Origin of the sequence: Holdemanella hominis, from assembly GCF_014306155.1 — a bacterium.
In the GTDB taxonomy this organism is placed as follows: domain Bacteria; phylum Bacillota_I; class Bacilli_A; order Erysipelotrichales; family Erysipelotrichaceae; genus Holdemanella; species Holdemanella hominis.
This window is the reverse complement of the sequence record NZ_JACRWH010000004.1, coordinates 57,672-113,132: the sequence shown is the minus strand read 5'-3', so window position 1 is coordinate 113,132 and position 55,461 is coordinate 57,672. Positions and strand designations below refer to the sequence as shown.

Annotated in this window: 58 protein-coding genes, 1 pseudogene and 1 other annotated feature; of the genes and pseudogenes, 13 read left to right on the top strand and 46 right to left on the bottom strand. The window is 33.3% G+C overall.

Translation table 11 applies throughout. The features are described 5' to 3' along the window. Positions 1–194, top strand: a 194-nt coding sequence (locus H8911_RS02550) for a transposase (RefSeq protein ID WP_186998605.1), incomplete at its 5' end; no start/stop codon positions are given. 2 nt (positions 195–196) lie between these two features. After that, on the top strand, positions 197–373 hold the full coding sequence (locus tag H8911_RS12335; protein ID WP_217256915.1) for a hypothetical protein: 177 nt from the start codon (positions 197–199) through the stop codon (positions 371–373). Between the two features lie 151 nt (positions 374–524). On the opposite strand, the gene H8911_RS02545 is transcribed toward H8911_RS12335, so the two are convergent. The 3 genes from H8911_RS02545 to H8911_RS02535 form a co-directional block, all read right to left on the bottom strand. Then, a complete protein-coding gene (locus H8911_RS02545; protein WP_227403109.1) occupies positions 525–1,163 on the bottom strand; it encodes a Crp/Fnr family transcriptional regulator in 639 nt (212 codons plus the stop codon). Positions 1,164–1,327: 164 nt separating this feature from the next. Continuing rightward, the gene (locus H8911_RS02540; RefSeq protein WP_154556314.1) at positions 1,328–1,501 is read right to left on the bottom strand and encodes a hypothetical protein; all 174 of its coding nucleotides are present in this window, start codon (positions 1,499–1,501) and stop codon (positions 1,328–1,330) included. Between the two features lie 111 nt (positions 1,502–1,612). Beyond that, positions 1,613–2,050: a DUF3284 domain-containing protein gene (locus H8911_RS02535; protein ID WP_117926514.1), complete on the bottom strand. Its 438-nt coding sequence runs from the start codon at positions 2,048–2,050 to the stop codon at positions 1,613–1,615. 52 nt (positions 2,051–2,102) lie between these two features. Here H8911_RS02535 and H8911_RS02530 point away from each other — a divergent pair, with 52 nt between their 5' ends. Continuing rightward, the gene (locus H8911_RS02530; protein ID WP_186998604.1) at positions 2,103–2,852 is read left to right on the top strand and encodes a TatD family hydrolase; all 750 of its coding nucleotides are present in this window, start codon (positions 2,103–2,105) and stop codon (positions 2,850–2,852) included. A 24-nt stretch (positions 2,853–2,876) separates the two neighbouring features. On the opposite strand, the gene H8911_RS02525 is transcribed toward H8911_RS02530, so the two are convergent. From H8911_RS02525 to H8911_RS02455, 16 genes are all read right to left on the bottom strand, one after another. Next, a complete protein-coding gene (locus H8911_RS02525; RefSeq protein ID WP_222620931.1) occupies positions 2,877–3,239 on the bottom strand; it encodes a Spx/MgsR family RNA polymerase-binding regulatory protein in 363 nt (120 codons plus the stop codon). Next, positions 3,232–4,188 (bottom strand): ribose-phosphate diphosphokinase, encoded by a 957-nt coding sequence (locus H8911_RS02520; RefSeq protein WP_117924530.1) that lies wholly within the window; start codon positions 4,186–4,188, stop codon positions 3,232–3,234. Before H8911_RS02520 ends, H8911_RS02525 begins: the two co-directional genes overlap by 8 nt. 29 nt (positions 4,189–4,217) lie before the next feature. Further along, entirely contained in the window at positions 4,218–5,219 is a 1,002-nt protein-coding gene (locus H8911_RS02515; protein ID WP_117924529.1) for a bifunctional UDP-N-acetylglucosamine diphosphorylase/glucosamine-1-phosphate N-acetyltransferase GlmU, read from the bottom strand. Between the two features lie 90 nt (positions 5,220–5,309). After that, positions 5,310–6,659, bottom strand: a complete 1,350-nt coding sequence (locus H8911_RS02510) for a hypothetical protein (protein WP_186998603.1) — start codon at positions 6,657–6,659, stop codon at positions 5,310–5,312. A 27-nt stretch (positions 6,660–6,686) separates the two neighbouring features. Further along, entirely contained in the window at positions 6,687–7,298 is a 612-nt protein-coding gene (locus tag H8911_RS02505) for a ComF family protein (RefSeq protein ID WP_117924525.1), read from the bottom strand. Continuing rightward, a complete protein-coding gene (locus H8911_RS12875) occupies positions 7,295–8,206 on the bottom strand; it encodes a helicase-related protein (RefSeq protein WP_288002965.1) in 912 nt (303 codons plus the stop codon). The genes H8911_RS02505 and H8911_RS12875 overlap by 4 nt, the downstream gene beginning before the upstream one ends. Continuing rightward, positions 8,178–8,462 (bottom strand): hypothetical protein, encoded by a 285-nt coding sequence (locus tag H8911_RS12630; protein WP_199519647.1) that lies wholly within the window; start codon positions 8,460–8,462, stop codon positions 8,178–8,180. The genes H8911_RS12875 and H8911_RS12630 overlap by 29 nt, the downstream gene beginning before the upstream one ends. Before the next feature lie 38 nt (positions 8,463–8,500). Continuing rightward, a complete protein-coding gene (locus tag H8911_RS02495; RefSeq protein WP_186998602.1) occupies positions 8,501–9,667 on the bottom strand; it encodes an aminotransferase class I/II-fold pyridoxal phosphate-dependent enzyme in 1,167 nt (388 codons plus the stop codon). A gap of 215 nt (positions 9,668–9,882) precedes the next feature. Next, a complete protein-coding gene (gene rpmE, locus H8911_RS02490) occupies positions 9,883–10,092 on the bottom strand; it encodes a 50S ribosomal protein L31 (RefSeq protein WP_003865737.1) in 210 nt (69 codons plus the stop codon). Between the two features lie 94 nt (positions 10,093–10,186). Next, positions 10,187–11,881 carry a M3 family oligoendopeptidase gene (locus H8911_RS02485; RefSeq protein ID WP_186998601.1) on the bottom strand — a complete coding sequence of 565 codons (1,695 nt, stop codon included), beginning with the start codon at positions 11,879–11,881 and terminating at the stop codon, positions 10,187–10,189. A gap of 42 nt (positions 11,882–11,923) precedes the next feature. Then, a complete protein-coding gene (locus H8911_RS02480) occupies positions 11,924–12,115 on the bottom strand; it encodes a hypothetical protein (RefSeq protein WP_003865735.1) in 192 nt (63 codons plus the stop codon). After that, positions 12,115–13,098, bottom strand: coding sequence for an ABC transporter ATP-binding protein (locus H8911_RS02475; RefSeq protein WP_117924517.1), 984 nt, complete (start codon positions 13,096–13,098; stop codon positions 12,115–12,117). The genes H8911_RS02480 and H8911_RS02475 overlap by 1 nt, the downstream gene beginning before the upstream one ends. Before the next feature lie 2 nt (positions 13,099–13,100). Beyond that, positions 13,101–14,120, bottom strand: coding sequence for an ABC transporter ATP-binding protein (locus H8911_RS02470; protein ID WP_186998600.1), 1,020 nt, complete (start codon positions 14,118–14,120; stop codon positions 13,101–13,103). A 15-nt stretch (positions 14,121–14,135) separates the two neighbouring features. Continuing rightward, complete coding sequence (opp4C, locus tag H8911_RS02465) at positions 14,136–15,047, bottom strand: oligopeptide ABC transporter permease (protein ID WP_117924513.1); 912 nt, start codon at positions 15,045–15,047, stop codon at positions 14,136–14,138. A gap of 13 nt (positions 15,048–15,060) precedes the next feature. Next, a complete protein-coding gene (locus H8911_RS02460; protein WP_117924511.1) occupies positions 15,061–16,044 on the bottom strand; it encodes an ABC transporter permease in 984 nt (327 codons plus the stop codon). A 180-nt stretch (positions 16,045–16,224) separates the two neighbouring features. After that, positions 16,225–17,937 (bottom strand): ABC transporter substrate-binding protein, encoded by a 1,713-nt coding sequence (locus H8911_RS02455; protein WP_186998599.1) that lies wholly within the window; start codon positions 17,935–17,937, stop codon positions 16,225–16,227. A gap of 384 nt (positions 17,938–18,321) precedes the next feature. Here H8911_RS02455 and H8911_RS02450 point away from each other — a divergent pair, with 384 nt between their 5' ends. Further along, a complete protein-coding gene (locus H8911_RS02450) occupies positions 18,322–18,843 on the top strand; it encodes a DUF5662 family protein (RefSeq protein WP_117924507.1) in 522 nt (173 codons plus the stop codon). Here the strand turns inward: H8911_RS02450 and glmS are convergent, their stop codons facing one another. From glmS to rsmG, 4 genes are all read right to left on the bottom strand, one after another. Continuing rightward, entirely contained in the window at positions 18,844–20,649 is a 1,806-nt protein-coding gene (gene glmS / locus H8911_RS02445; protein ID WP_186998598.1) for a glutamine--fructose-6-phosphate transaminase (isomerizing), read from the bottom strand. A gap of 240 nt (positions 20,650–20,889) precedes the next feature. Next, positions 20,890–21,768 carry a ParB/RepB/Spo0J family partition protein gene (locus H8911_RS02440; protein ID WP_117924503.1) on the bottom strand — a complete coding sequence of 293 codons (879 nt, stop codon included), beginning with the start codon at positions 21,766–21,768 and terminating at the stop codon, positions 20,890–20,892. A 2-nt stretch (positions 21,769–21,770) separates the two neighbouring features. Beyond that, complete coding sequence (locus H8911_RS02435; protein ID WP_117924501.1) at positions 21,771–22,547, bottom strand: ParA family protein; 777 nt, start codon at positions 22,545–22,547, stop codon at positions 21,771–21,773. 2 nt (positions 22,548–22,549) lie between these two features. Continuing rightward, complete coding sequence (gene rsmG, locus H8911_RS02430) at positions 22,550–23,251, bottom strand: 16S rRNA (guanine(527)-N(7))-methyltransferase RsmG (protein WP_117924499.1); 702 nt, start codon at positions 23,249–23,251, stop codon at positions 22,550–22,552. 136 nt (positions 23,252–23,387) lie between these two features. Between rsmG and H8911_RS02425 the strand changes: the two genes are divergently transcribed. Then, the gene (locus tag H8911_RS02425; RefSeq protein ID WP_186998597.1) at positions 23,388–23,975 is read left to right on the top strand and encodes a DUF4230 domain-containing protein; all 588 of its coding nucleotides are present in this window, start codon (positions 23,388–23,390) and stop codon (positions 23,973–23,975) included. A 2-nt stretch (positions 23,976–23,977) separates the two neighbouring features. After that, a complete protein-coding gene (locus H8911_RS02420) occupies positions 23,978–24,622 on the top strand; it encodes a GTP pyrophosphokinase (protein WP_117924495.1) in 645 nt (214 codons plus the stop codon). A gap of 8 nt (positions 24,623–24,630) precedes the next feature. Here the strand turns inward: H8911_RS02420 and H8911_RS02415 are convergent, their stop codons facing one another. The 23 genes and pseudogenes from H8911_RS02415 to H8911_RS02300 form a co-directional block, all read right to left on the bottom strand. Then, complete coding sequence (locus H8911_RS02415; protein ID WP_117924493.1) at positions 24,631–25,824, bottom strand: YkvI family membrane protein; 1,194 nt, start codon at positions 25,822–25,824, stop codon at positions 24,631–24,633. 61 nt (positions 25,825–25,885) lie between these two features. Continuing rightward, positions 25,886–26,129, bottom strand: a binding site (T-box leader). A gap of 79 nt (positions 26,130–26,208) precedes the next feature. After that, positions 26,209–27,273: a CDP-glycerol glycerophosphotransferase family protein gene (locus H8911_RS02410; protein ID WP_186998596.1), complete on the bottom strand. Its 1,065-nt coding sequence runs from the start codon at positions 27,271–27,273 to the stop codon at positions 26,209–26,211. A 1-nt stretch (position 27,274) separates the two neighbouring features. Beyond that, positions 27,275–28,480 carry a CDP-glycerol glycerophosphotransferase family protein gene (locus H8911_RS02405; protein ID WP_186998595.1) on the bottom strand — a complete coding sequence of 402 codons (1,206 nt, stop codon included), beginning with the start codon at positions 28,478–28,480 and terminating at the stop codon, positions 27,275–27,277. 18 nt (positions 28,481–28,498) lie between these two features. After that, the gene (locus H8911_RS02400) at positions 28,499–30,736 is read right to left on the bottom strand and encodes a CDP-glycerol:glycerophosphate glycerophosphotransferase (protein ID WP_186998594.1); all 2,238 of its coding nucleotides are present in this window, start codon (positions 30,734–30,736) and stop codon (positions 28,499–28,501) included. 1 nt (position 30,737) lies between these two features. Continuing rightward, entirely contained in the window at positions 30,738–31,124 is a 387-nt protein-coding gene (gene tagD / locus H8911_RS02395) for a glycerol-3-phosphate cytidylyltransferase (protein WP_040466417.1), read from the bottom strand. A gap of 81 nt (positions 31,125–31,205) precedes the next feature. Next, a complete protein-coding gene (locus H8911_RS02390) occupies positions 31,206–32,024 on the bottom strand; it encodes an ABC transporter ATP-binding protein (RefSeq protein ID WP_154555299.1) in 819 nt (272 codons plus the stop codon). 10 nt (positions 32,025–32,034) lie between these two features. Then, positions 32,035–32,865 (bottom strand): ABC transporter permease, encoded by an 831-nt coding sequence (locus H8911_RS02385; RefSeq protein ID WP_117924483.1) that lies wholly within the window; start codon positions 32,863–32,865, stop codon positions 32,035–32,037. Between the two features lie 143 nt (positions 32,866–33,008). Beyond that, complete coding sequence (rpoE, locus tag H8911_RS02380; protein WP_186998593.1) at positions 33,009–33,356, bottom strand: DNA-directed RNA polymerase subunit delta; 348 nt, start codon at positions 33,354–33,356, stop codon at positions 33,009–33,011. Positions 33,357–33,381: 25 nt separating this feature from the next. Beyond that, the gene (argS, locus tag H8911_RS02375) at positions 33,382–35,016 is read right to left on the bottom strand and encodes an arginine--tRNA ligase (RefSeq protein ID WP_117924479.1); all 1,635 of its coding nucleotides are present in this window, start codon (positions 35,014–35,016) and stop codon (positions 33,382–33,384) included. Then, complete coding sequence (locus tag H8911_RS02370; protein ID WP_117924477.1) at positions 35,003–35,389, bottom strand: DUF1934 family protein; 387 nt, start codon at positions 35,387–35,389, stop codon at positions 35,003–35,005. Before H8911_RS02370 ends, argS begins: the two co-directional genes overlap by 14 nt. 168 nt (positions 35,390–35,557) lie before the next feature. Continuing rightward, entirely contained in the window at positions 35,558–36,757 is a 1,200-nt protein-coding gene (locus tag H8911_RS02365; protein WP_186998592.1) for an HD domain-containing protein, read from the bottom strand. Then, positions 36,724–37,143, bottom strand: a complete 420-nt coding sequence (locus tag H8911_RS02360; RefSeq protein ID WP_186998591.1) for a (deoxy)nucleoside triphosphate pyrophosphohydrolase — start codon at positions 37,141–37,143, stop codon at positions 36,724–36,726. The genes H8911_RS02365 and H8911_RS02360 overlap by 34 nt, the downstream gene beginning before the upstream one ends. Beyond that, complete coding sequence (locus H8911_RS02355; RefSeq protein WP_186998590.1) at positions 37,130–37,399, bottom strand: RNA-binding S4 domain-containing protein; 270 nt, start codon at positions 37,397–37,399, stop codon at positions 37,130–37,132. The genes H8911_RS02360 and H8911_RS02355 overlap by 14 nt, the downstream gene beginning before the upstream one ends. After that, positions 37,399–40,794, bottom strand: coding sequence for a transcription-repair coupling factor (gene mfd / locus H8911_RS02350; RefSeq protein WP_186998589.1), 3,396 nt, complete (start codon positions 40,792–40,794; stop codon positions 37,399–37,401). Before mfd ends, H8911_RS02355 begins: the two co-directional genes overlap by 1 nt. A gap of 3 nt (positions 40,795–40,797) precedes the next feature. Further along, positions 40,798–41,358, bottom strand: a complete 561-nt coding sequence (gene pth, locus H8911_RS02345; RefSeq protein ID WP_154555293.1) for an aminoacyl-tRNA hydrolase — start codon at positions 41,356–41,358, stop codon at positions 40,798–40,800. A gap of 36 nt (positions 41,359–41,394) precedes the next feature. Then, complete coding sequence (locus H8911_RS02340) at positions 41,395–42,021, bottom strand: Jag family protein (protein WP_117924465.1); 627 nt, start codon at positions 42,019–42,021, stop codon at positions 41,395–41,397. 9 nt (positions 42,022–42,030) lie between these two features. Further along, positions 42,031–43,023 carry a YidC/Oxa1 family membrane protein insertase gene (locus tag H8911_RS02335; RefSeq protein ID WP_117924463.1) on the bottom strand — a complete coding sequence of 331 codons (993 nt, stop codon included), beginning with the start codon at positions 43,021–43,023 and terminating at the stop codon, positions 42,031–42,033. Positions 43,024–43,034: 11 nt separating this feature from the next. Then, on the bottom strand, positions 43,035–43,376 hold the full coding sequence (gene rnpA / locus H8911_RS02330) for a ribonuclease P protein component (RefSeq protein ID WP_117924461.1): 342 nt from the start codon (positions 43,374–43,376) through the stop codon (positions 43,035–43,037). A gap of 44 nt (positions 43,377–43,420) precedes the next feature. Continuing rightward, the gene (rpmH, locus tag H8911_RS02325; protein WP_003865695.1) at positions 43,421–43,555 is read right to left on the bottom strand and encodes a 50S ribosomal protein L34; all 135 of its coding nucleotides are present in this window, start codon (positions 43,553–43,555) and stop codon (positions 43,421–43,423) included. Positions 43,556–43,700: 145 nt separating this feature from the next. After that, positions 43,701–44,045, bottom strand: coding sequence for a peptidoglycan bridge formation glycyltransferase FemA/FemB family protein (locus H8911_RS02320; protein ID WP_186998588.1), 345 nt, complete (start codon positions 44,043–44,045; stop codon positions 43,701–43,703). Positions 44,046–44,053: 8 nt separating this feature from the next. Beyond that, positions 44,054–44,608 (bottom strand): annotated as a pseudogene (locus H8911_RS12625) (peptidoglycan bridge formation glycyltransferase FemA/FemB family protein). Beyond that, positions 44,598–44,753: a peptidoglycan bridge formation glycyltransferase FemA/FemB family protein gene (locus H8911_RS12870; RefSeq protein ID WP_117925487.1), complete on the bottom strand. Its 156-nt coding sequence runs from the start codon at positions 44,751–44,753 to the stop codon at positions 44,598–44,600. The pseudogene H8911_RS12625 and the gene H8911_RS12870 overlap by 11 nt, the downstream one beginning before the upstream one ends. 180 nt (positions 44,754–44,933) lie before the next feature. Beyond that, entirely contained in the window at positions 44,934–46,148 is a 1,215-nt protein-coding gene (locus H8911_RS02300; RefSeq protein WP_186998585.1) for a peptidoglycan bridge formation glycyltransferase FemA/FemB family protein, read from the bottom strand. A gap of 397 nt (positions 46,149–46,545) precedes the next feature. Here H8911_RS02300 and dnaA point away from each other — a divergent pair, with 397 nt between their 5' ends. The 7 genes from dnaA to H8911_RS12330 all read left to right on the top strand — a co-directional run bounded on the left by dnaA (position 46,546) and on the right by H8911_RS12330 (position 55,445). After that, the gene (gene dnaA / locus H8911_RS02295; protein ID WP_199593193.1) at positions 46,546–47,913 is read left to right on the top strand and encodes a chromosomal replication initiator protein DnaA; all 1,368 of its coding nucleotides are present in this window, start codon (positions 46,546–46,548) and stop codon (positions 47,911–47,913) included. Between the two features lie 145 nt (positions 47,914–48,058). Further along, on the top strand, positions 48,059–49,177 hold the full coding sequence (gene dnaN / locus H8911_RS02290; protein WP_186998584.1) for a DNA polymerase III subunit beta: 1,119 nt from the start codon (positions 48,059–48,061) through the stop codon (positions 49,175–49,177). A gap of 114 nt (positions 49,178–49,291) precedes the next feature. Then, complete coding sequence (gene yaaA / locus H8911_RS02285; protein WP_117573367.1) at positions 49,292–49,495, top strand: S4 domain-containing protein YaaA; 204 nt, start codon at positions 49,292–49,294, stop codon at positions 49,493–49,495. Continuing rightward, positions 49,492–50,571 carry a DNA replication/repair protein RecF gene (recF, locus tag H8911_RS02280; protein WP_186998583.1) on the top strand — a complete coding sequence of 360 codons (1,080 nt, stop codon included), beginning with the start codon at positions 49,492–49,494 and terminating at the stop codon, positions 50,569–50,571. Before yaaA ends, recF begins: the two co-directional genes overlap by 4 nt. Continuing rightward, positions 50,568–52,535: a DNA topoisomerase (ATP-hydrolyzing) subunit B gene (gene gyrB, locus H8911_RS02275; RefSeq protein WP_186998582.1), complete on the top strand. Its 1,968-nt coding sequence runs from the start codon at positions 50,568–50,570 to the stop codon at positions 52,533–52,535. The genes recF and gyrB overlap by 4 nt, the downstream gene beginning before the upstream one ends. A gap of 12 nt (positions 52,536–52,547) precedes the next feature. Beyond that, the gene (gyrA, locus tag H8911_RS02270; protein WP_186998581.1) at positions 52,548–55,016 is read left to right on the top strand and encodes a DNA gyrase subunit A; all 2,469 of its coding nucleotides are present in this window, start codon (positions 52,548–52,550) and stop codon (positions 55,014–55,016) included. 201 nt (positions 55,017–55,217) lie between these two features. Further along, on the top strand, positions 55,218–55,445 hold the full coding sequence (locus tag H8911_RS12330; RefSeq protein WP_217285014.1) for a hypothetical protein: 228 nt from the start codon (positions 55,218–55,220) through the stop codon (positions 55,443–55,445). The last annotated feature ends 16 nt before the right edge of the window (positions 55,446–55,461 follow it).

Below are 55,461 nucleotides of genomic sequence, written 5' to 3'. Positions count from 1 at the left end.
TTGAAGCAGACAAAGGCCAGGTGGTGGTCTGCAATAAAAAAGTGAATAATGCGATCATTGAGAATCGAAACAAGATTATCAAGTGTATCAAGAACAACGCCAATGGCTACACCAACTGGCTTCGCTTCCGCAATCGCGTAATGTATGTACTCGACCCAAATGCAACATTCAGCCTGGAGCCAAGGGAGAAATGATCATGGATGCACAAGATATTATCGAATTGATCGAATACTTCAGAAATCTTCAAAACAATGAAATGAAATTTGAAATTGAAGAACTACGAGGATACATTGACATAAGATTCGAAGAATTATATGACAAGTTAACTGAATACATTGATTCCAATCATTCAGATTCAAATCACCCATTATAAAAAGAGCAGAGATTTCACAATATCTCTGCTCCCTAGTTAATAATCCTTTAAACACTCATAGGGTTTTCAACCCTACAATTTTTAAAGCCAACTTTTAGTCAACCCTATCTAATTGCGGATTACCATTATTAACTCTGCGCTTTGTTTTGTATTATGCTTGTACAAATTGTTTTAAATAATCTACGTCTAAAATTAAAATCTTCTGATAGACCATCGAGATTACATTTTGCTCACGTAACCCTCTTAAAATACGATTTACACTATTTCTAGTAGAAATACCGCAGAATCCTGCAATATCATCGTTTGTCACTTGGAAATCAATTAAAATACCCTTTTTTACTTTTCTTCCGAATATAGGAATCAATTGATAGATAAAAGCACACACTGCTCCATTTTTACCATTCATAGTCATAAGTTGTTGTCTAAAAATAGCTTCCGTTAATTTAGTACGATAATATGAATTCACATACTCTTTTAACTCTGGATCTTGATTTACAAAATCCCAGAATAACACTCTTGGAATACGATAAAAAGTAGCCGTTTCACTCTCAATACGAACGTTAAATGGAGCTGATGTATATTGACTTACTTCATCTTTTAATAATGAAATAATATCTGGTCCTTTAATATAAGAAATATTAAATTCTCTTCCATCACGCAAAATTATACTAGTCTTAACAATACCTTCTTTTAACACGTACGTATCTTGTTGTTCTAAACCATAATACGTTAAATATGTGTGTCTTTTTTTTGTGATTGTAGGTACTTCTTTTTCTTCAAGAAATTTCACCAAATAATTGCTGACCATAAGTTACCCTTTCTCTTTCAGTTAACTCAGTATAACATACTCCACAAAAATTATAGGTAACATATGTTATTATCAATGATCTTCAAATTTTAAATAAAAAAGATCCACCGCCCAAATAATGCTTACTGTTAAAACTTTTTTCATTATTATTTCTGATGTTTTGAACAAATCGCAACTCCAACACCGATTGTTGCCATACAAATAACTGAGAACCAACCAGTGTGAGTAAATACTTGGTTGCTAGAACCAATTCCTGCTGCATATAGAGGCATTGGAACAAATAACAATGATGCCCCCGCTAAATAACCTAACTTTTTCATATCCAATTCCTCCTTCTTTTGTTGGGTTAAAGCTTTTCTATACCAATCTTATAACGCATATAAACAAAAAAAGAAACCAAGATGGAAAACTTGGTTTCTATTCTGGTATAATCAGTTCTTGTTATTTCTTTCATTTAAAATAAACTTTTCAACCTCTTTAAACATTTTCTTTGATTTTTTAGCCGACTGTTTTTCTGCCATTTTTTGTCTCCAAACAGGAATTTCCTTTGGAGAAACATTTTCGTAAATTTCTTCATAAGTCACTTTGATTTTTGATTCATTTAAAGATTCAATCTTATAAGAAATAGTTGTATGGTCGATTGCCGTGACAAACGTTGCTTCATACAATGTATTCGGAATCAACCTTTTAATATGCACAGTAATTTCTGAGCCGATTCCTTTTCTTTGAGCTGATTTCTTTTTATATTTTAACCCTTCTTTTAATTCTAAATTTTTCTTCGTGACATTTTTAACTTCTTCTTTTAAAGATTTCATCATCAAATCATAAAACTCTTTATCACTTACATTTAATTCCATGCTAATTTTCATATTGCACCTCTTTTAACACAATTATATACTATTTTAAGAAAGAAGGTTAGTTATGTATACAGATAGTCATTGTCACATCACTTGTGATCGTTTATATAGTCGAATTGACGAGATCATTGAAAATATCAAAGCTAAAAATCTTACTTCATGCATGATCATGTGCACAAGTCCTGAAGAATTAGAACGTGCGAAAAAGGTAAAAGAAAAATATCCATTTTTTAAAATTGCCTTTGGATGGTTTCCAAGTGATGCCAAAGAAGTTGCAGATAAAGAAATTCAGTATCTCATTGATCAAACGCCTTATTTAGATTGCTTAGGAGAAATTGGATTGGATTACTATTGGGATACAAGTTTTAATGATTTACAAAAAGAGCTATTTATCAAGCAGATTCAAATTGCGAATGAACACAATCTTCCTATTTCTATTCATATGCGCGAATCCACAAAAGACTGCATGGATATTTTAAAACAATACGCAAAGACAAAAATTATTTTCCATTGCTTCAGCGGAAGTAAAGAAACTATGATGGAATGTTTAAAAATGAATTCTATGATTTCGTTTGCCGGACCTATCACATTCAAAAATGCTAGACAAGCCCCTGAATGTATTTCAGCATGTCCTATTGATCGAATCATCACAGAAACGGATTCTCCTTATTTAACACCTGTTCCTTATCGTGGAAAAGAAAATGAACCTATGTATGTGGAATATGTCGCAAAGAAGATTTGTGAAATTAAACAACTTGATGAAGCAAGTGCATGTAGACAAATTGAAGAGAACTTCAATTCCGTTTTTGATTAAATAAAGACCTGTCGATAGACAGGTCTATTTATGTAAGTTTTCGTATTCTGATACTTTGTTTCCTATGATAATGATATCTCCTTGGATCACAATCGGTCTTTTTACTAACATACCATTTGAGGCAAGTAATTCAATCAATTGTTCTTCTGTATATGTTTCGCGTTTTTCTTTTACATTTAATTCACGATACAACATACCACTTGTATTGAACAATTTTTTTAATTCCACACCACGATCAATCCAACTTTGAATCTCTTCTTTTTTTGGATTATCTTCTTTAATATTTCGATATGTAGCTTCAATACCCAAATCTTGTAGAGCTTTATATGCCTTTTTACAAGTTGAACAAGGAGGATAGCCAATAAACAATGTTTCCATATTAGTCATCAAATGCGTGTGCTAATACTTCTGATAATGAAGAATTTTCTTCAACTGCATGAATCAATCCAGCTAACAATGGTGCCATTGAAAGAACAGTCATTTCTGGATAATTTTTTTGGTTTTCTGTTTGATCAATTGTATTTGTACAAACGAATCCAGTTAACTTAGCAGCTTTTAAACGATCGATAGCAGGTCCTGAAAGGATACCATGTGAACATGAAGCATAAACCGCTTTAGCTCCCTTGTCTTTCAACATTTTGATACCAGCAGTTAATGTACCAGCTGTATCTACCATGTCATCGATGATGATTGCAGTTTTACCATCAACATCACCAATTAGGTTCATAGCTTCAGCTACATTTGGTTTAGGACGACGTTTGTCGATGATTGCGATAGGTGCACCTAATGCATTTGCTAAGTTACGAGCACGTACAGCTCCACCGTGATCAGGAGATACAACTACGATTTCACCTAATCCTTCTTGGTGTTTGAAGTAATCAGCAATCAATCCATTCGCAGTAATATCGTCTGCTGGAATATCGAAGAATCCTTGAATCTGAGTAGCGTGTAAGTCAACTGTAACTACGCGATCAGCTCCAGCTCTTTCTAATAAACTAGCAACTAATTTAGAAGTGATTGGTTGACGAGGTTTCGCTTTACGATCCTGACGAGCATATCCAAAATATGGAATGATAGCCGTAATGCTTGCAGCACTTGCACGTTTACATGCATCAATACCAATTAAAATTTCCATTAAATTTGAGTTTACAGGTTTATTTGTACTTTGTACAAAATATACGTGTTTTCCACGAACAGATTCTCCAAGTTCTACTAAGATTTCTCCATCCGCAAAGTGTTTAACTTCACATTTACCTAATTCCAATCCTAATTCTTTACAAATATCTTCTGCTAAACCAACGCTAGATGATAAAGCAAATACAATAGTGTTTTTCATGATTTATCCTTTCTCATACCCTATCAGGTTTATTTTATGGTTTTATTATTGCTTACATAAGACATAGGCCCTACAACAGAACCTTCTTCTATGCAAGAATTGACGACTTTACTTGAATCTACAATTGCACGATCTTCAATTTTCGAATTATTCAAATAAGAACCTGGTAAAATCTCAACGAAATCACCGATTTCTGTATGTCCAAGAATTTCAACATTTGGATGAATAATTACATCATGTCCAATCGTTACATCTTTTCCAATAACTGTTCGCAATGGGTCTACAATCTGTACCCCTTCTTTCATCCAGTTATTGTTGATTCGATTGCGCATCCATTCATACGCTTTATGTAATTCTACACAATCATTGATTCCCATGACTTCATCACGGTCTTCAACTACCAACCCCTTAACAACCTTTCCTTGATTTGCCAAAATCTTAACCAAGTCTGTTAAGTAATACTCGTGTTGAGCATTATTTGTTGTTAATTTATCAAGATTGTCAAATAAATCTCTGTTCTTGAAACAATACATACCTGCGTTGATTTCACAAATTTGTTTTTGTTCTTCTGTACAATCCTTTGCCTCTACAATCGCTTGAACATGACTATTTTCATCACGAACAATACGACCATAATGAGCTCCATCATCCAATACAGAAGTTAATAGAGTTAATGATGCATCTTGATTGGTTTGGAATAGTTTTTCCAATGTCTCAGGCTGAATACATGGTCCGTCTCCATTAATAATCAATGTATCCCCATCTTCATCCTTTAATTGTGTAGCTTGCATAACCGCATGACCTGTCCCCAATTGTGGTTGCTGCAAAGCAAATTCAACATCTGGAAAAGCTTCTTTGATACTTTCAGCCTGATATCCGACAATCACTACAATTCTTTCTACAGATACCGCTCTTAAAGCATCAATAATGTAAGCCAACATTGAACGATCAATAATCGTATGCATTACTTTGCTACGATCTGATTTCATTCGAGTTCCTTTTCCTGCCGCCAGAACAATCGCATTACGCATATTTTCACCTGACTTTCCGTATATATTCTAACAAAAATCACAAGACATTAAAAGGTCACACAAAGAAAAAGACAATACATTTTGTATTGTCTAATCTAATTGATTCAATTGATTTTGATAATCATTGATTTGTGAATTCAATGAATCTACTTTTGATTGTGCATCTGTTACATCTGAATTTGCACTATCCAATTTCATCTTCGCTGATTTTAACTTATTCTGTAAAGAAGAAGTATCCGAATTCTTTTGTGCAGCACTTAATGCCGTTTTTGCATCAGCCAAAGCCGATTTTGTTGTGTTTACATTATCAACCAATCCCTGATGTTCAGCATATAATTGCTGTAACTCTGTATATTGATCTTGCGTCAATTCGCTATTTGGAATTTGCTCCAATTCACTGCGACGATTCTCACATACCTGTAGCGCACTTTGTGCATTATCGTAATCCGCTTGTGCACTAATTACAGCACTTTGAGCAGCACTTACACTGCCACCTGCAGAATCAATCTGAGACTGTAATGAATCGACATCACTTTGAGCTGAAGACTGTGCATTCTGCGCATTTTCTAATTCTGATTGTGCACTCAACAACTGCTTTTTAAGATCATTGATTTTTTGTTTCAACTGCGCTTTCTTTTCAGCAATTTCAGTGTTGTTGTTGTCTTTTTTCGTACTTGTCTTCTTATTTGCACTCGCAAGTAATTCATTGAAAGTTTTACCGGTAACCTCTTCTAAAATTTCATCAATCTTCTCTCTTTGTTTACGCGTTAAACTGTTATATTTACTTTCAAAACCAATAATTTTCTTTTGGTCACTTGAAGATAAATCATCATAGTTGTTTGCAAAATCTAATAATTCCTGGTAATTCTTCTTTTGAACCTCCGATGTTTTTTCATCAGAACTAGACAATCCACCAGTCATTAGTTTCATGCCACCAAATATCAATAATGAAACCAACAACACACCTACAACACCTAAGGCAACATACATTCCAGTTTTAGAATGGCTCTTTTTTGGTGCTGATTTCTTTTTGCTCGGCTCTTTTTTCTTGTTGATTACTTCTCTTTTTAATTGAGGACCCTTACCCTCCTCTAACAAAGACTGAATTTCATCATCATCAATCACAACAGTTTGATTTGTAGAATCTGCTTCCTGTTTTAAATCATCCGCATTCCACATTACTGTACGAGTTGCAGAAAGATCTTCTTTTGACTCATTTAAATCCTTTGATCCAACCACAAACGTATCTCCTAGTGAAGGTTCCTCTTTTTTTGCTTGAAACGGAATTTCCGGTTCAGGTTTATGTTTTTCTACTCGACTACGAGTTTGATTCTTTGTGAATTGATCCATTTTTTGTTCTAACGTATCTTCCTCGTTTGTTTGAAATGAATCTAATAATTGAGAAATCTCATCATTCTCATTCTTTCTTTTCTTATCCATAGCTTCTATCGCCCCTTTTAGAATATTTTACCAAAACCCCTTTGATTTGACCACTATGTTTTCTTGATTTGCCAAAATCCAAAGTGGATGTGCCGCTAAAACAAACATGCAGTCCGGATGGATCAACTGCTTTGCGGCCAATAGTGTGCTTCCAGTTGTACAAACATCATCCACCAACAATATTTTCTTTTTAGGCAATGGATACAATTGTTTCAAACCCAATACATTCTTAATTTGTGATCTTTGCAATTTTGTTGCTGAAGACTGCTTTATATCCTTCTTTTTGTAGAAAGGAGAATGAACAAAAACATCTAACGACGAATACATATCAATAGCTGGTTCAAATCCCCTTTCCATACGTTTTGCATCACTACTGCATAAAGTACAGACACAATATTTTTTAAAGATATTCTTTAAATATAAGTGTTCACACAAAAAAACATCTTTTAATACAACATCCCTTTGTTCCTTATACTGAAAAAACAACCTCTCTAAAAACTCATCATACTCATAGAGAACATATAAAGGGATACCATCTATATTATAGACTTGTTTATGTAGCTTGAAATTTTTTGAACAATCCGGACATATCAAAAGATCATTATAAAAGAAAATCTCAAAATTGCGAATTGCACTCATTTTTTTGTGGCAACATAAACAGTATCGTTCATCTTCGTAATTTGACTCACACAATCTTTGATAGATTCGCTTGAAGCTTGGCATAAACACACACCCTTTCCCTCTGGATCTTTAAAACTTCGTCCCACACGTCCAAAAATCTGAATAAGACTGGCCGTGGTAAAGACTGAATGATCTCCTTTAAAAACAACAACTTGAACGCTTGGAATCGTGATTCCTCTTTCTAATAGTGTGGTACAAACTAGTGCACTCAATTCTTTATTGCGAAAACAATCTAAAATTTCATCTTTATTTTGTGTAGAAGAATGAATAAAATCTGTCTTCACAAACACATTAAGAATCAGCTTCATCCACCTTCCATCTTTTTTTCGAGGGACAAAAACTAATGTTTGTTTTCCCTCTTTTTGGAATTTTATGCACAAATAAATTACAATCCATACTTGAATTAAAATAGATACCTGTATCACTTTAGGCACAATCAACGGGTGTTTATGTGGCCTTTCAAACAAACACACAAGCTCTATTTTATTTTGTTTCACAAGTTCCATACTCTCTTTGTCTGGTGTTGCACTCAACATTAGTTTTTGTCCAATACACGCCTGATTAGCTATGGCCTGAAGCACTTCGTTGCCCACAAAAGGAAAGGCATCTAACTCATCTAAAATTAATAAATCAAAGGCATATGGATAACGATACAACTGGTGTGTAGTACATACAATAAGGTCTGCATCTGTAACTTGGGTATATCCTTGAGCCACTTCACATACACTTAATTCAGGAAACGCTATCCGCAAACGATTTGCGATTTCAAGAACAACCTGTCTTCGACTGATTGCAAACCCTACTTTCTTTCCTTGTGCTAAATACCCACAGATACTTTCAAAACAAATTTCTGTTTTGCCTGGCACCTGTACTGGCGTAAAGTATTACGTCTTTTCCTTTACTTAAATGTTGATATACTTCGTGACTTGCACATTTTTGCGAAGCAGTGAGTTCATAATCAAGTTTAGGTTTACCCTTCCACGTTCTATGCTTCAATTTAACCGGATTTATTTTTTCATTAACCTCCAACCTAGAAAAATCAATGCATTTACGACAATAATAAACTCCATGATCATACGCAAATAATTTAGGATCTTCATTTTGACATCGATTACACTTCATATACTCTTATACGAAAAAAAAGTGCAAATTTTTGCACTTTACTTAAAAATTTCAGATTTTTTTATTCTTTCTGTCGCTTTTTGGATATCCTCAATATCTTGAACAAGAGCTAAACGCACATATCTAGTACCATGAACGCCAAAAGCCTGGCCAGGTGTAACTACAACACCTGTTTTTTCCATCAAATCTTTTGTGAAGGCATATGAATCTTCATATTGATCTGGAATTCTTGCCCATACGAACATTGTTGCAGGACTCTTATCAATATGCCATCCTACTTCATCAAATGCTTCACATATAGCATCTCTTCGATCTTGATAAGCCTGACAAGTTGAGTGAATGCTTGCGCCTCCATGTCTTAGTGCTTCAATACCTGCATATTGTATAGGTAAGAAGATTCCATAATCCATATTTGATTTAAGGGTATTATAACAATCAATCACTTCTTTATTACCAACACACACACCAAGTCTTGCACCAGCCATTCCATATGTTTTCGAGAAAGAATTTAATTCAATTCCTATTTCTTTAGCTCCTTCAAAAGATAAGAAACTCTTTCCAACTTTACCATCGAATACAAGTTCACTATATGCATTATCATGTAAAACTACAATATCATATTTCTTTGCAAACTGAATCAACTCTTCATAGAATGAATCTGGTGCTATAGCACAAGTTGGATTGTTTGGATAAGATACAATCATAATCTTCGCTTTTTTCGCAATTTCTTCATCAATTTGATCCAATTGAATGACATAGTTATTCTCTTGCAACAAAGGCATATATTCAACTTTAGCCCCTGCAATCTTTGGCCCATCACTAAAAATTGGGTAATAAGGGTCAGGCACCAATACAATATCACCTGGATCACACATAGCTAAAAACAATGTGCTTAAAGCTTCTTGAGATCCTTGTAGACAGATCATTTCATCATATGTTAGCTCTACATTATAACGGTTCTTATACCAATCGTGGATTGCTGATTTCATTTCAGGTAATTCATTGATCGCATACTTATAGTTTTCTGGAACCATAATTGATTCTTGCAGTACCTTCATAATGGATGGTTCAGGCGCAATATTTGGCGATCCAACTGAAAAATCAATTGTTTCATTTCCTGTTCTTTGTGTATAATCCAGCTTCATATTTTTCAATTCTGTAAATATAGAAGATTGAAATACATCCATTCTTTTAGCTCTTTTCACTTTAATACACCTCACTATTTTTAATTTATTTTCTTTATTATAAACGTAGCAATAGAAGTTTTCAAATACCACAGTTATTCTCGTGTAAATTTGATAATTTTAATATAACCGAGCAAGCTTGAAACGTCTATTTTAAAGTATATTTAATTTTTAATAACGATTTTTTTATAACCAAAATAAAAAACAGTGCCATTTCTGACACTGTCATTATATTACTACTTCAAACCATATTTCTTGTTAAATTTCTCAATACGTCCCTGAGCAGCAGCGAAACGTTGACGACCTGTGAAGAATGGGTGGCAGTTACTGCAAGTATCTACACGTAATTCATCACCTTTGATTGTACTACCTGTTTCGAATTCTGCACCACAAGATGTACAGATACATTTAACTTTATGATAATTAGGATGAATTCCTTGTTTCATATTGATGTATCCTCCTTCCGCCTTAAGTCATATTGACCCAAAGTAAGTGCTATACAATTATAGCAAGCCTTTTTTCAAATCGCAAGATGTTTTTTTAAAATTGTGAATCGTCTGCTTTTTCAAACCATTCGCGAACCAATTGAACAGTATCTTTTAAGCATCCTGATTCAAAAGGAACCTTTAATCCTGCTTCTTTTACAATTTTTCTGAATGGCAATGTTCCACCAATCTTACAAATGTGTTTGTAATCTTCAAAAGCCTTTTCATCATTCTTTTGAATACGAGCCCAGAACTGCAACGCGCATACTTGAGCTAATGTGTAATCAATATAATAGAATGGATCCATGAAAATGTGAAGCTGGCGCATCCACCATCCACCTTTTTCTAGAATATCAATACCTTCATAGTTTTTATGAGGCAAGTATTGTTTTTCCAACTTTCTCCAAGTAGCCAATCTTTCTTCACAAGACATTTCTGGTTTTTCATATACTTCATGCTGGAAGTGATCTACTAAAACTCCATAAGGTAAGAACTTAACAGCTCCTGACAAATGATTGAAATAATATTTATCTACATCTTCTTCAAAGAAAGATTTCATCCATGGATATGTAAAGAATTCCATAGACATAGAGTGGATTTCACAAGATTCATAAGTAGGCCATACACAATCGATTGGGAAAATATCCTTACTTGAATACACTTGGAAAGCATGTCCTGCTTCATGTGTTAGTACTTCAGCATCATGGCTAGTCTGATTAAAGTTTGCGAAGATAAATGGAGATTGATAATTTGGAATGAATGTACAATATCCACCAGCTGCTTTACCAGGCTTTGAATCTAGATCTAATAATTCTCTTTCTGTCATAAATTCAAAGAATTCACCTGTTTTAGGATCTAGTTCTTGATACATCTTTAATGCACGTTTAACTAATTCTTCACGAATATATTTAGGGGCTGGATTTCCTGAAGTGAATTCAAACTTTTCATCCCAAGCATGCAAAGTATCATAACCCAAACGTTTTTGTTGACGAGCATACAACTCATTATCTAAAGGAACAACATCTTCTAATACTTGTTTACGATAGTTTTCTACATCATTTTTATTGTAGTCAAAACGCATCATGCGATAGTAACCAAGTTCAATATAGTTTTCATATCCTAATTTTTTAGCCATACGCGTACGCACTTGCACTAATTGATCATAAACTTCACCGATTTCTTTAGCATGTTCGTCATACCATCCCCAATAGGCTTGCATTGCACGTTTACGAGTATCTCTATCTTTATCATTTGTCTTTACTTCTAAAGCAGCAAGAGTATATGTTTCACCATCAAACTCAATTTGTGCACTCGCAATGATTGCTTGGTATTTAGAAGCTAATTTATTTTCTTCTTGCATTTCAGGAATTATAATTGGATCAAATGATTTTTCTTCCATTTCTCTTTGTAAGAAATATGTTTCTGGTACTTCTTTCTTTAATTCAGATACAAAAGAACTTTCCATTACAGCCTTATTACAATTCACAATATCTTCCTTTAATACTGGAAGCATTTCATTTAAAAAGTCGTTTTCTTTTGTATAATATTCATCTCTTGTATCTACTGTATGACGCACTTCAACAAGAGTCTGATTGGTATTGATATATTTATTTACGTCATTCAATTCAATAAACGCATTTTTAAAATCATCATAAGAAGCTGCATTCTGTAATTTTGTACAAATCGCCTTTAATTGTGCCTGCAAAGCTTCAATATCCATATGTTCATATTTATAATCTGTAAATTTCATATCTTTCTCCTAAAAAAATAGAGAAGCCGAAAGCTTCTCGTATTATGCAAAGATGGCATTCCAACCAAAAATTAATAGCGCTAAAATAACAATGGCACCTAATAAAATTGGCCAGAATGTACTACTAGCTGCAATTAATAAGGCTAGAAAATCCCCTTTTTCAAGACGATCTTCTTTACCTTTTTGTTTATCTTTTTTTTCTAACATCTCACGCATAGATGGGCGCTTAGACATTAGAATTCACCTCCAAAGTGACACTTAACAAAGTGATTTGGCTTAACCTCTTTTGTTGCTGGTTCTTGTTCACGACAAATGTCTTTCGCAAATGGGCAACGAGGGTTGAATTTACATCCCTTAGGAATGTTTACGTTACTTGGAATTTCACCTTGAATCACTTGCATTTCTTTACGTTTTGTAGGGTCTGGTAAAGGAATTGCACCAATCAACGCTCTTGTATAAGGGTGTTGAGGGTTAGAGTATATTTCATTCTTATCTGCAAGTTCCATCATACTACCTAAATACATTACACCTACACGGTCAGAAATATGTTTTACAACTGACAAGTCGTGTGAAATGAAGATATAAGAAATGTTCTTTTCTTCTTGCATATCTTTCATTAAGTTGATGATTTGTGATTGGATAGAAACGTCCAATGCACTTACTGGTTCATCACAAATAATGAAGCTTGGATCTAATGCTAAAGAACGTGCGATACCAATACGTTGTCTTTGTCCACCTGAGAATTGGTGAGGATAACGATAGCAATAGTAGCTTGGCAAACCACAACGGTCCATTAGGTTTTTAACATATGCATCTAGTTCTGGACCTCGTTTGAATTTTCCGTGAGCAATCAATGGTTCAGCCAAAATATTGAATACAGTCATACGTGGATTCAATGAAGAATATGGATCCTGGAAGATAAACTGCATTTCTTCACGTAAAGCACGCATTTCTTTACGAGATTTCTTCGCTACATCTTCACCTTCGAAGATTACCTCTCCGCTTGTTGGTTCATAAAGACGAATGATTGTACGACCTAAAGTAGATTTACCACATCCTGATTCACCTACTAGACCTAATGTTTCACCTTCGTATAAGTCGAAAGTAATATCATCTACGGCCTTAACACATGGATCACCATCTTTATATTTTCCTTTTTTTAGAGGGAAGTATTTTTTTAAGTGTTTTACTTCAAGAATTTTTCTTTTTTCTGCCATGACTATCCCTCCTGTTTCATTTCTTCTTCAACTTTGAAGCACCATACGTGGTGACGTGATTTTACTTTTGTATCTACTGGTTGACCTTCTTTACAACGATCTGTTACATATGGACAACGATCTGCAAAGTAGCATCCTTTTGGTAAATACAATGGGTTAGGCACACTACCTTCAATTGTATTTAATCGTTTTCCTTCTTCTGCTAATGAAGGCATTGAATTCATTAATCCAATTGTATATGGGTGTTTAGGGTTGTTGAACAATTCTTCTACTGGAGCTGTTTCAACAACTTTACCTGCATACATAACGTTAACGTTATCAGCAACCTGAGCAACTACACCTAAGTCGTGTGTGATCAACATGATAGATGTACCTGTTTCATTCTTTAATCTGTTCATTAAAGAAAGAATCTGAGCCTGAATTGTAACATCTAGAGCTGTTGTAGGTTCATCGGCAATCAATAATTTTGGATGACAAGATAAAGCCATCGCAATCATAACACGCTGACACATACCACCTGATAATTGGAATGGATAGTTATCAACAACTTTTTCTGGACGAGAAATACCAACTTCTGCCAACAAATCAATTGCGCGTTGTTTAGCTTCTTCTTTAGAAACTTCTTCGTGCGTCAAAATGTTTTCCATAATCTGATCCCCAACTGTAATAACTGGGTTCAAACTTGACATTGGTTCCTGGAAAATCATAGAGATTTCGTTACCACGAATGTGACGAATTTGTTCATCTGTAGCTGTAGCTAAGTTTAAACCATCTTCATCACGGTCCACATTTCCCATATATACGATTTTTGATTCAGGCATAATTTCTCCTGGTTCACTTACTAAGCCTAAAATAGACATGGCAGTTACTGATTTACCACAACCTGATTCACCTACAATCGCAAGTGTTTCATTTTCATACATTGTAAAGTGGTTTCCATCAACTGCTTTTGAATCACCTTTTTTTGTATGGAAGTATACACGAAGGTCTTCCACTTTAATTACTTTTTTATTTACAGACATTGTGTATCCTCCTTACTACTGTAATTCTTTAGGGTCGAATGCATCACGCAATCCTTCACCAATCAAGTTGATTGAGATTACAGTTAGCAAACACATTAAACCTGCAGGCATCCATTCCCAAGGATAGTTTTGGAACACGTAAGAATCACGCGCTAAGTTCATTAAGTTACCCCAAGAAGGAGTTGGTGCAGTCACACCCATACCTAAGAATGATAAACCAGCCTCAGTCAAAATAGCACTTGCCATTTGTAGTGTAGCATTTACGATTACTAAAGAAATAACGTTTGGAAGTAAGTGTTTAAAGATTTTTGAGAAATCTGAAATACCCAAAGCTTCACAAGCTTGCATAAATTCTTGTTCACGCAAAGTCAAAATCTGTCCACGAACCAAACGTGCTAGTCCTGGCCATGATAACAAACCAATTAATAATGATACAGTATACATTTTTTGACTTTGTGGAACCCACAACATAGTTGAGGCAACCGCAATAATCATTGGTGTAAATGGCAATGAATAAACGATTTCTGCAAAACGCATTAATACGTTATCTAATTTTCCACCATAATATCCTGAAATGCCACCAATTGTACATCCTAAGATGACAGTAATAACAGCAGCAATAATACCAACCATGATAGAGATTCGTCCACCTAAGAATAAACGGAATAAGCAGTCACGACCTTGTTTATCTGTACCTAATAAGTGTTCTCCTCCTGGAGCTAAATTAGGATTTGATAAATCATAGTCATTAACGCTATATCCAAGCATTGGTGGTATAACAATAACAGCAACAACAATTAATACAAAAATAATCAAACCAGCCATGGCAACACGGTTTTGTTTGAACTTACGCCATGCTATGGTCCAAGGACCTATAGATTCGATTTTTTCGCCAGATTCTAATACTACAGCATTTTTTTTAGCCATCTATAGTTCCCTCCTATTCATCTACCTTGATACGTGGGTCAACTAATGTATAACAAATGTCAGACAATAAGTTACCTAATAACATCAACAAGGCACTAAACATCAAACAAGCCATAACTAAAGAGTTATCACGTTGGTTGATCGCATCAATTAACACTTTTCCAATTCCTGGCCAGATAAATACAGATTCCAAGATTACGGCTCCTGAGAATAATGATGGAATGTATAATCCTAGTAATGTTACTAAAGGAATTTGTGCATTTTTAAATGCATGTTTGTAGATAACAGTCTTTTCTTTAAGACCCTTTGAACGTGCTGTACGAACATAATCCATGTTGATGACTTCAACCATAGAGTTACGTACATAACGTGAGAACGACGCAAATGAACTAAACGCCAATACGATTACAGGTAAAATTGAGTGTAAAGCTATATCTCCAATTTCTTGGAAAATACTTGAGTAACCAAAGCTTGATAGCATTGTGTCACGCATTCCGTTGATAGGCATACCTGGAATCTGCAAACCTACGAAGAAAATTAATACTAAGGCAAAGAAGAATGTTGGAACACTTATTCCTAACAATGAGAATACAGTCCAGAAGTTATCAAACACTGTACCTTTCTTTACTGCCTGTTTTATTCCAACTGGAATGGCAAAAATCAAAGCCACAATTAATGATACAACATTCAAATAGAATGTATTCCATACATAGTCACCAATGATAGTTCCAACTGGTTTTTTAAGGGTAATACTTGATCCTAAATCTCCTGTACACATACGTCCAACCCAACGTACATATTGTTCAGGTAACGATTTATCCAATCCTAACAACTCACGAACGTGATCACGTTGTTCTTGTGTAACCTTTGAACCGGCTCCAAAATAAGCTGTTACCTCATCACCTGGCATCGCCTTTACAGTACCGAAAATAACGATTGAAATGATGAAAAGGACAGGAATCATCGCTAAAATTCTTTTAAATACATACTTTAGCATAGTTATCGATCCTTTCTATCCACTAAATGCATATAAGAGCAAGTCAATACGGCTTGCCCTTAATTTTATAAACAATCCACGAGTTTTTCATGCAGACTATTTAACGTTGCCACGTTTCTGTTAATGAACATTTGTCCTTTAACATCAACTATTTTAACACACCTTTGTGCAAATTTTAAATTATTTTACAGTAATTGTATCCATTGATTGAGACCAGTTACGCAATGTTCCTGTTCCAGTCAAGTCAACTTTCTTATTGTAAAGGTTGAACATCATACCTGAGTAAACTGGCATGTATCCTGCATCATCAGCAGCCATCTTCATAGCTTCAGCATAATCAACTTTTGATTGTTTTTCATCAGAATCAGCACGAGCTTTTGTCAATTGATCAATCAATGCTTGATCATTGATACGAGAGTAGTTATTTACAGCCATGTTTTCTGGATCATTTGAATATGAATCATTAGCTGAACTATCTTGGTTATTTGTGAAACTAGTAGCTAAGAAACACATATTCCACTCACTATCGTGACTAGTATCTTGAATGTTACTTAATAATGTAGAGAAATCAACTGTAGTTTGTTTTAGATCAACACCTAAATCTCCCCAAGTTTTCTTAACAATAGGAATTAAAGTTTCAAGTACTGAGTTACCTTCTGACAATAAGAATTTGATTTCTAATTTTTGTCCGTCTTTTTCACGGATTCCATCAGCACCACGAACCCAACCAGCTTCATCTAATACTTGGTTCGCTTTATCCATGTCAAATGCATAAGTATTTAATCCATCGATTGTTTCTTCATTACGAACAACTGCGCCAAAGTTTACTGATGCTGGATTCCAGTATGCAGCTGGTACATATCCACCTTTAACTTTTTTAACTTCGTCACTTGCTTTTTTATCCCATCCGAAGTATGAATCACAGAATCCTTGGCGATCTGTCGCATACATCAATGCTTGACGAACTGCTTTGTCAGCTGTAGCTCCATTGTTAGCGTTCAAAGCTACGAAACCAACAGCACTACGAGTATAGTAGTTGAATGCCATGTTGTCAGCTTGACTCGCTTCACTAACTTTATTTGTTTCAATTACTTCTGGAATTAAATCAACTGTTCCTTTTTTCAATTCAGAAACTTCTGTAGTTACATCTGTTTTCTTCATAACAATACGATCTACTTGGTATTGTCCCTTTTCAGGTTTGAATTCTTCATTACGAACAAATGAAGCTCCACTTGCTTTATCATAGCTCTTTAATTGGTAAGCACCAGAACCACATGATTCTTCTTGGTTCTTTTCAACAACTTTTACATTACCTTGTTTGTATTTTGAGTAATGATCAGCACTTGTGATTCCCATTGTACCAAATGATGAGACTGCATCGATTTGAGGTGATACCAAGTGGAATACAACTGTATAATCATCTGGAGTTTCAACACCAGTTAATTCTTTAGCAGCTCCGCTATTATATTCTTTATATCCAACGATGTTATCCATTCCACCACCATTAGGACCAGTATAGCTTGGGTCAGCTAATGTTGTGAATGTAAATTTAACGTCTTTTGCAGTTACTTCAGTACCATCACTGAATTTGTGTCCTTTTTCCAATTTGTAAGTTAATGTTAAACCATCTTCACTTACTTCTGGTAAATCTTTAGCCAATACTGGTTCCAATTCGTTATCAGCATTGTACTTTAACATTGATTCGTAGCATAAGTTTACTACATATTGATCATAAGCACTTGATGCATATTGAGGTGTAAACTGTCCAGTTAAACTTTGGTTTACAGATACTGTTAATGTTTTTGCGTCACTGCTAGATCCGCCTGAACATGCTACTAAAGTAGAAGCCATTGCTACAGATGCTAAACCAGCAACAATTCTTTGTTTATTCATTTCTCTTTCCTCCTATAGTTTGCTCACTATGTGTGATGAAATTATACTATGCTAGAAACACATTTTCAAGGGTTTAAGAAAGAAATTTACATACAATTTTACATTTATGTATATTTTTCATGAACAAAACATAGCATTTTGTCTTTATATCATGCGTTTTCATTGTATTCGCTTTCATTTGGTTTTTCGTATTTCTTTCGCAAACATTTGTCTATAAGCACTAGATTTTATGTAAATTATGAAAATCTGGTTCAATTTAAAATCCCATCCTCATTTATTCATTTCTCTCTTTAAAAATAATAAACAAAAAGGAATCATTCTAGATGCCTACACTAGAATGGTTTTCTTATTCTATGCTAAAATAATCAAGAAAGAAGTGAATTTATGAATAAAGCATTAGCCCATTTACATACGATCAACAAGCACAAGTTAAAAGTTACTTGGCTTTGTTTTCGTTGTCACCTATATAAACAAGGTTTACTCCATGATTTAAGCAAATACTCTTATATTGAATTAAAAACAGGTTTTCACTATTATCAAGGTTTTCGTTCTCCTATTGATGCCGAGAAAGAAGAAAAAGGTTATTCATTAGGTTGGCTACATCATAAAGGAAGAAACAAACATCATTGGGAATATTGGCTTGATTTTGGAGTAGATGGCATTTATGCATGTAAAATGCCTACAAACTATGTCATCGAAATGTTTTGCGATCGAGTTGCTGCAAGTATGATCTATCAAAAAGAAAAATACACAGACTCTAGTGCACTTGAATATTATGAAAATGGACGAGGTAAAATTCTGATTCATCCGGAAACAGACGCCCTCATCCATCATTTATTAAAATATTTATCTGAGCATGGTTTAGATCAAACCATTCACTATATCATCACTGAAATTAAAGAATAATTATTCTACAGTTACACTTTTCGCAAGGTTACGAGGTTTATCTACATCGCAACCTTTTTCTTTTGCGACATAGTAAGCTAATTCCTGCAATAAAACTGTTGCCGGAATACAACTTAGTAATGGATCTACATCTGGAATGCGAATCACATACTCAAAGCCTTCCGTATTTTGGCTTTGTGAAGCAATCAAAATGACCTTGGCTCCTCGAGCAACCGTTTCCAAAATATTCGAAATTGTCTTCTGTGCAACACTAGGCTGCGTAGCTAACGCAATCACAACTGTATCTTTTTCAATTAATGCGATTGGACCATGTTTCAATTCACCAGCCATATATGCATCGGCATGCACATACGAAACTTCTTTTAGTTTCAACGCCCCTTCTAAAACACTTAAATAATCCAATTGTCTACCAATAAAGTAGGCATCTTTTTGATTCGTTAATAGTTTAGCAAATTCAGCCATTTTTTCTTCTTGCGCAAGCATTTGTTCAACTACATCTGGCATTTGTTTCAACTGATTGATCATATGATTTTTACATGCCACACCCTTGTTAAATAAAGACGCTAACTTTAAACATAGACATGCCAACAGCACAAGTTGTGTTGTATAAGCTTTTGTACTTGCGACCGCAATTTCTGGTCCAGCACAAGTATATAAAACGTAATCAGATAATCGAGCTAAACTAGAACCTAATACATTTGTCACAGTCAGTGTTTGTGCTTTGTTTTCTTTCGAAAGTTTTAATGCTGCCAAAGTATCTGCTGTTTCTCCAGATTGTGAAACAAAAATACATAGCGTATTTTCATTGACACGATAGTTGCCATATCTAAATTCACTTGCACTAATGCAGTAAATTGGTAAATCAATCCATGTGCGCAATAAGTATTGAGCATACAAACTCGCATGGTAAGCAGTTCCACACGCAACATAATAAATTTGATTGATTTTTGAAACATCTAAACCAGATAATTCTGGCATAGCCAAATTATTTTCAATATGAGCTCTCAATGTTTCTTTGATCACATACGGTTGTTCATGCATTTCCTTCTGCATAAAAGTATCATATCCACCTTTTTGAGCTGCACAAGCATCATATGAGATATGCATCCAAGTTGTTGAAACGGAATCCCCAAAGAAATCATAGACTTCAATACTTCCGGGTCTTAATACGGCCATCTGTCCATCTTCTAAAGCGCAAATATCTTTTGTGTAATCTAACACAGCTGGAATATCACTTGCACAAAATGCAGATGTATCTGTTTTTCCTAAAATCATTGGACTTTCTTTTTTTGCGACAAAAACGCAGTCAGGATAATCTGTACAAACTACACATAGCGCAAAACTACCTTGAAGGTATTGCACACATTTTTTTAAAGCGTACATCATATCGCCTTGATAATAGTAATCCAACATATGAACAATAACTTCACTATCCGTCTGTGACTGGAATGTATATCCTTGTTCTAATAAACATTCCTTGATTGATGCATAGTTTTCAATGATTCCATTATGCACGATTGAAATTGTTTCACTCTCATTTGTATGAGGATGTGAATTCATATTACTTGGAACACCATGTGTTGCCCAACGTGTATGTCCAATTCCTGTATGTTCAGGATGTTCTTTTTCACTCAACAATTCCTTTAAATTTGTAAGACGCCCCTTCGCCTTATACGTTTCTAGATGGTGATTCGAAACGAGAGTCACGCCTGCAGAGTCGTATCCTCGATATTCGAGTTTTTCTAAACCCTGCAATAAAAATGGTAAAGCACTCTCTTTACCTGCGTACGCTGTGATTCCACACATTATAAAAAATCCTCCTATAAATTATTATCATGGAGGATACCAAATGGCTTTGTTCAATGTTCACACATTGGTTTTGTCCATCGTTAAAGGTTGTATCAACCTCCAGACTACCCGCCGAATCTTTCGATAAGTCTGGTCCTCGTCAACTAAATACTTAGTCCTGGCGCTATTTTTTTTACTACATCTCCATGAATAATGAATATTATACAAAAAACAGAACATTTGTCAAAAAAAGAAGACTTACTCTTCTTCGACTAGATTCAATAATTCTAGCACTCGATTTAAGTCTTCTTTATTTTCATAATGAATAGAAATAGCGTTTTTACTGATAGATACCGATGTTTGAAAGAATTCCTGAAGCTTTTCTTTAGCTGCCTTCACATAAATATCTTCTTTTGGCTTTTCTATCGTTTTTTTATTGTTTGTGTCTTTTACAATTTGTTCTACTTTACGAACAGATAAACCTTGATCAATAGCCTGTTTAGCAACTTTACGCATATTTGCCTCTGTCTTAAGGCCGAGTAAAGCTCGTACATGCCCCATACTTAATTGTTTACTCACAACGTATTCCTGGACATCTTCTGGAAGTTTTAACAATCGCAATAAGTTTGTGATATGTTCACGTGATTTTCCGACACGATGAGCTAACTGTTCTTGTGTATATCCTAATCGTTGAATTAATTTTTCATACGCTTTTGCTTCTTCTATTACATTTAGATCTTCACGTTGAATATTCTCCAACAAAGCAATTTCCATCATTTCCTGATCATCAAAATCAACAATGATAGCTGGAATATCTTTTAATCCGGCAAGTTTTGAAGCTCTTAATCTTCTTTCACCGGCAATCAAATCATATCCTTGAATACTTTTTTTTACTAGAATCGGCGTAAACACACCATGTTGCTTAATTGATGAACTTAATTCTTTTAAAGCTTCATCATTAAATACTTTACGAGGCTGATATGGATTTGGACGAATCTCATCCACAGGAATTTTTGACTGTTCCTGTCTTTCAACTTCCATATCTCCATTTTGAATATCATCTAATACTTTAGAAACATCTTGCCCAAAAATACTGGACAATCCTTTTCCTAAACGAGCATTATTTTTGTTATCCATAGCTATGCCTCCCTTGAATTACGTTTTAGTACTTCTTCAGTTAAACCAGCATATGCCTTGGCTCCTGTACTTTTTGGATCATATTCAAAAATAGACATGCCACGGCTAGGTGCTTCCGATAATTTTACATTTCTCGGAATAGAATTTTGATATACAAGCTTGCCAAAAGTTTGACGCACATCCTGCGAAACTTCTACACTTAATCTTGTACGAATATCAAACATTGTTAATAAAATACCTTCAATTTTTAAATTTCGGTTACTTGTTCTTTGGACAAGACGAATTGTGATCAACAACTGCGTAACTCCTTCCAATGCATAATATTCACACTGTACTGGAATCAAAATACTGTCAGCTGCTGTCAATGCATTGGTATTCAATAGTCCAAGTGATGGTGGACAATCAATAATAATGTAATCATATTGATCTCGAATAGGAGCAATGGCTTTTTTCAACAATTCTTCTTTACCGGCTTCCATCTTATCCATATCTAAATCAGCTCCAGCTAAATTAATGTTGGCTGGAACAATATCGATTCTTGGATTCATTTTAGGTACGATGGCCTGCTGAATAGGAACTCCCTCCATTAATACAGAGTGAATCGTAGCTTGTGAATTATTTTGATTTGCATTTAATCCTTGCGTGGCATTTCCCTGCGAATCGAAATCAATCAACAATACTTTTTTTCCTACATGTGCAAGTCCGCTTGCTAAATTTATCGATGTTGTAGTTTTACCTACTCCACCTTTTTGATTCGAAATTGCGATAACTTTTCCCATACTCAACCCTCCAAAGGTTTTTTCTTGATTTGCCCATACGCTCTAGGATATTTATTTGGCGTATGTTTTACCTTTTTAAAATATAAATTAATGCGTGTTGCATCCTCTTCAATCATAAATTTTTCTTCATCAATCAATTCAACACCTAATGTATCAATTGCCTTTTGCGCATTGATCAACTCTTCGTGACCATTCTTACCTTTTAAAGCCACCATAGTATGATCCATCTTCACAAAAGGAACACAAAGTTCTAATAAAATAGATAGTTTAGCAACCGCACGCGCACTGACCACGTCGAAACATTCACGTTTTTCTTTTGCCAAATCTTCAGCTCGAACATTTAATATATCGAGATTATCCAAGTTCAATTGAGTTTTCACTTCATTTAAAAAACGACAACGCTTTTGTAATGGTTCCACCAAAGTCATATGAACATGTGGAAATGCAATTTTTACAGGGATGCCTGGAAATCCTGCGCCTGAGCCAATATCACACATTGTTTCAAATTTAATATTTGAAAACGGCATGATTGAATCATAAAAATGTTTCTCCCATACTTCTTCTTCCTGTGTGATTGCCGTTAAGTTCATCTTCTCATTCCATTCAACAAGAAGCTGCATATATTTTTCAAATTGATTCATTTGTTCTTCATTTAATTGGATACCGGCTTCTAAACAAGCCTTCTGAAATTCTACTTTAGTCATGAAAACCCTCCACGCTATCCATTATAACATATAATCGTTTCCGTCGTGTTTTTACTATACTCAATAATTTGACACTATGTATGTCGGTTTATTTACTTTATTCATTTATGATACAATTTTAATGAGGAGGTCACTTATGAAAAATTTAAAGAAAGTTTTATTTGTTGTTGTCTTTATCTTAATTGCCTTTGTAAGCGGTATGTTCTTTGCGAACAAACAAACGGAACCTGAAATCACATCGACATTAATTCAGAATCGAATTGAACAGGCAAGTGATTTGGTAACCACAAAATATCATTATGCGAAAGTAGGAAAATTTGAAAATTCTTTAAGTCTGAATGGCTGGTCCATTCCTTTGACAAACAAATACTTCATACTAACATTTGAAGGGGACATTCAATTAGGTACAGATTTATCTAAGGCAAATGTAGAGATCAACGATTCTACTATTTATGCGACAGTTAATAAGCCAACTGTTCTTTCAAATTCAATCGATGAATCAAGTATTGAAGTCTATGATGAAACAAAAAATATTTTTAATCCAATCAGTGTGAGTGACTATAAAGCTTTTGCGGTTGAACAAAAAGAGAAGGCTTTATCTGAAGCTAAGAAAAAGGGTTTAATGAAAACGGCTCAAAAGAACACAGAAAAAAGTATTAAAGAGATCATTTCCATTATCCCAGATACAGATGATTATACGATTGAAGTCACATTCAAGGAGTAATTATGGCAAATTTGAAATTAGTTGATGCTTTTACGGATTTTGTAGAAGAAAGTACTCTTCCCTATCGTCAAATGATGACCTATTATAATTGCGCGTTAATGGAAGTGGAAACTAAATTTAAAGTTCTTAACGAACAATTCTCCCTATTCTATGATCGCAATCCCATTGAATCGATTCATACGCGTATTAAATCGCAATCTAGCATTCTTAAAAAGCTTCAAAAAAAGAATCTTGCTTTAACCATCCCAAACATTGAAAACAACCTATTTGATATTGCCGGTGTTCGAGTTATTTGCTCTTTTACAGAAGATATTTATTCTTTGGCCAACTCTTTTCTTAGCCAAGATGATGTGCGCTTGATTGAAAAAAAAGATTATATTCAAAATCCTAAAGAAAATGGATATCGTAGTCTTCACCTAATTGTAGAAATCCCTATCTTTTTATCAGATGAGAAAAAATGGGTTAAGGTAGAAGTACAATTTAGAACCATTGCGATGGATTTCTGGGCAAGTCTAGAACACAAGATTCGCTATAAAAAGAACTTATCAAAAGAACGCTTAGATGAAATTGATAAAGAATTACTAGAGTGTGCCAAGATTTGTAAGACACTTGATGAGAAAATGGAAGAAATAAAGACGGGAAATTGATTTCCCGTCTAATTTTTTTCGTATGCTTCTTCAAAAGAAACTTTTGCATCTTGTGCATTTTCTTTCATGAATTTACGATTCTTATAGAATCCTACTGTCAACAATGGGACGATGATGATGGCGATACCTAGATATCCACAATATCCATAGCCATACTTAACAACGTTTGTTAGTCCTACAAATGAGATTCCCATAGAAACTACCATGATGAATGCAGAAACTAAAGCTCTACGTACAGGTACATTTTCAACTTTTTGAAGGAATTTCACATTTTCAAAGCGATTCACAAATCCAAAGATGACACAAACTGCACTTGAGATCAAACATAAGAATAATACCAATCCATATAGTGCTACAAGCCAATTTGCTCCAAATGATTTTAATGTTGTTAACGTTGGTAAAGTTGTTCCGTTTGGCTGAGTCAAATAATAGTGTTGCCAACAAAGTAACATTAATACGGCAAGACCTAATCCTAACATATTTAATGTGAATGTTAATGCCATTGAGCGATCACAATCTTGTTTTGTTTTTAAAACACTTGTTCCACAAACTAAGATAGCTGGTACTGTAACCCATTGGAAAGCTGAATAAGTAACACCGTTCCAAACTGCTTTTGGAAGTTGACTCCACCCATGTACTGAAAAATCAACACGCATAACATCTAACAAATTGTGTCCATTTAATAAACCTACTGTATAAATAGAAACAGCTAGTACTAAGATTACTACACCCATATATGTACTTGCTCTACGAATCAAATCTACGCCAAAAATTGTTAAGAATAATACAACAAGGCCAATCACAAATGTTCCTAGATAGTAATTCAATCCAAAGTATTGGGTTAATGCACTGGCTGCACCAGAGATACATGATGCAACAACCATTAAAACCATGATATTAAAGAATAATTCAAATAATAATTCTAATTTATCAAATGGATGATATAAACATTCAAATAGTTCTTTATACGTTTTTAATCCTCTTGAATTCATCATAATCTGGCCTTCACGAATTGTCATAGATAAAAGTAACATCGCAACGGCAACCCCAACAATAGCTGGCCACCCTAAACTAACAAACCATGTGTTTTCCTGATTTCCTGTCGCAAATCCTCCACCTGCGTGTGCTGCAAATGCGGTTGTGGCCACTGAAAATGCAGCCATCCATGATCGATTCAATTTTGTGTTCTCTTTCTTTTTCATTCTCAAATTCTCCCTTTCTGCAACAAAAAAACCTTCCGTCTCTTGTTGCCTAATTAACAACTTCAGAGACGAAAGGTAATAATAATCTTATTCTTCCGCGGTACCACTCTAATTCATTCTAATGAATGCCCTCATCGATGCTATCACATCTAGTCTTTATATCGTAAGACTTACGTCTATAACTACATTATCGCTATAGCCACTCCATGGTGATTTTCATTCTCTAGCTTTACGATATTTTCCACCAAACAATATCTCTCTAGGCTAAAACGTAGTGAATTACTCTTCCATATCAATGCGTTGACTGTATAATACTATGATTTACATTTATTTTCAAGTTAAAATGTAATTATTTTCATTATTGATGTGAAAAAAGAAGAGGGCCTATACCTCTTCCATAATCTGATTAATTGTATCGATGACTCGACTTGTATTTTTTCCATCCGTATATACCATGTACTTTATTTGGAAATAAGACAATTTATCATAATCATAATCTTTAAATTCTAACGCCTTGACGAGTTGATCTTCATCTGTACATACAGGTCCTGGAAAATCATCAAAATCAATGTTCAATCCAATATTATGTTTATATTCTTTTACATCAGGAATGTAACTAATCATTGGCTTATTTAATAAAGAGTAATCAAATATTACGCTTGAATAATCCGAAATCAAACAATCGCTCACTTGCATCAATGTATACAAGTCTTCCTTATTCATGTTCACTCCACCATTACATTGAATATCTCCAAGCAATGGATGAAATTTATATAGAACCACGTAATCTTTTACTTTTGTGAAATCAAAAGACTGAATTTTAAAACCATCGATAATGTTACCCCTAAAAGTAGGTGCATACAAACATAATTTCTTATCTTTTAATTCTGGATATTTCAAAAAGAACTCATCTCTTTCATTTCTATTTAATAAAGTATCAATTCTTGGCATTCCAGTCACTAACACTTGATTTGTATTTACCCCAAAAGCTTGTGAATATGGTTCCTTCCAATATTCAGCATTACATAGAACATAATCGTAATTACGTACAGGATATTGTCTTTTGATTTGATTACCAAATTTTTTCACGGCTCCACACGCGTGCCAAACTTGTAGCACTTTGACATTGGTTGGTTTCATATGACTAATCACATAGTTATTGTCGTTTAAAATCACAAGACTTGATTTTTTTATTTCAACTAACTGTTTTAAACAATTCAAGAAATATTTAAAATCACCCCATAGATTTTTTTCAAACTTTAATAATATATAATGAATATCATACTTATTTTCGTGACGTAATTGTTTATCGATGAGTTTAAAATCACCTGACAATTCACTTTGTGTTAAACTAATAAAAGTAATTCGATTTTTTTTAGGATGTACATAAAAAGTTAAAACGTCCACGACCCATAAGGCAACATTTAAGATTATTTTGCTTAATCCCATTTTATTGCACCGCCTTATATAAGATATCTACTACTCTTTTAGAAGCATTTCCATCTTCATGGTTATTAAAATAAAGATTAAAATCATTCAATTTAGAATAGTCATAAACTTCATTTTTAATATCCATCAACAATGTTTCTTCATCCATATAAATTTTGCCTGGAATGTCCTTATGAATATCTAAATAGAATCCTCTTAAGTCTGTCGCATATTCTTTTAAATCATACATATAAAAATAGATGGGTCTTTTCAATATCGCATAATCAAAGAAGACGCTTGAATAGTCCGTAATCAATACATCACTAATCACATACAATTCATTGATTTCTGCTTGAGCAGGAATGGAATACAAAAATCCATCTAATTCTGGATCATCTTTGAAGGTATTAATGATTAGATAGTGTGGCTTAAATACAACAATTGTATCTTCACCTAAAATTTCTTTCCATTTTCTAAAGTTTGCCTTCAATTCAAAAGTATATCCTGCTGAAACATAAGAATTATCTCTCCATGTTGGTGCATACAATACAATTTTTTTATCTATAGGCAAATGATACTTATTCTTGATCGCATCACATTCTTCTTTTGTCGCATTCGAAATAAAATCATTTCTAGGATATCCTGTTTCAATCAATCTTTCTCTATTGATTTGGAAAGATGTTTGAAAAACTTTCGTACAGAAGGCATTTGGACTGATCATATAATTGTATCTTACGACATCTACATCATAGGAATTGCACATCTGTTCATAACTGACACCTGAACGATAAAATGTAGTATCTTCACTCACATCAATATCATGAGCTAATCGCTTTAATGGTGTTCCATGCCATGTTTGTAGGTAAACCTGATTTTCCTTTTTAAAGATATATGTAGGTAATTTGCAGTTCACTACCCATAATTTTGCCTTGGACAAATAATAAAAATAAGGAATGCTGAAATATTCCTTTATTTCAGCTCCTTCAATATGAATATTCTTTTCTTTATGATTTTTTATAAACCAAATAAAACGGTATCCAACAAATCGTGGATCTTGCCTCATTTGTTCATAAATAGCTTTAGGATTATCCGAATAGCCACGACCATGGAACGATATAAATATGGCAAGCTTATCATCTACTTTAAATAAACGATAGGTTAATTTATATGCCAAGCGAATGCATTTTCCTGCAAACTTTTTAAATGGTCTTAAAAGCTTTATCAACATGGCTATCCTCTCCTTTTTTTACTTAAATACTTCTTCTACAATATGCTTTGACGCATTTCCATCGTCGTAGCAACAGAAACGTTTGTAGAATTCTTCGTAACGTTCTTTATATTCTTCATTTATTTGATCAATATTCAAAATCGCATCCACAACTTCTTCACTCGTATACAATAGTGGACCAGGAACTTCTGTATTCATATCAATATAGAATCCACGTAACTGATTTTTATACTTTTCAATATCATATGTATAGAAAAGTACTGGTCGTTTTAAGTTCGCAAAGTCAAAGAATACACTTGAGTAATCCGTGATACAAATATCACTGATCAAATAGATTTCACTGATATCATCATATTTACTTAAATTGTACACAAAGCCTTCAAGACCTGTTGTATCGATGTTATCTGCGATATAGTGGTGTGTTCTTAATAAAACAACATATTCATCCGATAATTTTTCCATCATCAACTTCAAATCTAAAGCCAACGTAAATTTGTACTCCCCTTTTCCATAGTGCTCATCATCACGCCATGTCGGAGCATATAAAATTGTTTTCTTATCTTCTGAAATACCTAGTTTCTTTCTTAGGTCTTTCGCAATTTCATCTTTGTTGGGCCAATATAAAATATCATTTCTTGGATATCCATATTCAAGCATCTTGCCTTCATACATAAAACAGCTTCTAAATGTTTTCGTACTAAAAGGATTGGCACTCACTAAATAATCCCATTCTTGTCTTTGACGATAGAACTGCTGTTTATATTTTGGTGATGCAGAAGTTACTTCTTCTTGATCAAATACAAGACGTTTCAATGGTGTGCCATGCCAAGTTTCAACAAATACTTGTCCTTCTCTTTTGCGATACCACAATGGTTGTCTTACATTAAATACAAAATATTTACTTATAGCTAGATAATAAGCATATTTGAATGAAAAACGTTTTACGACTTCCGCTCCATAAGGAACTTCATGACCATCATTCAATGCCCATACACACTTGTATTTTCCTGGATAATTTTTGGCAATGTATTCATAAATATATTTTGGACTGTCCGAATAGTTTTTAGCCATGAATGTCTCGAACAGAATCACATTATCTTGAATTGGTTTTTTTGAATAAATGTGATAATAAGCTAATTTAAATAATACATTCTTATTTTTGAAGACTCTAAAGAATTTTTTAATTCCTAATTTTCTTCGAACACAGCTTTGTACTCCCTTTAAATCACGATTCTGTAAACAAGCCACCATCTTTTTCGAATTACGCTTATATCGATTCATCACTTCTGGACGAATGCCATCGATTGTTTTAGCAATTCTTTCAAAATAGTCTGTACGCCATAGATCATCTTGGCTGCGACGGATTCGTTTAGACATTTTAGATACAAAGTAAGATACAATTTTACGATCTAAACAAAAACGCACAACACCCTCTTCTTTTAAAAGTATACGTGTATATTCAACCGCATCACATCTTTCATTAAAACGATTGTCATTTTCTTCCTGACTCAAAGCAGGTTCGTTAATTGGATCATTGTGTTTACGTTTTACATAAATCGCATTTTCCACTCTTAAAGCTGTATTTAGCTTTTCTAATAGAGGACACATAAACGTCATATCACTGTAATATCTGAAGTCCTCATTAAATTTAAAATTATTTCGAACGACAAAATCACGACTATACAAATTGCCTAATACAGTAAAAGTTCGGATACCTCTACGATTGTCCATTGTATAGAAAATAGCATGAGCTTGCTGCTCATCTTTTTCATAGGATGCGAATGAAACAAAATTAGAAAGCTTATTTAAGCGACGTTGCTCCCTTTCTTCTTGATCTTCTTCATCTACTTCTTTATTTTCTACTTTATGAAGATAATTGGCCTTGTTATTCCAAGTGTGATTCAATTTACCATAAACCATATCTACATCATGATCCATAGCTTTGATCATGTTTTGTAGAGTATCTTCTAAAACATAGTCATCGCTATCTAAAAAGTAGAGGTAGGCACCTTTAGCTTGTTGAATTCCAACATTTCGACATGCAGCTACACCTGTTACACCTTCTGGCAATGTATAAACGCGCATATCAAAAATAGAATTATATTCTTCTAATAAATCGTCAATATCTTCAGTTGGATGATCTAATACGACAATCAATTCAAAATCTTTAAATGTACTTTGTGCTAAGTTTTGTAGACATTCTTTAAAGTAATGTTTGTACTTAAAAAAAGGAAGGATAATACTGATAGTACGCATATTAACCCTTCAATTCCTCTTTCAGCTGTGTTGTACTGATACCCTCAGTTCTTGGCAAATAAACAACTTCACAATAATCCTTTAAAAAATCAAATTTTCCTTTCCAATCATCACCCATGACGAATACATCTACATTATATTTTTTAACATCTTCGATTTTTTGTTCCCAACTTGTTTCTGGGATTACCTTATCGACATATTTAATAGCTTCTACAATCTTCATACGATCTGTATCTTTGATCTTACAAACTTTATTTTTACCCAAATTAAACTCATCACTACTTACCGCTACAATTAAATAATCCCCTAATTCTTTTGCACGGCGTAATAAATTTAAATGGCCTACATGAAATAAATCAAAAGTTCCATATGTTATTACTGTTTTCATGAGTTATAAACCTCCCTATATAAACACTGTAATTGTAAACTATTTTTGATAAATTGAAAAGGAGTCACTAAAACTCCTTTATTAACCAAATAATTTTGCGATGCCCTTCTTTTCTTTTTTAGGTAATAATCGCTTCTCAAATTTTTCATCCAAGAATTTTTTCTTTTCTTTTTTACTCATAGCCTCTAACTTATCCACATAAACCGAATAATCATCACAAACCTTGTCAATATCTCCCATTTCAACAAGTTGCCCACCTTCGATCCACATTCCTGTTTTACAGAATTCACGAACCTGACTTAACGAGTGAGAAATAAAGAAGATTGTTTTTCCTTCTTCATCTCTTAATTTCATCATTCGTTTCATACATTTCTTCGCAAAACCTTTATCACCAACACTTAATGCTTCATCGACAATAAAAATATCTGGATTTAATGCAAGTGAGATGGAAAATCCTAAACGAGATTTCATACCTGATGAATATTTTTTAACTGGTTGATATAAGAAATCACCTAATTCTGCAAAATCAATGACATCATTCGTGATTTCCTGGATACGTTTCTTTCTTAACCCCATCAAAGCTCCTTTAACGTTGATGTTTTCAAGTCCTGTTAATTGTTGGTTCAATCCTGTGTTAATAGCAATCAATGCTTGTTCTCCATTAATTTTCATCGTACCACTATTGATTTCAGAAATTCCTGACAACAATAAAGATAAAGTTGATTTACCAGAACCATTGGTTCCCAAAATTCCAACAACATCACCTTTTTTCACTTTGAAAGATACATCTTTTAAGGCATAGAACTCTTTTTTATCTGTTTTATATTGATTGTTTTTATTTCTTAAAGTATAAATTTTTGAAATATTTTCGACTTCAACAGCATATTCTTCTTTGGACATAAAAGCCTCCTTAAATCATATCAATGAATTTCTTTTTGAAGGTATACATCAAAAAGCATCCTAGCGCAAAAATCGCAAAAACTAAACACCAGAAATAAAGTGTAATTGCAGGATGATCAAAAACATTTCTTCCATAGAATACAGCATCTCTATATCCTTGAATAATATAATAAACTGGATTTACCTTTACAAGCTTATTTAGAATACTCGCAAATGGAACATCCGGTTTAAAATGACAATCCCATAAGATTGGAGAAAAATACATCAACATACGCATGATTGAAGAAATAAATTTCTTTACATCACGCCACAACATAGTAAGCACAGATAATACAAGTGAAATCGCTTCTCCAAGCATAAATGCACAGAACATATAATAGATGATCCATAACCAATTTAGATTTGGATACCACCCACTTAAAATTAAAGCGACAAATGTGATAATCAACATCACAAAGTGATTAAACAATTCTTTTAAACAAACGGTTGCCGGTAAAACAGATACAGGAAACTTCATTCTTGTGATGACATTGGTTTTTGAGAATACCGCAGAACACCCATCTACAATGCATGGACGGATATACCACCATACACTAAATGCCACAACAAGCCATGGTAAATATTCTACCGTAATACCTTTGTATGTCTGAGCTTTTCTTCCCCAGGCAATACCAAACACTAGCCAATATGTGAAAACTTGGATAGCGGGAGAAGCAAAGTTCCAAAAAATACCAAATTTTGAATCTCGCATATCTGACAACAATTCATATTTTGCAATACAGAAAATACGATAAACATTTGAAAAATTCTCTTTTATAACATATGAAATGCTTTTAAACATATAAAAATTCTCCTTAACAACTTCTAGTTTATCAAATTTTTCATAGAAAAAAAATCTGCATGATGCAGATTTTCTTGCATTCCTTCTCCTTTCCACTTTAATTCTAACAATTCAAAGTGAATTTATTGTGAAAAGAGCGCTTTTTATTCGTTTTCTTCTTCGTCAATTTCTTTTTCTACTTCATCTAATTCATCTTCAATCAATTCTGAATCTTCTTCATCCTCATCATCTTCATCGATTGCGATAGAATCTGTATCCATAACACTTTCTGAATACGTGTGACGTGAACGCAAATCCCAAGTATTTTGTGACATATTCAAGAAACGTCCGTCTAAAGATAAATCTGTGTAAAATTGAGCAATATTATCTTCAAACTGCGTTTGATTAAATCCCATTTCCTGACTTACATCTTTCCAAAGATCAACAAATGGCATAGATCCATTATTATTTGTCAATACTTGATATGCAACTTCAATCATAGACTTTTTCATAATTCAATAAAACTCCTCTTAATACTTACATTGATTCAACGGCTTCAACACCAATACATTCTAATGCGTTGGCCAAAACAATTTGTGTTGCCTTTACTAAGGCTAGACGTTGTGCACTTAGTTCTAAATTATCACGATCTACAACTTTACATACGTTATAGAAACTGTGGAACTTACTAGCTAAATTTTGAATATAGTGACACATTTTGTGAACTTGACGAGACTGAGCAGTTTCAACGATTACTTTATTGAATTCTTGTAAAGACTTCATTAATTCAATTTCTTTTTCGTTTGTCAAATCTTCAAAACTTGTTGCCAATTCAATATCCTGTGCCTGTTTTTGAATAGAACACATACGAGCATGAGCATATTGTGCATAGTAAACTGGGTTTTCATTTGATTTCTTAGTTGCCAATTCAATATCGAAATCTAAATGTGAATCCAATGCACGTTGTACAAAGAAATAACGAGCTGCATCAACACCTACTTTATCACATAGTTCATTAATTGTTGTTGCGTTTCCTAAACGTTTTGACATTTTCATTTCTTCACCATTTGATACTAAACGAACCATCTGGATAATATCAACATGCAATTTATCCGCATCATTTCCTAATGCTGTCATACTTGCTTTTAAACGAGGAATATATCCATGGTGATCCGCTCCAAAGAAGTCAACCAACATGTCAAATCCACGTTGACATTTATCGTTGTGATATGCGATATCTGGAACCAAATATGTTAATGAACCATCTTGTTTTCTTAAAACACGATCTTTGTCATCTCCAAATTTTGTAGTTTCAAACCACAATGCTCCATCTTTTTCATATACATATCCTTTTTTGTTTAATTCATTGATAGCTGCTTCTACTTTACCAGCATCACGAATGCTTTGTTCACTTGACCAAACATCGAAGTGTACACGATAACGATTTAAGTCTTTTCTAATTTTATCTAATTCAAATTTGATTCCTTCTTTTCTGAAGAATTTCAAATTCTCTTCTGTTGGTTCTAAGTATGTTTGTGGATATTCTTTCGCCAATTCATATCCTTTTTCTTCAACATCCTTACCCATGTATCCGTCCTGACCAATTTCAGTTGGAATTCCTTGTGCCTGACGATAACGAGCATTTAATGATAATGCTAAGTTTGTGATCTGATTACCAGCATCATTCACATAGTATTCACGAGTTACATCGTATCCAGCTTTTTTCATGATACGAGCACAACTGTCTCCCCATGCAGCTCCACGAGCATGTCCTAAGTGTAATGATCCAGTTGGATTGGCACTAACATATTCCAAATCCACTTTAATGCCGTTAGCTGGCTGTTGTCCATAGTTTTCTTTCTGAGCTAACACTTCAGAAATAACTGTACTAAAACGGTCTTTTGATAATGTAAAGTTTAAGAAGCCAGGTCCTGCAATTTCTACGTTAGAAACCATTTCCAATGAGAACGTATCTAATATACTTTGTGCAATCATTCTTGGATTCTGGTGTAATTGACGAGTTAATTGCATCGCAACATTACTTGAGAAATCACCGTGATCTTTATTTTTTGGTGTTTCAACCACAATGTTTTGTACATCTAAATCTAAATCAAATGCTTTTTTTACTGCATTTTGAATAGCCTGCTTTAATTCAACTTCAATTGACTGCATATGTCTCCTCCTTATTTATATATAGTACAAAGTGAAATTCTTGTTTTTCATTCCCTTGTATAAGACTGTATTTAACTTCTACACAATTTTCATCTACATCATAATGACTTGTATGACAATCCAAATCTATTTTTCCAAATTCAGTTTCTATGTGACCTTTTGTTTGACTATTTAAACGTAGTGTCAAATTCACAATAATATCCGATTCACTACGAATTACCAATCCTTTTTTCCAAATTCTCCATTCGAAATGATGTGTATCATTATTAAAAGAAACTAATAGACCTTCATTACCAGAAAAGTCAATCTTAGCCTCTCCTTTATACAATGTTTGATTCGAAATTTTATCAAATAAATATACCTGATTTGTCATAGCTAGTGCATAATATCACACTCTGATTTTTTTGCAAGAAAATTTATTAAAAAACATAACAATTTAATGAAAATATATCAAAATTAATCTAAAATTCTCCTTTTTTTATAAAATTACACTATTTTTTCACAAGTGAAAACGGTAACACATCACATGTTACCGTAGTTTTTAAAGTATTTCTTTTGGAAAATAAATACGCTTATTTGTTTGATTTTTCATCTTTAATAATGCCTTAACAATCTGTGAACAACTCGATAAAGATACCCGTTCTTTTTTAGAATCTAACATCCATATTATTTGATTCTCATCATTTTCTGTATAAGGCAAATATGCTTTAGAATGTGAAATAGCTTCATAATAGTAATAATCTAAGTCATGTCCGGAGACCACCAATTTATTCTTGATTTCTTGAATTTGTTGGTGACTTGGATCTTCTATCCATTCAAACAAATGACGATTCAAAATTCGATTTGCGAAATCCTTTAGAATTTCATCTTCACATTCTAGAGCTTGTTGAAAACCATAGAACATTCGATGTTCATCCATTAAATAAAAATCCTTATTCGATAACTCGCCATTCAATAATGGTTCAAATACTTCTATGTTTCGTACTTGTGCATATCGTTTAAAGAATTGTTGAATCATAATTTCATATGATTTGGCATCTGGATGAAGGTAAACCTGCCAATACATGTGGTATCTTGCCATAATATAGTCTTCAATACTGTGCATTCCACTCATTTTCACACATAGAGAATCATTTTTTACTCGTAAAGTACGTAAGATTCTTTCCAAATCAAAATTTCCATAGCTTGTACCTGTTTCGTAGGCATCTCTTAATAGATAATCCATTCGATCCGCATCCAGTTGTGAACTAATCATTTGATACATCATTGGTTTTGCATGTTGATGTGTTAGAATCAACACAATATTTTGTGGAAGAGCCTCATCCTCTTTAATTAGTGCTTTATGAATTTCTGTTTCTGGATCCAAAATTAAATCACAAGTCATTTGTTCATGATGTTTCTTGTGAAGTGTTTCAAAGAAGTGAGAAAATGGTCCATGTCCTAAATCATGCAACAGAGCAGCACATAAAACCTGAATTTTTTCATATTCACTTAAAGTAGCCGCAATTGAATCCACTTCTTCACACATCCGTCTTGTGATTTCATATACCCCTAAACTATGAGAAAACCGGGAATGCTCCGCCGTATGATAGATTTGAAAATCCCCACCCAATTGATGGATGCGATGCAATCTTTGAAATTCTTTTGCGTTGATACAATCCCATATCACTTGATACTTCACATGAATATATCCATGCACAGGATCTCTTAATACTTTGGTTTCATTGGTTTTGTTAAACATGGCCATACCCCCTTTAATGCTTCTACAAGCATTTTATCAGATTTAAAGAAGTTATAGTCATATATATGATCTGGAGTTGTCCAAATATATTCTGAATGCACACTTAATTTTGTTGGTTTTTCATTAGAAGTACATGTGAAACAAGTTAAGTGAATTTCATATCCATCTTGATAATCCACGCTAGAAGCTAAATATTGCACATTGTGAATGTCAATATCACATTCTTCTTTCCATTCCCGAATTAATGCCTCTTCTTTTGTTTCACTTTTCTCAACTTTTCCACCAGGAAATTCAAAGAAACCTTTGCTTGAACCATAATTTCTTTGGGCAATCATCACTTTTCCATCTATGATAAGAGCTCCGCACACAACATTAAGCTTGTTCATCTTCGATTCTTTCTTCGTGTATAATTTCAAACAATAGTTGGGCATTTTGTTTCGAAACTTGTTTTTGAATATCTAATACACGAATTTCAAGAAGTCTTGCTCCAAAACGAATACGAATTGTATCACTTATTTTTAATTCTGTACTTGGTTTTGCCACTCGTTCATTGACCCAGATACGTCCTTGTAAAGCTAATTCTTTAGCAGCTTCTCTTCTTTTTAAGATTCGTGCTGTTTTTAAATATTTATCTAATCGCATCAAAACTCTCCTTCTAATTTATCAATAACCTGCATCAACAATTCAATATGTTTCTTTAATCGTTTAGAAATCATGATCTTAATTTTTCCACTCTCTAATTTCAAATTGATCTTTCGACTAATATCATTGATAGCTCCAAATAATTTGACACCATCACAATTCTTTGACCATTCAGCACTCATTGTGATTGTAACGACGTCATCTGTTTCTTTTAATGATTCAACACCTTCTCGATTCACAAAGAAATCCAGTTTTTTCTGTTCAAACAATTGTTTTACTTCATTTGGAATATGCCCAAATAAGTCTTCAACACGTTTTTCATATTCAATCAATTCAGTAAGACTCTCTGTTTTCTTAATGTGTTGATAGATTTCTAATTTATCTCCATCATTATCTGTGAATTTTTTAGGTATATATCCCGATAGCTGAACTTGAGCCACTTTATCATTCTTTTTATTCTCAATTGGCTTGCCTTGCTTTTCCTTAATGGCACTTGCCAACATTTCAAGATATAAATCCAAACCAACATCATCAATAAATCCTGCTTGTTGCGGCCCAAGCATGTCTCCGGCTCCACGAATTGTTAAATCTCGCATAGCCACTTTATATCCACTGCCTAAAGATGTAAATTCTTTAATGGCTTTTAACCTTTTATGTGCCTGTTCTGTTAATTCTTTTTGTGGCTGTACCAATAAATAACAATATGCGATTTTTTCACGACGCCCCACACGACCTCGAATCTGATAAAGTTGAGACAATCCAAAACGATCGGCATCATCAATGATCATCGTATTCGCATTCGCAATATCTAGTCCAGTTTCAATAATTGTTGTACAAACTAAAATTTGATATTTATCTTGTTCAAAATCAATCATCGTCTGCTCAATATCATTCTTATCCATACGTCCATGTGCCACTGCTACTTTGGCATCAGGGAACATATTTTGAATATTTTTAGCTACAGAATAGATATTCGATACGTGGTTATACAAATAAAAAACTTGTCCTCCACGAGATAATTCTCTTTGAATGATTTCTTTCACGACACTCTTTTTGTTTTCCATCACATACGTTTGAATTGGATGACGATGTAATGGTGGTGTATTCAATTGTGAAATCGTACGTACCCCAATCAAAGACATCTGTAAAGTTCTAGGAATTGGTGTTGCACTTAAAGATAAAACGTCGATTGTGTTTTTCATCTCTTTAATTTTTTCTTTGTGCTCAACTCCAAATCGCTGCTCCTCATCAATAATCAATAAACCTAAGCTTTTATATTGAAAAGATTTATTCAATAATTTATGTGTACCAATAATAATATCAACTTGCCCGTCCGCCAATTCTTTTTTAATCTGACTCATTTCTTTTGTTGGCACAAAACGATTCACTACGCGAATATTAGCACCTACATTTTCAAAACGCTTTATAAACGTCTGATAATGTTGCATAGATAAAATTGTAGTTGGGCACAGTAAAGCTACTTGTTTATTATTTGAAATAGCCTTGAATGCAGCACGCATAGCTACTTCTGTCTTACCAAACCCTACATCTCCACATAATAAGTGATCCATTGGTTTTGACTTTTCCATTTCTCGTTTGATTTCTTCTGTAGCTTTCATTTGATCTGGTGTTGCCTCATATTCAAAGGCTTCTTCAAATTCTCTTTGTAGATCATCATCTTTACTGAACGCAAAACCAATATCTTCATTTCGCTTCGCATATAACTCAACTAATCGAGACGCAATTTCTTCAACCTTTTTAGAAACCTTTTCCTTCGTCTTTTTCCATTTGTTAGAACCCAATTGCGATAATTTGATGCCCACACCTTCTTTGGACACATATTTTCTTACCAACTGAAATTGTGATAATGGGACAAATAATTCATCGCCTCCATTGTATAAAACATGTAAATAATCTAATGTCTTTCCTTTTATTTTTCGCGTTGTAATTCCAACATATTGGCCAATACCATATTGTTCATGTACAACATAATCGTTTGGTTCTAGTTCAAGAATATTCTGTAAAATCTGACCTTGTTTAAATGTTTTCTGATAACGCTTAATTTGACTAGGATGATGAAATAATTCCTGTTGTGTATAAACAGAAATATCTTCATATGTAAATCCTTCATAAAAGTCATCTTTAATAAATGTGATATTCCTATGAATTGAATAAGCTTTTAAGGCTTCCTGCACTTTTTTTGTATGTTCCTCATCCAAAGAAATATAGATATTTTCCCCTTTTAGATTCTCTAGAATTTGAATCAATGGTTGATCTGATTGTTCTAATGTCTCTATATTTGAGAAGATTGGATGTTTAAAATCTAAGAAATCATGGAACATCTGAATCGTATGTTCTTTTTCAAATGTAAGTATGTCATGGAACATACAATACTTAGGTAAATATTGATGCGATTCAACCATTTCCTGAATAAAAGATATCGTTTCCTCATTCAATTTTTTATATCCACTTTCCACTTCTTCCTGACTTGAGAAAATAATGTGTCCATTGATATAGTCAGTTAATTTATTGGCATTTAAATAACTAAAATAAATATACAAATGTGGATCAATATTATAGTTTTCTATAGAAATCTTATCTTTTTCAATATAATCTAATAAGAAGTCATAATCATCTTGAATTAATTTTGCCTGTTGTTTTTCTAATTCAGAATCAATTTCTTTTTGAAGATACTCAATCTGATCATCTGTAAACAATAAATCTGTAGCTGGATTAATCAATACAGAATCTATTGTTTGAATTGTTCGTTGAGTTTCTTCATGAAATAAACGAATGGATTCAATCACTGTATCAAAAAATTCAATACGAATTGGATGTTCATATTCAAGGCAATATACATCGACAATTCCTCCACGACTTGCGTATGTACATGGACGATCTACATAATTGACCTTTGTATAGCCGGCACGATTTAGTTTTTGTTTCAATTCTGCCATCGTAATTTCTTGATCTACTTCAAATTTGTAACAAAGACTTTTAAATAATTCTTTATCGGGTAAGTAACGTAAAAAGGCCGCCGTATTACATATGATAATACGTGGCTTATCTTCTTTCACAAGCTGAGTTAATACATAGAGTTGTTCTTGTTTATCTTCTGGACTTGAAGCGATGGCTTGTACACGCAAAGATTCTTCCATCACAAATAATAATGTATCATTGATAAGTGGTTTCAATCTTTGATAGAGTTGTTGCGCTTCATAACGATTTTTCTTAACTACAATTCGTGTTTGTTGATCCTGCATAAAAGCACTGGCCATACATAAAGCTTCTTCATTTGGAAATAAGTTACCAATATTATTGCCAAATTGAAGCATTTGTTGAGCTACTGGATTGGACTGTAATTTATTTAATATTGTATCTTTCAAAAATATCACCTTCTACTTCTTATTATACCTATTCATTGTGTCACTAAAAGAGTGTTTTATTGAAAATTTAGCTGCTTTCGCGGCTTGTTCTAAAGCATGATTTAAATCCTCTTGTTGTTCTTGAGGGAATTTACCCAGTACCCAGTCTACAACTGGAATTAATTTATCTTTACCAATTCCTATGCGAATACGATCAAATTCCTGTGTGCCAATATGAGAAATAATACTCTTGATTCCGTTATGACCACCAGCACTACCTTTTTGACGCAAACGAAGTTTTCCAACAGGCATATCCATATCATCATATAATACAAGGATATCTTCAGAAGGCACTTTATAGAAATCCATGCATTGTCTTAATGCGATACCACTATTATTCATATATGTGGTTGGTTTTAATAAAATTATGTCTTCTCCATCAATTTTCTTTTTCGCAAAATAAGCCGAAAACTTTTCCTGATTAAAATCCATTTCTAGCATTTGTGCCAATTTATCAATCGCCATAAAGCCTGCATTATGACGCGTATTTTCATATTCTCTACCAATATTCCCTAATCCAATAATAATTTTCATGAAGCCCTCCTTCAAAAAAATAACGGGATTATCCCGTTATTCTTCATCTTTTCCTGGTGTATACAAAATGTGTAAACGACGTCCTTCGCCTTCACCTTCACTCTTAGTAGAAATATCGTTCATTCCTGCTAAAGCATTGTGAATTGCCTTTCTTTCATCGGCTGGCATTGGATCTAATACTGCATCTACTTTTGTACGACGTACATCTTTTGCGACGCGAACTGCCATTTTACAGATTTTTTCGTATCTTTCTTCCTTATAACCATTCACATCGATTAAAAGTCCGATACGCTTTTTGAATGCTGCACTTACTGCAGCTTTAACTAAACGATTGAATGCTTGTAAAGACTTACCCGCTTTACCAATCATAATCGCATTGTTTTTTGTGTTTACAGTAATACGATAAAAACCATGATCATTTTCAATTTCAACAGTTCCATCTAATTCTGCATTGTCAAAATATGTTTGAATATATGACTTAATGAAATCTTCAATATCTTTTGGGCAATATGCTTCAATTTCAATTGTTTTTCCGATTCCTAAAAAACCACTTTTTTCTTCTGTAACTTCATAATGAAGTTCTTCTTTTGTACATCCTTTAGCATTGCAAGCAGCTGCTAAAGCTTCATCTAAAGTTTTTCCAGTAAATTTAGCGAATTCCATATGTTATACCTACTTTTTGTTCATAACTTTGTGTAGGATCAATGATTGACATACACGAATTACACTTGATACTAACCAATAGAATGACATCGCCATTGGCCATGAAATATACATAATACAAATCATTGCTGTCATGAAATACATTGACATGTTCATGCTGTTAGCCATAGGATTTGTTTCTTCCTGTGCATATTTTTTAACTTTAACGTTATCTTTCTTATCTTGCCATTTCTTTAACCATTGAGGTAATTTCATTGATACAATATAGAAGATAACCATCAACACATAAATTGAGATATATGCGATATCGAGTGCTTTAAATCCATCAAGTGGAGTACCTGCTAAAGAAATACCCATAAAGCTTCCGCTAACAACACTTACTGAACGCATTGTTGCATAATACATACCCATCATGATTGGCAGCTGGATGAAAGTAATTAACATTGAACCAAATGGGTGAATATCGTATTTTTGATAAATATTCTGCATTTCTTGAGCCATCTGCATTTTAGAACGCTCATCTGTTTTATCTTTATATTTATTTTGAATCTTTTGAATTTCAGGTTGAATTTCCTGCATTCTTTGTGTAGACATTTGTGATTTACGTGTAAATAAAAATACAAGCACCTGAATTAACAATGTTGTTAAAATAATACCTACACCGGCATCTGTTTTTGCTGAAATTAAGTTGATAATTTGTGCAATTGGCCAAACAATTAAACCTTCGAACCATCCTTTTGACATAGATTCTTTAAAAGTTGTTGGTTGAATTGTATATTGTCCATCTTTAATATTCTTTTTAATTTCTTTCTTTAATTCTTTATCAGAAATGTCTTTGTAATTGATTTGACTTGCATCAATTGTTGTTTCTTCACTTGCAATAATTTGGTCTGCTAATGTTTTTCCATCTCTACCTCTTGGATTTGCACAAGCCGTACATGTTAATAATACCAACATACATAGAAAGACCAATTTTGCTTTTTTCTGCAAAAATTGTTTCATTTTTTATTCCTCTACTTCTTCAAAAATCTTTTATTTATCCGATTTTGATTTTCTTTCATTTCATTTTTATTTTCTTCAAACAATTTATTTGCGTAGGCAGGTCGGACTATAATAATAAGATCATATCCCTCTTCAAATGTAAAAATATCATCTACTATACTACGAAGCTGTCTTTTCACTTTATTTCGACAGACCGCATTTCCTAATTTTTTGCCAACACTGATTCCGACTCTTGCATGGTCTAGTTTACGTTTTTGAAAATAACAAACAAAAGACGACGACTTAACAAATTGTCGATTCTGGATGATGGAAGAAAACTCATAGTTTTTTAATACACGAAATTCTTTTTTCATGTTATTTCCCTATCCAGACAAAAAAATCACCTAGCAGGTGATTTCTATGCGGATAAAACCTTTCTGCCTTTCGCTCTTCTTCTAGAAAGAACGTTACGTCCACCAACAGTTGCCATACGAGCACGGAAGCCATGAACTTTTTGGTGTTTTCTCTTACTTGGCTGATATGTTCTTTTCATCTTGATTACACCCCTCAGTCTTCTTCTTCTAAATTTTCAAATAAGATTGCTCAAACATTATAAACATAAATTAAAATGATTGTCAATAAAATAATTATTACTTATGCTTACTTTTAAGTATTTCATACGCTTTTTGAGTTAAACGCTACATAAATGGATAAACCGGTATATCAAATTCTCCTATCATTTCATTTATAGTTGGATTAAAGTTATCTTTAAATTTTGTCAATCCATCATCTAAAGATCCTTCTACACCACCCATATTACTCCATAAACATCCTCTATCAAATGCCCAGTTAAAGTTTTCAACATATTCTTTATATTGAGGCATAAATTTTTTGAATCTTTCGTCCATTCCTGCATACAACATTTCACAAGTATTTCCATATTGAATACTAAGTATTCCTGCAATCGCAATCTCTTTATCTTCTTGACCAAATTCATCAAACAATTTCTTATATTCATTAATATCTTTATTTACACTTTGCAATTAATCTTCTAAACGATGCAATTTCTTTTTAGCATTTTCAGATGTTGCAGCATTTCTTTTTCACGCTGTACCTTCTTTTCCTTTGCCTCTTTATCTAATTGATATACGTTACAAGTCGCTAAAAAGATGACGCTTCCTTCAGGACAATTTTCTAATAATGTCTTGAAATATTCTTTATCTTTTAACGCAACGCCTTTTCTTGATTCCGTCAATTCTACAAGTCGGCTGAATTCATCTAGCAATTCACCTTGTCCATGAATAATTTGAACATTTCTACGCTATGAATCCTTAATTAAACGTTTCGTATGTTTTGGCAATGTTTTCTCTATATTTTCATATGAATATACGTTCGATTGAAATCTAGCCTGTACTGTATCCGCAATACTCATTGTATAGCCATGATGTATAGCTTTACAGCTTTTGAATATTTTTAAATATGTATCTGTATATTCATATCGATTTGTATTATATGATTTTGAATCATAATCATTAACATGAATAGCTGGATCAAATTTAATAAAGATACAATGATCTTTTTTTTGCGACCTTTTTTTATTGATCAAAATAATATTGAACAAGCACGTTATCCTTATAATCCATCATAGGACCTCTGGGTAAATAGTACATACAAAATGATAATGGCAATCTTTTTATCAATATTAAACCTGTTGCGACTAATACATTGTCTTTATACACACCTGTATACATATGATCCCAATTACTTTTTACTTTTGCTCAGTTATATCTTTGTGGTTAATTACAATATTCATGCTTTTCTACAAATTCATCAAATTCTTCACGGTTTATCTCTTAAAAAAATAAATACGACATATCAAATTCCATCCTTACTTGGATATAATAGATGGTCGTACTTAGATCATGCTTAAATTATTTGTGTTTTGCGTTTCTTTCCTTAATCTTCTTATAAAATTTAAATGCAACATTATACAATATTGAATTAACCGGAATATCAAATTCACCAATGTATTCATTGATTCTAGGATGATATATTTCTTTAAAATCAACAAGTCCTCCCTTAAGAGTTCCTTCAATTCCACCCATATTACTTGTTTTACATCCAAGTTCAAAACATTTTTCCATTGTTTTATACCAAGTTAAATAGGGGCCCATCAAACGTTTAAAATCTTCATTCATTCCTGCATATAAAATTTCTGATGTATGTCCATATTTTACGGTTAGTGTTCCACAAACACAGACTGTTTCACCATATGTTTTCACATCTTCTTCATATTTACTGATTTTCTTCTCTAATGAGTCTTTTAATTCTTCCAAGGTAAAACGTTTCTTCTTTGCGTTCTCTGGACAACTCTCTAAATCTAGTAAACACTGTTCATATCTTTCTTTTGTCTCTTTTAACATATCGTGGATATGGAAATAGGCTAAAGTGATAAATGCATCATCTGCATATGTATCTAGAAGTAATTCATAATACTCTTTTGTTCGTAAAGAAATTCCTTTTCTTTCCTCTGTACATTTCATGACTTTATCAAAGTCTTCCAATAATTCTTTGTGTCCAAATTGAATATCTAAATTTTGTTTCTGAGCAATTTTAATGTTCTTTTTCCCTTTTTTAGATAAATTGTCCATTCCAAAATCATCCGCATACTCTACCATATTGTATCTTGGTTGAATGGTTGTATCAAAATCTTTATTGAATCCATAATGAATGGCTTTACATGATTTAATATTTTCAAACTCTTCCTTATAATTAAATTCTTTTCTTTCTTCGTCTAAGTGGAAGCTTGAAATTAAAATACTTGGATCAAATTTAATAAATAAACAATGTTCTTTTTTGGCAATTTTCTTTAATTCTGTAAAGTAAAAATTCAATAACTCTTTATTTTTATAATCTAAAATTGGTCCTCTAGGCAAATAAAACATAGAAAAAGAAAGTGGTAATGGACGAATCAATACCAACCCGGCGGCTACTAATGTATCCTTTTCATAAACCCCTGTATAAATTGAGTTCCAATTATTTTTTATATTTGACCATTTGTAGCTTTGAAGCAAACTACAACTAGGATGATTTTCTACAAAGTGATCGTATTCTTTTTGATTTATATTCGATTTAAAAATATACATATACTTTTATACCCCTTTATATTCCTACACTTCATTATAACATTTTATTAGTTTTACACAAAATGGTCTATATATTATCCACATATTATATATATGGATCTGCATTCTATTTTATTTTAATTCAAAATATACATATAAAATGTATATAAAATCATAAGTTATACAGTGGATAAAGACATTCTAAATCCATGCTCTGTATAACTTGGGAAAAGTCATTGAGAGCCTTTGTTTATCAATAATTCGCTATGTATTTAATATGAATATAAAGTGAGTTATCCCGATTTTGTTCATTTTTTTTGCACATAAGTCCACATTGGGAAAAGATTTATCCCAAAAGAATAAATGGGGATAAGTGTAAAAATCGTGTATAATAGTAATACTGCAAGGAGGTTTTACTATGTCTACCATGTCTTATACATCGATATGGAATGAAACTTTACAAAAGATACAAGAATCCAACTATTTTGATAGTCATACATTCAATTCATGGATTTCAAAAACAACTCTATTTAAAATAGAGGATAATATAGCTTATGTAGCCTATCGTTCTACAATCACTTTTAGTATTTTAAAGAAACAGAAAGAAAAAGAACTGTTTGAATCCACTTTAAGTGAGGTATGGGGCGATACATTAACAATTCAGTTTATTCACCAAAGAGAAATGGAAAAAATGATGCCTGAAGAGGTTGTCAAACAAAGAACGAATGTTTTATTAGAAAATAAATTCAATCCTTCTTATACATTTGAAAATTTTGTCGAAGGTAATTCTAATGCGGAGGCTTATGCCGCATGTTTAGCTTGTTGTACACAAACGACTTCACATCTTTTTAATCCACTTATGTTATATGGTAATTCTGGCTTAGGTAAAACCCATTTACTACATGCGATGGGAAATTATCTAGCTAAGGAACATCCTGAATGTAAAGTCATCTACATGTATAGTGGTGATTTAGTTTCTTTATTGATTGAAGCTATGAAAACCAAAAATGTTCATGGCAATACTGTAGAAAGAGTAAAAGAACAACTTTTAGATTGTGATTATTTTTTGATTGATGATATTCAAAATTTGCAGCAACATTCTAGCAGTCAGGAAATCTTCTTCACTGTCTATAATCAGTTGATTCAAAAGAACACACAGATTATTATCACAAGTGATATGCATCCTAGTGAAATTAGTGGATTACAGTCTCGTTTAATTTCACGCTTTGTTTCTGGGCTTACAATCAGTATTTCTAAACCGGAATTTGAAACAAGTAAAGCAATTTTAAAGAAAAAAATCGAGGGACGTGAAGAAAGTGTGAACATGAGTGAAGATGTTATTGATTATTTGGCTGGTAAATATTCAAATGACGTCAGAAATCTAGAAGGTACTTTAAATCGCTTAATTTTTAATGCAACTTTATTCAATCCAGATGTAATTGACATGGATTTTGCGCGTAAAGTGCTTATTAAAGAGCCTATTGTATCGCAATCGGATGAATTGACAATCAAAAAGATTAAAAAAGCTGTTACTCGCTTCTATGGCCTTTCTTATAAAGATTTAGAGGGAAAATGTCGTCAAAAATTTATCGCAAATGCACGTCATATTTGTGTTTATTTATCCAGAGACTTGCTTCATAAATCTTATGTATCTATCGGCCAAGAATTAGGTGGTAGAGACCATACTACAATCTCTAGTTCGTATGAGCGTGCTAAAAAATTGATTCAAAAAGATGAAGCTTTTAAAACAGCTGTTGAAAAAATTCGTAGCACTTTGGATTCTTAATTTATACACTGTATTCCTCATGGAATCCACACCCTAAAAATTAGCATAGAGTAGGTATTTTAAAGGGTCTGTGCAATTTTTACACACTTATACAGTCCCTTATATTATAATTTATATATAAATATATTAATAAAAGGAGGATTTTATGCATTTTTCTATTGATCGAAAATATTTTTATGACAAGCTATCTATTGTTTCTAGAGCTATTAGTGTCTTTTCTCCATTGCCTGCACTATCAGGTATTTGTATTGATTTAAAAGATGGTTCAATGATTTTAACTGGTAGTGATTCAAATATATCCATTCGTACTGTAATTGTTCCTGGTGAATTGAATAATTTAGATATTGAAGAAGAAGGATCTATTATTATTGATTCTAAGTATTTGTTAGAAATTGTTCGTAAGTTGGATTGTAAAAATATTGAAATTGAAGTAATTGACTACTCTTTAGTTCGTATTTCTAGTGATAATGGTCAATTTAATTTAAATGGTATTCGTTCTAATGAATATCCTGATATTGATTTTACACAACCTAATCATCATTTTGTATTGAAGGCAACAGGTTTAAAATCTATTGTTTCTCAAACTGCATTTGCGTGCAGCGATAAAGATCAACGTCCAGTATTAACAGGGGTAAACTTCAATTCACAAGGTAATATGTTGTATTGTTCTGGAACAGACTCATATCGTTTAGCTAGAAAAACAATTGAATTGAATTCAAGTCAAGATTTTAATATCACAATTCCTAGTAAATCTTTAACTGAGGTTGTTCGTTCTGTTTCGGATGATGATACAATCGATATTTATGCAGATTCTAAAAAAGCACAGTTTGTATTTGATAAAACAATTATCCAAACTCGTTTGATTGATGGAACTTTCCCAGATGTACAAAGAATTATTCCTACAAGTTGTGTATCTAAGATGTTGGTGGATTCATATGAAATTGCAGGTACAATTGATCGTACTAACTTCATTCGTAATGATAAAGTACATTTAATAAAATTGGAATGTTCAACTGCAGAAACTCATGTTAAGACGTATTCAAGTGAAATTGGAAACTCTGATGAAGTATTGACTAAGTGTGAATATGAAGGAGAAGATATTTCATTGACATGTAATGGTACATATATGTTGGATGCGATCAAGGCATTGGGATGCGAAAAAGTATTAATTGAATTTTCTGGATTTATGAAGCCTATCAAGGTATCAAATCCGGAAGATGCTTCAGTCTTAATGATTTTAGTGCCAATTCGTAGTTATGATTAAAGAAAATGCCGTTTAAACTCGTTTTAAACGGTTTCTTTTTATATCGGTATCTCTGTACGCATAGCTATTTATGTCGTTTTATGATATAATTATAATGCGAAAAGAGGTATTTTCATGGAATTTGAACTTAAAGATGAGTATATTACATTAGCACAATTGCTGAAAGCTTGCGATGTTGTCTATAGTGGTGGACAGGCCAAGGAATATTTAGCAAACATGGAAGTATTAGTCAACGGCGTTAATGAAAATCGTCGTGGAAAAAAGATCTACCATGGAGATATTGTAGAAACTAATGGAATAAGGATTGAAGTGAAATGAATGTTGAAAAACTGACATGTTTTCATTTCCGTAATTATGAAACCATGTCTTTTTCTTTTACACCAAAATGCATTCATTTTTTATATGGAAAAAACGCACAGGGAAAAACGAACTTAATTGAAGCTATTTATTTTTTAAGTCATTTGCGTTCGTTTCGAACAAATCAATTGGACAGTATGATCATGCATGGGTGCAATGAATTTTGTGTTCAGGCAGCGGTGGAGTCTAATCACAGAAAAGAAGAATTGAAAGTGATTGTGGATCATCAAAAAAAGCATTTGTTTCGTTTTCAAAATCCAGTTAAGAAGTATTCGGATTTTATTGGAATTGAAAATGCGATCTTATTTTGTCCAGACGATTTATCTTTATTTACTTCATCTCCAAAAAATCGAAGACGATTTATTGATATGGAGTTAATGAAATTGTCAAAAACGTATACGGTTACGTTATCTTCGTATCAAAAAATTTTAAAGCAGAGAAATCAAGCTTTGAAACAGAGTAAAGTGGATGAGTGTTTAGTTCAAATTTATTTGGATCAGATGATAGATGTTCAAAAAATCATTATGAAACAAAGAAATGAATTTTTGAATTCTTTGATGATAAAAGCGCGTGAGCTATATCCATTCTTTTCAAATGAAAAAGAATATATAGATGCTAAGTATATAACGTTTATTGATTTGGATGGAGATATGAAGGAAGCTTATGCCAAGGTTTTTGAAAAAGAAAAAAAATATCATCAGACTTTGATTGGAATTCATAGGGATGATATTTTATTTGAATTGAATGGAAAACCTGTATGTGAAGTGGCTAGTCAGGGGCAGAAAAGAAGTTTTGTATTGGCACTTAAATTGGGTTTAGCCCAAATTATTTATGAAAAGAGTGGGCAATATCCAATTTTATTATTGGATGACGTATTTAGTGAACTGGATAATCTTAGAAAGCGACAATTAATTGAAAAGCTTCCTAATGATATGCAGATTTTTATAACAACAACAGAACGATTGAATATGCATTGGAATCGTGAAGTTCGATTCTATGATATAGAACAAGGGAGAATCAAGGAGGTCTACAAATGAGTCAGGATGAATTACAAAAAGAGATTCTTGAATTTGAAGAATTAGAAACACAAGCTACACAAGTAGAACATTCGTATACAGCGGATGATATTCAGGTGTTAGAAGGGTTAGAAGCGGTTCGTTTGAGACCAGGTATGTATATTGGTTCCACTTCTGTACGTGGACTTCACCATCTAGTTTGGGAAATTGTAGATAATGGTATTGATGAGGCCTTGGCTGGTTTTGCGAATCGAATTGATGTGACAATTGAGCCAGAGGATATTATTGCGGTACGTGATAATGGTCGTGGTATGCCAGTTGGAATTCATGAAAAGACAGGGATTAGCGCAGTAGAAACAATTATGACGGTATTACATGCAGGTGGAAAATTTGGTGGAGGTGCTTATAAGGTTTCCGGAGGTTTGCATGGTGTTGGTGCCAGTGTCGTTAATGCGTTGAGTGAATGGTTAGAGGTTACTGTTTATCAGGATGGTAAAATTTATTTTATTCGTTTTGAAAATGGTGGACATGCGGTGGAGCCTTTAAAAATTATTGGTACAACAGAAGAAACAGGTACTTTAGTTCGTTTTAAAGCAGATCCAACGATTTTTAAGGATACAACAGTTTATGATTATGAAACGTTGAATTCTCGTCTGCGTCAGCTTGCCTTTTTAAATAAGGATATACGTTTAACTTTAACTGATAAAAGAACATCAGATGGTCCAAGTAATGACTATAAATATGAGGGTGGAATTATTGAGTATGTACAATTCTTAAATAAGAATAAGAGTACAATCAGTGACAAAGTCATTTATGTAGAGGGATTGCAGGATGGTATTCTTGCAGAAGTTGCTTTGCAATATAACGATGGCTATCAATCTAGTATTTATTCTTTCTGTAATAATATTCATACGCATGAAGGTGGATATCACGAAGATGGTTTCAGAATGGCTTTGACTCGTTGTATTAATGCCTATGCGAAAAATAATAATATGATCAAAAAGGATGAGAGTTTATCTCAGGATGACGTTAAAGAGGGATTGGTTGCGATTATTTCTGTTAAGCACCCGGATCCTCAGTATGAAGGACAGACAAAGACAAAATTAGGAAATAGTGAAGTTCGTAAGATTGTTTCAAATATTGCGGGTGAACAGATCAACCGTTTCTTCTTAGAAAATCCAGATATTGCCAAGGCTATTGTAGAAAAGGCAGAAATTGCCAGCAAGGCAAGAATTGCAGCAAAAAAAGCTCGTGAATTAACACGTCGTAAATCTGCATTGGATGGAATTAGTTCATTACCAGGTAAATTAACGGATTGTTCAAGTAAAGATGCAAGTGAATGTGAAATTTATATCGTCGAAGGTGATTCTGCCGGGGGCAGCGCGAAACAAGGTCGTGACGCGAAAACACAAGCTATTTTACCTTTGCGTGGTAAGATTTTAAATGTTGAAAAAGCTAGAACGCATCGTATTTTTGAAAACCAGGAAATTCGTAGTATGATTACTGCTTTTGGATGTGGAATTCAAGAAGATGTAGATGTAACGAAATTACGTTATCACAAAATTGTTATTATGACCGATGCCGATGTCGATGGTAGTCATATTTGTACATTGATGTTGACTTTCTTATATCGTTTTATGAAACCTGTTATTGAAGGTGGATATGTTTATATTGCACAACCTCCTTTATATAAGGTGCAAAAAGGAAAAAAGATTGCCTATGCGTATAAGGAACAGGAAATGGATCAGTTGCGCGAAGAATTTAAAGATGGGTACAAAGTTCAGCGTTATAAAGGTTTAGGGGAAATGGATGCAGAACAGTTGTGGGAAACAACGATGGATCCACATCATAGAGTATTGAAACGTGTCACAATTGATGATGCGATGGAAGCGGACAGTGTATTTGATATGTTGATGGGTGAGGATGTAGAGCCTCGGCGTGAATATATTCAGGAAAATGCTGTATACGCTAATTTGGATTACTAGTAGGAGGTCCTTATGGAAGAAGAAAATAAGCGATATGACTATGTAGAAGATGTTGAAATATCCAAAGAAATGCGTACAGCCTTTCTAGATTATTCAATGTCTGTTATTGTTTCACGTGCATTACCAGATGTTCGTGATGGTATGAAACCAGTTCATCGTCGTATTTTGCATGCGATGAATCAATTGGGAATTACTTCAGGTGTTGCACATAAAAAGAGTGCACGTATTGTTGGTGAAGTTATTGGTAAGTATCACCCTCATGGGGATACAGCTGTATATGATGCGATGGTTCGTATGGCCCAGGATTTCTCTTATCGATATCCATTAGTGGATGGTCATGGAAACTTTGGTTCTCTAGATGGAGATGGAGCTGCGGCAATGCGTTATACGGAAGCTCGTATGTCAAAAATCTCTATGGAGATGCTGCGTGATATTCAAAAGGATACGGTTGATTTTATTCCAAACTATGATGGAGAAGAAAGCGAACCGGTTGTGCTGCCTAGTCGTATTCCAAACTTGTTGATCAATGGTGCTGTGGGTATTGCGGTTGGTATGGCAACAAATATTCCACCTCATAATTTATCAGAAACAATTCAAGCCATTTTTGCGGTAATGGATGATCCGGATATTACAGTTCCTCAATTAATGGAAGTAATTAAAGGACCAGACTTCCCTACTGGAGGAATCATTTTGGGTCGTAAAGGTATTCGTCAAGCATTTGAAACAGGACGTGGATCCATTATGATTCGTTCTAAGTATCGTGTCGAAGAATTATCAAACGGAAAGAAACAGATTATTTTCTATGAAATTCCTTATCAGGTCAATAAGGCAAACTTAATTACTAAAATGGCTTCTTTAATTCGTGATAAAGCAATTCAAGGTGTTACTTATTTAAACGATGAAAGTAACCGTGAAGGTATTCGTATTGTAATGGAGCTAAAGAAGGATGCGCAGGAAGAAGTAATTTTAAATCAGTTGTTTAGATTAACACCACTTCAAACTTCATTTGGTATCAATATGTTGGCACTTGAAAATGGTCGTCCTAAACAATTGCCTTTAAAAGATATTATTCATGATTATATTGATCATCAGGTTGATGTAGTTGTAAGAAAAACACAGTTTGAGTTAAAGAAAGCACAAGATCGTGCACATATCTTAGAAGGTTTACGAATTGCGATGGATCATATCGATGAAGTTATTCATATGATTCGTAGTTCTAAAAAAGATGAGGCCGGTTTATCTCAAGATTTATGTGATGCGTTTGGATTGAGCATGATTCAAGCTAAAGCTATCTTGGCAATGCAGTTAAGAAGATTATCTGGATTGGAACGAGATAAGATTGAAAATGAATATCAACAATTATTATTGACGATTGAAGATTTGAAGGATATCTTGGCAAATCATGATCGTGTTCTTCAAATCATTCGTGATGATTTAACTGAAATTGATCAGAAATATGGTGATGAAAGAAGAACTGAAATTAGTGATGCTTCTGTTGATATGGAAGATGAAGACTTAATTCCAGTGGAAGATGTAATTATCACATTAACTGAGTCTGGATATATTAAGCGTCAGCTTGTAGATACATATCGTGCTCAAAATCGCGGTGGTCGTGGAATCAAATCATTGACATTAAATGAAGAGGATTCTATCGATACTATGATTTCGATGTCGACACATGATTTCTTGTTGTTGTTTACAGATAAGGGTCGTGTATATCGATTAAAAGGATACAATGTTCCAAGTGGATCTAGAACATCTAAAGGTATTCCAATTGTGAATTTAATGACTTTGGAAAAAGGTGAAAAAGTTAATGTTCTTGTAGCTGTTCCTAAGGATGATGAAAGTGAAACATTATTATTCGTTACAAAGAATGGTATTGTGAAACGTACATCTGTATCTGAATTTGAAAATATCAATCGTAATGGTAAGATTGCGATTAGTTTAAAACCAGATGATGAATTGCGTTTTGTGAAATTAACTACAGGACAAGATGAAGTAATTATCTCTGGATCAAATGGTAAAGCTGTTCGATTCAATGAAGATCAAGTTCGTATCATGGGACGTAGTGCAAGCGGTGTATTAGGATTCAATTGTGATGGCAGTGAAGTTGTAGGTGCTGCACTATCAAGTGAAGGAGACACAGTTCTTGTTGTTTCTGAAAATGGATATGGTAAGCGTAGTAAGTTCGAAGATTATCGTTTGACTTCTCGTGGTAAAAAAGGTGTTAGCACAATTAATATCACAGAAAAGACAGGTAAGCTAATGTGTATGCGTGCGGTTACTGGTAAAGAAGATGCGATGATTGTTGCGAGTGATGGAATCATGATCCGTGTAGCTTTAGAGAATGTAGGAATCTACGGAAGAAATACACAAGGTGTAAGATTGATCAACTTAAATGGAGATGCGAAAGTAACGCGTATGACATTGGTAGATCATGAAGAGCCTGAAGCAGAATCAGAAGAAAACACAGAAGAATAAAGTATGCAAGGAGTAAAATTATGATTTTACTCCTTTTTCATATGATAAATCAGATAGAAATAATCCAAATATATAATGTAGACAAAAAAAGAGTGAAAAATGTAAATATAATAGATATGCAAATTCTCACTGTTTGCGGTGAAAAATAATCAGTGGAATGAATAAGTCGCAAATATAATCTGCAATTTTGATGTATACAAAATGGAAAGTTGTAGACAAGATAGAACTGTAGATATAATTGCTTTCGTATATATGATCTTTGTCGCTGCATGTATTTATATTTCTGGTCATGAAAATATTATAGGTTCTTTATGTACTGTAGATGTTTTTGTGATATCTGTAATTGGCTTATATTATTTGTATTATACAGAAACATCAAAACGAATTTTTGCTTTCTTTTCTCTACTAGGCTTACTATTATTCATTTAGTTTTACTGTTTATAGG

Excerpts from the sequence above, each read along its gene's own strand:
- H8911_RS12335 (WP_217256915.1), top strand. The coding sequence starts at position 197 with ATGGATGCACAAGATATTATCGAATTGATCGAATACTTCAGAAATCTT.
- H8911_RS02540 (WP_154556314.1), bottom strand. The coding sequence starts at position 1,501 with ATGAAAAAGTTAGGTTATTTAGCGGGGGCATCATTGTTATTTGTTCCA.
- H8911_RS02535 (WP_117926514.1), bottom strand. The coding sequence starts at position 2,050 with ATGAAAATTAGCATGGAATTAAATGTAAGTGATAAAGAGTTTTATGAT.
- H8911_RS02530 (WP_186998604.1), top strand. The coding sequence starts at position 2,103 with ATGTATACAGATAGTCATTGTCACATCACTTGTGATCGTTTATATAGT.
- H8911_RS02525 (WP_222620931.1), bottom strand. The coding sequence starts at position 3,239 with ATGACTAATATGGAAACATTGTTTATTGGCTATCCTCCTTGTTCAACT.
- H8911_RS02520 (WP_117924530.1), bottom strand. The coding sequence starts at position 4,188 with ATGAAAAACACTATTGTATTTGCTTTATCATCTAGCGTTGGTTTAGCA.
- H8911_RS02515 (WP_117924529.1), bottom strand. The coding sequence starts at position 5,219 with ATGCGTAATGCGATTGTTCTGGCGGCAGGAAAAGGAACTCGAATGAAA.
- H8911_RS02510 (WP_186998603.1), bottom strand. The coding sequence starts at position 6,659 with ATGGATAAGAAAAGAAAGAATGAGAATGATGAGATTTCTCAATTATTA.
- H8911_RS02505 (WP_117924525.1), bottom strand. The coding sequence starts at position 7,298 with ATGAGTGCAATTCGCAATTTTGAGATTTTCTTTTATAATGATCTTTTG.
- H8911_RS12630 (WP_199519647.1), bottom strand. The coding sequence starts at position 8,462 with ATGAAGTGTAATCGATGTCAAAATGAAGATCCTAAATTATTTGCGTAT.
- rpmE (WP_003865737.1), bottom strand. The coding sequence starts at position 10,092 with ATGAAACAAGGAATTCATCCTAATTATCATAAAGTTAAATGTATCTGT.
- H8911_RS02485 (WP_186998601.1), bottom strand. The coding sequence starts at position 11,881 with ATGAAATTTACAGATTATAAATATGAACATATGGATATTGAAGCTTTG.
- H8911_RS02480 (WP_003865735.1), bottom strand. The coding sequence starts at position 12,115 with ATGTCTAAGCGCCCATCTATGCGTGAGATGTTAGAAAAAAAAGATAAA.
- H8911_RS02475 (WP_117924517.1), bottom strand. The coding sequence starts at position 13,098 with ATGGCAGAAAAAAGAAAAATTCTTGAAGTAAAACACTTAAAAAAATAC.
- H8911_RS02470 (WP_186998600.1), bottom strand. The coding sequence starts at position 14,120 with ATGTCTGTAAATAAAAAAGTAATTAAAGTGGAAGACCTTCGTGTATAC.
- opp4C (WP_117924513.1), bottom strand. The coding sequence starts at position 15,047 with ATGGCTAAAAAAAATGCTGTAGTATTAGAATCTGGCGAAAAAATCGAA.
- H8911_RS02460 (WP_117924511.1), bottom strand. The coding sequence starts at position 16,044 with ATGCTAAAGTATGTATTTAAAAGAATTTTAGCGATGATTCCTGTCCTT.
- H8911_RS02455 (WP_186998599.1), bottom strand. The coding sequence starts at position 17,937 with ATGAATAAACAAAGAATTGTTGCTGGTTTAGCATCTGTAGCAATGGCT.
- H8911_RS02450 (WP_117924507.1), top strand. The coding sequence starts at position 18,322 with ATGAATAAAGCATTAGCCCATTTACATACGATCAACAAGCACAAGTTA.
- glmS (WP_186998598.1), bottom strand. The coding sequence starts at position 20,649 with ATGTGTGGAATCACAGCGTACGCAGGTAAAGAGAGTGCTTTACCATTT.
- H8911_RS02440 (WP_117924503.1), bottom strand. The coding sequence starts at position 21,768 with ATGGATAACAAAAATAATGCTCGTTTAGGAAAAGGATTGTCCAGTATT.
- H8911_RS02435 (WP_117924501.1), bottom strand. The coding sequence starts at position 22,547 with ATGGGAAAAGTTATCGCAATTTCGAATCAAAAAGGTGGAGTAGGTAAA.
- rsmG (WP_117924499.1), bottom strand. The coding sequence starts at position 23,251 with ATGACTAAAGTAGAATTTCAGAAGGCTTGTTTAGAAGCCGGTATCCAA.
- H8911_RS02425 (WP_186998597.1), top strand. The coding sequence starts at position 23,388 with ATGAAAAATTTAAAGAAAGTTTTATTTGTTGTTGTCTTTATCTTAATT.
- H8911_RS02420 (WP_117924495.1), top strand. The coding sequence starts at position 23,978 with ATGGCAAATTTGAAATTAGTTGATGCTTTTACGGATTTTGTAGAAGAA.
- H8911_RS02415 (WP_117924493.1), bottom strand. The coding sequence starts at position 25,824 with ATGAAAAAGAAAGAGAACACAAAATTGAATCGATCATGGATGGCTGCA.
- H8911_RS02410 (WP_186998596.1), bottom strand. The coding sequence starts at position 27,273 with ATGGGATTAAGCAAAATAATCTTAAATGTTGCCTTATGGGTCGTGGAC.
- H8911_RS02405 (WP_186998595.1), bottom strand. The coding sequence starts at position 28,480 with ATGTTGATAAAGCTTTTAAGACCATTTAAAAAGTTTGCAGGAAAATGC.
- H8911_RS02400 (WP_186998594.1), bottom strand. The coding sequence starts at position 30,736 with ATGCGTACTATCAGTATTATCCTTCCTTTTTTTAAGTACAAACATTAC.
- tagD (WP_040466417.1), bottom strand. The coding sequence starts at position 31,124 with ATGAAAACAGTAATAACATATGGAACTTTTGATTTATTTCATGTAGGC.
- H8911_RS02390 (WP_154555299.1), bottom strand. The coding sequence starts at position 32,024 with ATGTCCAAAGAAGAATATGCTGTTGAAGTCGAAAATATTTCAAAAATT.
- H8911_RS02385 (WP_117924483.1), bottom strand. The coding sequence starts at position 32,865 with ATGTTTAAAAGCATTTCATATGTTATAAAAGAGAATTTTTCAAATGTT.
- rpoE (WP_186998593.1), bottom strand. The coding sequence starts at position 33,356 with ATGAAAAAGTCTATGATTGAAGTTGCATATCAAGTATTGACAAATAAT.
- argS (WP_117924479.1), bottom strand. The coding sequence starts at position 35,016 with ATGCAGTCAATTGAAGTTGAATTAAAGCAGGCTATTCAAAATGCAGTA.
- H8911_RS02370 (WP_117924477.1), bottom strand. The coding sequence starts at position 35,389 with ATGACAAATCAGGTATATTTATTTGATAAAATTTCGAATCAAACATTG.
- H8911_RS02365 (WP_186998592.1), bottom strand. The coding sequence starts at position 36,757 with ATGTTTAACAAAACCAATGAAACCAAAGTATTAAGAGATCCTGTGCAT.
- H8911_RS02360 (WP_186998591.1), bottom strand. The coding sequence starts at position 37,143 with ATGAACAAGCTTAATGTTGTGTGCGGAGCTCTTATCATAGATGGAAAA.
- H8911_RS02355 (WP_186998590.1), bottom strand. The coding sequence starts at position 37,399 with ATGCGATTAGATAAATATTTAAAAACAGCACGAATCTTAAAAAGAAGA.
- pth (WP_154555293.1), bottom strand. The coding sequence starts at position 41,358 with ATGAAAATTATTATTGGATTAGGGAATATTGGTAGAGAATATGAAAAT.
- H8911_RS02340 (WP_117924465.1), bottom strand. The coding sequence starts at position 42,021 with ATGGAATTCGCTAAATTTACTGGAAAAACTTTAGATGAAGCTTTAGCA.
- H8911_RS02335 (WP_117924463.1), bottom strand. The coding sequence starts at position 43,023 with ATGAAACAATTTTTGCAGAAAAAAGCAAAATTGGTCTTTCTATGTATG.
- rnpA (WP_117924461.1), bottom strand. The coding sequence starts at position 43,376 with ATGAAAAAAGAATTTCGTGTATTAAAAAACTATGAGTTTTCTTCCATC.
- rpmH (WP_003865695.1), bottom strand. The coding sequence starts at position 43,555 with ATGAAAAGAACATATCAGCCAAGTAAGAGAAAACACCAAAAAGTTCAT.
- H8911_RS12870 (WP_117925487.1), bottom strand. The coding sequence starts at position 44,753 with ATGTATACAGGTGTGTATAAAGACAATGTATTAGTCGCAACAGGTTTA.
- H8911_RS02300 (WP_186998585.1), bottom strand. The coding sequence starts at position 46,148 with ATGTATATTTTTAAATCGAATATAAATCAAAAAGAATACGATCACTTT.
- dnaA (WP_199593193.1), top strand. The coding sequence starts at position 46,546 with ATGTCTACCATGTCTTATACATCGATATGGAATGAAACTTTACAAAAG.
- dnaN (WP_186998584.1), top strand. The coding sequence starts at position 48,059 with ATGCATTTTTCTATTGATCGAAAATATTTTTATGACAAGCTATCTATT.
- yaaA (WP_117573367.1), top strand. The coding sequence starts at position 49,292 with ATGGAATTTGAACTTAAAGATGAGTATATTACATTAGCACAATTGCTG.
- recF (WP_186998583.1), top strand. The coding sequence starts at position 49,492 with ATGAATGTTGAAAAACTGACATGTTTTCATTTCCGTAATTATGAAACC.
- gyrB (WP_186998582.1), top strand. The coding sequence starts at position 50,568 with ATGAGTCAGGATGAATTACAAAAAGAGATTCTTGAATTTGAAGAATTA.
- gyrA (WP_186998581.1), top strand. The coding sequence starts at position 52,548 with ATGGAAGAAGAAAATAAGCGATATGACTATGTAGAAGATGTTGAAATA.
- H8911_RS12330 (WP_217285014.1), top strand. The coding sequence starts at position 55,218 with ATGGAAAGTTGTAGACAAGATAGAACTGTAGATATAATTGCTTTCGTA.